Genomic DNA, 54,239 nt, shown 5'->3' on the forward strand with positions numbered 1-54,239 from the left:
ACCACGGCGATGCGCGGCCAGACCGTGTCGGCGTCGATCCCCAGGAGACGGCCGGGGACGCCTGCCCCCGCGAGGCGGGCCAGGGAGGCGAGGAGGCGCTCCGCGGCGCCGGCGCGGTCGCGCCACCAGCCGTCGGGGCGTGAGCCGACCACGTTGGCGGCGTCCACGACGAGCACCGGGATCGAGGAGCCGAGCGCGCGCAGACCCGGCCAGGCCGCTCCGAAGCCCGGGTGCAGCGGCAGGGAGGCGACGTCCTCGGGGGCGACCCAGCGCAGCTCGGTGCTCTCGGCGTCGCTGATGCGGGGAGTGAAGTGCTCGCGGGACTCGGCCAGGACGGTGGAGTAGCTCCACGGGCCGATCACGACGACGCTGGAGAGCACGGGCAGGATCAGGTCGGCGGGGACGCCCGCCTCCTCCTCCGACTCCCGGAGGGCCGCCTCGAAGGCCGTCTCCTCGGGGTGACGGGCGCCGCCGGGCAGCCCCCAGGTGTCCCCGAAATGGCTCCAGCTGACGCGGTGCTGGAGCAGGACGCGTCCCGACGGATCGCGCAGGAGGAGGCCGGCGGCGCCGAAGCGCCCCCAGAAGCGGCGTCCGTCGCCGATCTCGACCCAGCCGTCGCCGAGCGACGCGTCGAAGGGGTGGCGCGGGAGCACGGCGTCCGCGCCGGGGTCCTCGCTGGTCATGCCCTCCAGCCTCCCACACCGCGCCCGCCGCGCCCGACCCCGACGGGCTGGCAGAATCGGACGATGCGCCGCTCGAGACCCCTCCGCCTCGCGACGCTCGCCTGGCTCGCGCTGATCGCCCTGATCACGCTGACGCCCGCGCCCTACCCTGCCGGGGAGCCCAACGCGCTGATCCGCGGGATCATCGCGTTCCTCGCCTCCACGCCGCTCACCGGCTGGTTCGACTTCGACGTGGCGGAGTTCACCGCGAACGTGCTGCTCTTCGTGCCGCTCGGTGCGCTGATCGCCGCGCAGCTGCCGGCGGGGCGCCGCCTGTGGGCCGCCGCCATCGGGCTCGCCGTGTCGGCGGCCGTCGAGACCGCGCAGCTGCTGTGGCTGCCGACCCGCGTCTCCGACGTGCAGGACCTGGTCTCGAACGGCAGCGGCTCCCTGATCGGCGCCCTGCTGACGATCGCGCTGCTCCGCTTCTCCCCCCGCCGCCGCTCCCGGAAGGACCGCACCGCCCATGCCCGCTGAGACCCTCGTCGTCCTCGACCGACCCTCCCTCGACGCCGAGGCCCACTCGCCGGGAGGACCCGCGCACCGCATCGATCCGAGCGGGCGCGGCGATCTGGACGTCACCGACCTCGGCTTCACCCGCGGCGACGGCGTGTTCGAGACGATCAACCTGGTCGACGGACGGCTGCAGGCGCTCGACGCGCACCTGGACCGCTTCGAGCGCTCGGCCCGGATGCTCGACCTGCCCCGGCCGGACCGGGCCGCCTGGCTCGAGGCGATCGGAGCGGCGGTGGCCGCGCACCCGCCCGTCGCGGAGGCGATGGTGAAGACGATCCTGACCCGCGGCGTCGAGGAAGGCGGGCGGCCCACCGGCGTCGTCTTCGTGCAGACCAGCCCGGACTTCGGCCCGGCCCGCCGCGACGGCGTGCGCGTGGTGCTCCTGGACCGCGGGCTGCGCTCCGACGTGCAGTCGACGTCCCCCTGGCTGCTCGCCGGCGCGAAGACGCTCTCGTACGCGGTGAACCGTGCGGCCGCGCGGGAGGCCGCCCGGCGCGGTGCCGACGACGCCCTGTTCGTGTCGAGCGACGGCTACCTGCTCGAGGGGCCGACCTCGAACCTCGTGCTGCTGGCGGGCGGGGAGCTCGTGACTCCTCCGCCGAGCCTCGGGCTGCTGCCCGGCACCACGCAGGCCGACCTGTTCGTGCTCGCGCCGGGCCTCGGCCTCGGGACGGCGGTGCGTCCGCTGCGCGCGGGCGATCTGGAGGCGGCGGACGCGGCGTGGCTGGTCTCGAGCGCGCGCAACGCCGCTCCCGTCCGCGCCGTCGACGGGACCGACCGCCGGGTCGACGCCGACCTCTCGGCCCGGATCAACGCCGCGCTGCTCGCCCGCTGAGACTCCGATCCTCCCCCGTGGGACGCCCCGCGCCGAGCGCGGACGGCGTCCCGGAGGAGAGAGCGCTCAGGAGAGGCCGTCGACGTCCGCGGGGCCGCGGCTGATCAGTCCGCCGCGGACGTGCTCGACGGTGGGGTCGAGCTGGACCGGCTCGCGCTCGTCCGCCGCCTCGTCGTTGATCACGGCCGACACGATGCCGCGCCAGTCGGTGCCCTCGGCCACGGCGTCCTCGGAGCCGACGCGGCGCGTGACGAACACGGCCTCCGACTCCTCGCCCGCGTGCGAGATGACGGCGAGGACGCCGACGGTGCGACCGCCCGGGTGCTCGATCCGCCACTCCTCGTGCCCGGACGGGACGAGCGAGAACTCCAGGCCCGCGTGCGGGAAGCCGGTGGGGCGCAGCTCGGACGGGGATCCGCTCTGCGGAGGCGCGCCGCGGGTGGGGACCCCGGTGCCCTCGCCGCTCGTCGTGCTCATGCCGACGTCGCCGCGGGTTCCGCCGGCTCCGGAGCTGTCGTTCGCCGCGACCATGCGGTCGTCGCCGCTCCGCAGCGCGTCGTCCGCTCCGGTGTAGATGCTGTCGTCTCGGTTCATGGGAACCTCCTTGTCGGCGGCCAGTGTAGGACCGCGGGGTGGGTGGCGAGCGGGCGCCGTTCGTAGACTGGGGGGATGCAGATCCCGGTGACCGGTGCCGTGCGGGTGGACGCGTGGCTCTGGGCGGTGCGCATCTACAAGACGCGCTCCGCCGCGACGACCGCGGCCCGAGCGGGCCACATCCGCGTCAACGGCGAGCGGGCCAAGGCGGCGCAGACCGTGCGGGTCGGCGACGAGGTCCGCGCCCGGATCGGCGGCTTCGACCGGGAGCTGATCGTCCGCGGACTCGTGGTCAAGCGGGTCGGTGCGCCGGTGGCCGCCGAGTGCATGGAGGACCGGACGCCCCCGCCGCCACCCCGGGAGTCCGCGCCGGGCGTGATCGTCCGTGACCGCGGAGCGGGCCGCCCGACGAAGCGCGACCGGCGCGACATCGAGCGCCTCCGCGGATTCTGACCGCGCGACCCGGCAGCGGCCTCAGGGGGCGAGCGCGCGCAGGCGCTCCAGGAGCCCCTCCGCCGCCTCGTCGAGGAACCGCTGCTGCAGCTCGTCGCCGACCTGGACGAGGGCGATGTCGGTGAAGCCCGCCTCGATGTAGGGCACGAAGCTCTGGGCGAGCTCGTCGAGGTCGGGGCCGCAGGCGATCTGCTCGGCGACGTCCTCCGGGCGAACGAACTGGCTCGCTCCGGCGAAGCCGGCGGGGGTCGGCAGATCGGAGTTGACCGCCCAGCCGCCGGCGAACCAGCGGAACTGCTCGTGGGCCAGCGCCACTCCCTGCTCCTTGTCCGGCGCCCAGCAGATCGGGATCTGGCCGATCGTGCGCGAGGGGGCGGCGTCCGCACCGCGGACCGCGGTCCACTGCGAGATCAGCTCCGCGTCGGGCTCGGTCGTGATGAGGTGGTCGCCGATCGGCGCGAAGCGGGCGATCGACTTCTCCCCCGAGACCGCCAGGCCGATCTCGACCGGCGTGTCCGGCAGGTCCCAGATGCGGGCGGAGTCGACGCGGAAGTACTCGCCCTCCCAGGTCACCAGCTCGCCGGTGTGCAGCTCGCGGATGAGGTGGACGGCCTCCTCGAGCATGTCCTGGCGCACGGCGACCGAGGGCCAGCCCTCGCCGACGACGTGCTCGTTGAGGTTCTCGCCCGAGCCGAGGCCGAGCGTGAAGCGGTCGTCGGAGAGGATCGCGAGCGTCGCGGCCTTCTGCGCGACCACGGCCGGGTGGTAGCGGATGGTCGGCGCGGTGACGTAGGTCGTGAGGTCGATGGTCGACGTGGCCTGCGCGACCGCTCCGAGCAGCGTCCAGGCGTAGGAGGCGTGCCCCTGCTCGGTCAGCCACGGCGAGTAGTGGTCGCTCGAGACCGCGAACTCGAAGCCGAGCCTCTCGGCGTCGACCGCGTAGCCCACCAGCTGCTTGGGTCCGCTCTGCTCGGTCATCAGGGTGTATCCGAATCGCACCATGGTCCGTCCTCGTTCCGCTCGTCGTGGGATGCCCGGGGGCACGTCCCATGGTGGGCGGGGCGCCGGATGCGCGCTAACCCCTTGCCCCGGTCGCGAGCGGCGGCTAGCGCGGCGTCAGACGAAGCGGATGCGGTTCTGCACGCGGGTGCGGACCTCGAACGACTCGCCGTACCCGCCGAGCCGCGGGTCGTCCGTGCCGGAGCGCAGCAGCTGCGGCAGCAGCGAGCGGCGGATGACGACGGCGCCCTGGTGCCTGCCGCGCTCGACCTGCTCGAACGGCTGCTCCAGCGCGTCGTCCGGCACGACCACGACGCTCGTCGAGAAGCGGACGCCCAGCTCGCGGCCGAGACGGCGCGCGGCCTTCGCGAGCGAGGCGATCGGCTTCTCGTCCTCGGCGATCCCGGGGCCCTCGAGCTCGCCCTTCCTCAGGCGGACCGGATCGCCCCAGTCGGCGGAGGTCAGCGCGAGCAGGCCGGCCGGCCCGAGCACGAGGTGGTCGATCTTGAGCCCGCCGTCGCCGACCGCGACGTCGTTCCAGATCGTGTAGGCGATGCCGAGCGCGCCGACGAGCGCGGCCGTCGCCTCCTCGGCCTGAGCCTTCGCGAGCCAGGAGCGGACCTCGCGAGGAGCGGAGCGGACGATCGCCGGGTCGAAGGGGTCCTCGGTCTCGACGCCGCGGCCGAGCCACTCGCGCACCAGGCGCAGGTAGTACTCGCGCGCCGCGCCTCCCGGGTGACCGTAGGAGCGGGCGCGCACGGCCGAGGCGGTCTGCGGGCGCGGTGAGCCGGTGTACGGCGACTGCGGGGAGGACCTCCCGGGGGCGGGAGCACCTCGGTCGTAGTCGCCGCGGGCGGAGGCGCTGCCGATCCGCTCCCAGGCGAGCTGCACCGCGTGGAACGACGCGGCGTCGCCTCCCGTGTCCGGATGGGTCTCGCGGAGGCGGAGCCGGTACGCCCGGCGGAGCTCATCGTCGGACGCGGTGGCGGCGACGCCCAGCACCTCGTAGGGGGTGCGGGCGGCGTGGCTGTCGGGCATGTGCTTCCGGGAGGGTCGGGGCGGGGGGTTCCGAGTGTATCGACGCGGGCCGGGAGCACGGTGGGAGCGCGCACCGCGTCGGCTCGGAACGCGCCGAGCGCCCAGCGGGGGAACGGGCGCCCGGCGGGGGTCAGTGCGCGAGCAGCTCGCGCACCCGCGGGATGACCTGCGTGCCGTAGAGCTCGATGTTGCGCATGATCGCCGGGTGCGGCAGCGTCCCGGCGCTGTACTTGAGGTCGAAGCGGTCGATGCCCAGGGCCTCGACCGTTCGCGCGATCTTCCGGGCGACCGTCTCGGGCGAGCCGAGGTGGATGGCGCCGTCGGGGCCGGCCTCCTCCTCGAAGCGCTCGCGGGTCATCGGGGACCAGCCGCGCTCGCGGCCGATGGCGTCCATCATCGCCTTGTGGTGCGGGAAGTACAGCTCGCGCGCCTCCTCGTCGGTGTCGGCGACGAAGCCGGGCGAGTGCACGGCGACCGGGAGGCGGGGCTGCTCGAGCTGGTCGAGCGCGCGGCCGAAGAGGTCGACGTAGGGGCGGAAGCGGGCCGGCGAGCCGCCGATGATCGCCAGGACGAGCGGGAAGCCGTACCGGGCGGCGCGGACGACCGACTCGGGGCTGCCGCCGACGCCGATCCAGGTGCGGAGAGTGCCGTTGTCGAGGGTCGGGTAGACGCTCTGCTCGGTGAGCGCGGGGCGGGTCGTGCCCTGCCAGGTGACCGGGCCGCCCTGGATCAGAGCGTGGAAGAGGTCGAGCTTCTCCTCGAAGAGGACCTCGTACTGCGCGAGGTCGTAGCCGAAGAGCGGGAAGGACTCGGTGAAGGAGCCGCGGCCGAGGATGACCTCGGCCCGGCCGCCGGAGAGTCCGTCGAGGGTGGCGAAGCGCTGGTAGACGCGCACCGGGTCGTCGGAGGAGAGGACCGTCACGGCGGAGCCGAGGTGGATGCGCTCGGTGCGGGCCGCGATGGCGGCGAGCACGACGTCCGGTGCGCTCACGGCGAAGTCGGCGCGGTGGTGCTCGCCGATCCCGAAGAAGTCGATGCCGACCCGGTCGGCCAGGACTCCCTCCTCGACCACGTCGCGGAGGACCTGGCCGTGCGGCAGCGGGGCGCCGTCGGGGCCGGCGGTGACGTCGCCGAACGTGTCGACGCCGAACTTGACTTCATGCATACTCATGGACTTCTGCAACCTCCGGGGGTCGACGGCTATTCCTGCGGGCGGGGTCCGACGTCCCCGGGCAGGAGCGCGTCGGAAGAGACGATCCCCGCCTCGAGCGCCGGCTCGCGGTAGGCGCGCCCGAGCGAGGCGACGGTGTCGTGCGCGTTCAGGCCGCTCGGGTTCGGCAGCACCCAGAGCGGCGCGCCCGCCACGTCCTCCTCCTGCCTGCCCTGCACCGCCCTGCGGCGTCCGAACGCGATCCGGTAGGCGGTGATGCCGACCACCGCGACGGCCCGGGGTCGCACCCGCTCCACGGTGGCGACCAGCCGCTGAGCGCCCTCGCGCAGCTCCTCCGCGGTCAGCTCGTCGGCGCGGGCGGTCGCCCGGGAGGCGAGATTGGTGATGCCGACGCCGCGGGAGACGAGCTCCGCGCGGTCCGCAGCGCTCATCCCCTCGGACACGCGCGGCGCGCGCTCGAGGATCCCGGCCGCGACGAGCGCCGGGTAGAAGCGGTTGCCGGGGTGGGCGAAGTGCGCGCCGGTGGCGGCGGTCCACAGTCCCGGGTTGATGCCGACGAAGAGGAGCCGGACGTCGTCGCCCAGCAGGTCCTCGACGGTGCGGTCCTGGAACGCTGCGAGCTCGGCGCGGGTGAACGGCATGCGACCATCCTGCCGCGGCGCAAGTCCTCTCGGCACGGGGTCGCCGGTGTCAGCATGGAGGCATGACGAACGCATCCCAGGACCACCCGATCCAGCACGGCAGCGACGACGCGCAGCTCGACGAGAAGCTGCGCGGCGTGCTGCTGCAGGTCGCCGGCGACGCCGAGCTGCGACCGGAGGAGGACGTCGAGACCCTGCTGCGCCAGCGCCTGCGCGACACGCGGATCTCGATCTCGGACGAGGCGATCCCGGGACTCGCCAAGCGCATCCCCGGCCTCATGCAGCGCGGGGGCGGCGACGTGAACCCCGGGGCGCACTAGCCCCCAGGGACGGGCGCGGGCCGGGCGGCCGCTCGGACCCGCGCCGGCCCGCGCTACTCGGGGACCGCCGGGCCCTTGCGGTGGTGGTCGAACACCAGGCTCGTGCGCGTCGAGGCTACCGCCGGGTTCGCCGAGAGGTTCGAGACCACGAAGTCCCGCACGTCGCTGGAGTCGCGGACCGCGACGTGGATGATGAAGTCCTCCGAGCCGCCGAGGAAGAACACCTGCACCACCTCGGGCAGCGCGCGGATCTCCTCCGCGAAGCGCGTGATCGCCTGGCGCTGGCCGACGCGGATGCTGACGCTGATCAGCGCCTGCAGGGTCAGGCCGAGCGCCGCCGGGTCGAGCTCGGCGGTGAAGCCGGTGATGACGCCGCGCTCGACGAGGCCCCGGACGCGTGCGACGCAGGTCGACGGGGCGATGCCGGCGCGCTCGGCGAGCCGGCTGTTGGGCGTCCGCGCGTCGGCGCGGAGGAGGCGCACCAGGGTCCGATCGACCGGATCCAGGTCGTCGAGGTCGTGCAGATCCTTCGGTGGCATGCGCCCGCTCCCTCACTCCGCCGACGAACCTTCGGCCCGTGCGGTGACTTCCGACCGATCCTGCGGAGTTCCTCCGCTCCGGGCACGATCTTCGCACGATGGGGGCAGAGCCGGTGCAGGATCGGCGCCCACCGCCCGCCCCGCGGGCCGCAGCGAAGGAGCCGCCGTGCGCGTCGGGATCCCCACCGAGATCAAGAACAACGAGAACCGGGTCGCCGCCACTCCGGCCGGCGTCCACGAGCTGGTGCGCCGCGGCCACGAGGTCCTCGTCGAGGCCGGCGCGGGCCTGGGCTCGCGCGTGTCGGACGACGACTTCCGCCGCGCCGGCGCCCGCGTCGTCGACGGGCCCGACGAGGTCTGGGGCGAGTCCGAGCTGGTCCTCAAGGTCAAGGAGCCGATCGAGGCCGAGTACCCGCGGATGCGCCGCGACCAGGTGCTCTTCACCTACCTCCACCTCGCCGCCTCCCGCCCGTGCACCGATGCGCTGCTCGCGGCGGGGACGACCTCCATCGCCTACGAGACGGTCCAGCTGGACGACCGGCGGCTGCCGCTGCTCTCGCCGATGAGCGAGGTCGCCGGGCGCCTGTCGATCACGGTCGGCGCCTACCACCTCATGAGTGCCGTCGGCGGACGGGGCACGCTACTCGGCGGGGTCCCCGGCACTCCGAAGGCGAAGGTCGTCGTGATCGGCGGCGGCACGGCCGGCGAGCACGCCGCGGCGAACGCCCTCGGCATGGGGGCCGACGTCACGATCGTCGACCTCTCGCTCCCCCGCCTTGCGCAGCTCGAGAACCGCTTCCAGGGCGCGATCCAGACCCGCGCCTCCTCGGCCTACGAGATCGCCGCGCAGCTGGCCGACGCCGACCTCGTGATCGGATCCGTCCTCATCCCGGGCGCCAAGGCGCCCAAGCTGGTGACCGACGAGATGGTCGCCACGATGAAGCCGGGCTCGGTGCTGGTCGACATCGCGATCGACCAGGGCGGCTGCTTCGAGGGCTCGCGTCCGACCACGCACGACGACCCGGTGTTCCCCGTGCACCGGAGCGTCTACTACTGCGTCGCGAACATGCCCGGCGCCGTCCCCGAGACCTCGACCCGCGCGCTCACCAACGCGACGCTCCCCTACGCGCTCGCGCTGGCCGACCGCGGGTGGCGGGCCGCCCTGGCCGCCGACCCGGCGCTCGCCCGCGGCCTGAGCACCCACGACGGCCGGGTGACGAACACCGCCGTCGCCGCGGCCTTCGACCTCCCGGCCGTGCCGGTGGAGTCGCTGCTGCTCTAGGCGCCCGCGGGCGCGAGGCCGAGCCCCCCGAGGATCTCGGCGATCTCCTCCTCCGGAGCGCCGCCCACGTCGACCGTGACGTAGAGCTCGTCGTCGCCGAGGGGCTCGAGCGCCTCGAACTGCGAGTCGAGCAGCGTGGTCGGCATGAAGTGGCCGACCCGCGAGGCGAGCCGCCCGGCGATACGGTCTCTCGATCCCGCGAGGTGCGCGAAGACGAGGTCGTCGCGGCGCAGGACGTCGCGGTAGCGGCGGCGCAGGGCAGAGCAGGTCACGACGACCGAGCCGCCCGCGGCGATCCGCTGGTCCACCACGCGGGCGATCTCGGCCAGCCAGGGCGCCCGGTCCTCGTCGGTCAGCGGGATGCCGGCGTGCATCTTGTCGACATTCGCCTGCGGGTGCAGGTCGTCCCCCTCGAGGAACTCCCAGCCCAGTCGGCGCGCCAGGAGCGACGCGACGGTCGACTTGCCGCTGCCGGAGACGCCCATGACGACGACGGCGCGGACGGGGACGGTGGGAAGAGCGGTCATCAGATACCTCCTACGAAGAGACCGATCAGGAGGACCCCGGCGAGCCCGGTCACCGAGACCAGGCACTCCATCACGGTCCAGGTCTTGAGCGTCTGGCCGATGCTGAGCCCGAGGTACTCCTTCACCAGCCAGAACCCGGCGTCGTTGACGTGCGACAGGAACACCGAGCCGGCGCCGATCGCGAGCACCATGAGGGCGACCATCGGCCCGTCCATGGTCTCGGTCAGCGGCTGGAGGATCCCTGCGGCGGTCACGGTGGCGACGGTCGCGGAGCCGGTGGCGACGCGGATCACGACGGCCACGAGCCAGGCGAGCAGCAGCGCCGAGGCGCCGCTCCCCTCCGCGAGCTGGGCGACCACCCCGCCGATCCCGGTGTCGACGAGGACCTGCTTGAAACCGCCGCCCGCGCCGACGATGAGCAGGATGCCCGCGATCGGCGGCAGCGAGCTCGAGAGCGAGGCCTGCAGCTCGGTGCGGTTCATCCGGCCGCCGCGGCCGAGCAGGACCAGACCGGCCAGGAGCGCGATCCCCAGCGCGATGGTCGGCGTGCCGAGGAAGTCGAGGGCGCCCTTCCAGGCGTCCGTGGAGCCCGGGGCCGCGATGTCGGCGATCGCCTTGCCCAGCATCAGCACGACCGGCAGCAGGATGCTCGCGACGGCGGCGGCGAAGCCCGGGCGGTGCTCGCGCGTCTCGCTCGCGCCCTCGCCGAAGAGCGGCGGCGTCTCCACCGGCGCCCAGCGGGCGGCGACCCGGCCGAAGAGCGGGCCGGCGACGACGACGGTGGGGATCGCGACCAGGACGCCGAACGCGAGGGTCACGCCGAGGTTCGCGCCGAGTGCGTCGATCGCGACCAGCGGTCCGGGGTGGGGCGGGACGAGGCCGTGCATCACCGAGAGGCCGGCGAGCGTCGGGATCGCCACCTTCATCAGCGGCAGACCGCTCCGGCGGGCGACCAGGATCACGACCGGGATCAGCAGCACGAGCCCGACCTCGAAGAACATCGGCAGCCCGATCAGCGCGCCGACGAAGCCCATCATCCAGGGCAGCGCGCGAGTGCTCGAGCGGGCGATGAGGGTGTCCACGATGCGGTCCGCGCCGCCCGAGTCGGCGAGGAGCTTGCCGTACATCGCGCCGAGGCCGATGAGGATGCCGACGCCGCCCATGGTGTTGCCGAACCCCAGCGCGAAGCTGGCGACCGCGTCCGCCGCCGCCAGCCCCGCGATCAGGCCCGTCGTCAGCGCTCCGATCAGCAGGGAGACGAAGGGGTGCAGCTTCAGCCAGGTGATCAGCACGACGATCACGGCGATGCCGACGACGGCGGCGAGGATCAGCTGCCCCTGCCCGGCGGTGGTGGCGGGGGCGTCCCCGGCGGCGGCGCGGAGGGCGGGGAGGAGGGTCGGTGTCATGAGCGTCCTTGGTCGAGCCGACGGCCAGCGGCCGGCTTTTGTCCGACATAACCTGCGTGTGTCCCGATCATGCCCGAAGATCGGCCGGGACGCGACTCCGGCGATGGCAGGATGACCGCATGCCCGCGCCGACGCCCTCGCTGCACCACTCGGTGCTGGACGAGCTCGGCTCGCAGATCGTGCGCGGCGAGCTCGCGCCGGGCACCACCTTCAGCGCCGACGAGCGTGCGGAACGGCGCGGGGTCTCCCGCTCGGTGATGCGGGAGGCGGTGCGCGTCCTCGAGACGCTCGGGCTCGTGACGTCCCGCCGCCGCGCGGGGACGCGGGTCCAGCCTCCGGAGTGCTGGAACGCCCTGGACACGCGGGTCGTCGCGTGGGGACTGGACGGCCCGGACCGGCGGCGCCAGCTGCACCAGCTCAGCGAGCTCCGACTCGGGGTGGAGCCGCTCGCCGCCCGGCTCGCCGCGGCGAACGCGACCGAGGAGCAGCGGCGGGCGCTCACGGAGGCGGGCGATGCCCTCTCCACCCACTCCCGTGCAGCCGACCAGTCCGCCTACCTCGCCGCCGACACCGCCTTCCACCGCTCCCTCCTGGCCGCGTCCGGCAACCTGATGCTCGCGCAGCTGGGCGATCTGGTCGCCGAGGTCCTCGCCGGCCGCACCCGCAACGCGCTCATGCCGCGCGAGGCCGACTCCACCGCGGTGCGGCTGCACCGGGCGGTGGCCGCCGCCGTCGCCTCGGGCGACGCGGACGCTGCGGAGGCCGCGATGCGGGCGATCGTCGAGGAGTCGGACCGGGCGGTCCAGGAGAGCTGACGGGGTTGCACGCCCGCAGCGCCGCGCGCACAGTGGAGCGCATGGTCGAGGGATACACGTCCGCGCAGGTGCGGGCCGCCGAGGCTCCGCACCTGGCCCGGCGGGAGCCGCTGATGCAGCGCGCCGCCGACGGCCTCGCCCGCGAGCTTCGCCTCGTGCTCGCCGGGCGCTCCGACCGCTCCCGTCCGGGCTCGGTGCTCGTCCTGGTCGGTCCGGGCGACAACGGCGGTGACGCGCTCTACGCGGCCGCCGAGCTCTCCTCCTCCGGAACCGACGTCGTCCTCGTCCTCACGGCCGAGCGGGTGCACCGCCGGGGCCTCGCCGTGGCGCTCGACGAGGGCTGCGGGCAGGTGCCGGCCGACGACGCGCCCGGCCTCGCCGCGGCGGTGGCGCGGGCGGATGTCCTGGTCGACGGGATCCTCGGCATCGGAGCGAAGGAGCCCGCGCTGCGGGGGCGGCCGCGCGTCGTCGTCGAGGCGGTGCTCGACGCGCTGGAGCGGCGGGCCGAGCGCCCGGTGGTCGTCGCGGTCGACCTGCCGAGCGGAATCCATCCCGACGACGGGTCGGTCCCCGATCCCACCGTGCTGCGCGCCGATGTGACGGTCGCCTTCGGCGCGATCAAGGCCGGTCTGCTGCTGCCTCCGGGCGACTCCTACGCGGGCCGTCTGCGCCTGGTCGACATCGGCCTCGGCCCGGACCTGGCCGGAGTGGAGCCCGCGGTCCGCGAGTGAGCGAGCGGCTCAGGAGGGAGCGAGGAGGTGCGCCTTCTCGGGGTGCTGCTCGAACCACTGCCCGACGTACCAGCACATCGGCACGACGCTCCGCCCGCCGGCGGCCTCGATGTCGGCGACGGCGAAGGAGACGAGCTCCCCTGCGAGCCCGCGGCCGCGGAAGGGCGGGGTCGTGAAGGAGCGGACGAGGGAGACGCTGCCGGGCGCCTCGCGGTAGTCGAGGACGCCCACCAGGGCGCCGTCGAGGTGGAGCTCGTAGCGCGACGCGTCGTCCGCCCGGCGGAAGTCCTTGGCCATGCCTCCAGAGTAGGACGGCCCGGACGGATCAGGCCTCGTCGCCGAGCATCTCGCCGTCGACGTAGAGCCAGCGCCCGTCCTCGCGCAGGAAGCGGCTGCGCTCGTGTACGAGGCCGGGGCCGGCGGGCGAGCGGTAGGAGGCGCGGAACTCGACCAGGCCCTCCTCGTCGCCCTCCCCGCCGAACGAGATGTCGACGATCTGGAGCCGGCGCCACTGGACGTCGGGATCGAGGTCGATGCGGCGCGGCCGGGTCGAGGGGTGCCAGCTCGCGAGCAGGTAGGGGGCGCTGCCGAGGACGTTCGCGCTGTAGCGGCTGCGCATCAGGCGCTCCGCCGTCGGCGAGGGCTCCTCGCCGAGGTGGGCGGGGCGGCAGCAGTCGGCGTAGTGGCGGCGGCTTCCGCAGGGGCAGGAGTCGGCGGGATGCATCCGGCCAGTGTGGCAGGCGATGCGGCGCCCCCGGCCCGGCGAGGCTCCGGCGAGCGCCGTGACTCCCCGGACCGTCCAGGTGTGCATCCCCTCCATATCCGCTCCGCCGCCTTGAGGGTGCCGCCGGATCCCGGCAACGTGGCCCCCTCATCGACCACGGACGGAAGGAACGACCCGATGCTCACGCTCACCGACAACGCCAGCACCGTCGTCAAGACCATCACCGGGCAGACCGAGACCCCCGTCGAGGGAGGCCTGCGCATCAGCGGCACCGATCTCGACGCCCGGAACTTCGCTGTCGCGGTCGCCGCGGCCCCCGAGACGACGGACGCCGTCGTGGAGCAGGACGGAGCGCGCGTGTTCCTCGACGTCGCCGCCTCCGTCGCTCTCGGCGACAAGGTCCTCGACGCGCAGGTGGACGAGGGCGGCTCCGTCAGCTTCGGGATCGCTCCCCAGGACTGACCCCGTCGACATCGGAGGCCGCCCCCACCGCAGTGCGGGAGGGCGGCCTCCGTCGTCCCAGGATCAGGAGAGGATGTCGCGGGTGGTGAAGCGGCCGATCGCGAGGGACCCGAACACGGCGACGTAGGCGAGCTGGAGCAGCGCGTTCTCGCCGAAGGAGCTCCACGCGATCGGGTTGCGCAGGAGGTCGGCGAAGTCGAACCACCGGTCGGTCAGCAGGAACGGGTGGAGGGCGTCCAGCTGCGAGAGCGAGCCGACGATCTGCGCCGCGATGGAGACGACGACGGTGGCCGCCATGGCGCCGACCGGCACATCGGTCAGCGTCGAGATGAAGAGGCCGATCGCCGAGAGCCCGACCAGCGAGAGCGCCGCGTACACGGCGATCGCCAGGGCCCGGCCGATCGCGTCGCCGAGCGGGACGGTGCTGCCGGAGAGGAGCGTCACCGGTCCCGCCGGGAAGAGCGCCAGGCCGATCAGGATCCCGACCACCATGACGGTGAGTGCTGCGGCGAGGCAGAAGGCGAGGGAGGCGGCGAACTTCACCGCGAGCAGCCGCACGCGGCCGACGGGGCTGACCAGCAGGTAGCGCAGCGTCCCGAGCGAGGCCTCGCCCGCGATCGCGTCGCCGGCGACGACCCCGACCGTGAGCGGGAGGAACAGCGGGACGGCGACCGTGATGGCCGCGAAGCCGGTGAAGAGGCCGTTGCCGGCGATCGCGCCCACGAAGGAGGGCCCGCCTCCGTCGCCGCCCGAGAGCCGCACCGCGACGGCGAGCAGGATCGGGATGGCGGCCAGGGCCGCGAGCAGCGCCCAGGTGCGGCGCCGGCGGAAGAGCAGAGCGAGCTCGGAGGCGAGCAGGGACCCGATCCCCGCGCGGCGGACGGTCGCGTCAGCGCTCGACATCGAAGCCCTCCCCGGTCAGCTCGACGAAGCGCTCCTCGAGCGAGGGGCGGCGGACGGCGAACCCGCGGACGCGGACGTCGGCCCGCACGAGGTCGGCGACCAGCGTCTCGGCCTCGAGCCCGGGCGGCAGTGCGGCGACGACCAGCGGCGGATCGGCGGGGTGCGGGCCCGGCGCGGTGTGCGGCTCCAGACCCCGGGTGTGCAGGGCCACGATCGCGCGCTCGCGGTCGGGCGTCAGCAGCTCGACCGAGGCGGCGTCCCCGCGCAGCTCGTCGAGCCCGCCCTGGGCGACGAGGCGCCCGGTGCGCATGACGGCGGCGTGGGTGCAGAGCTGCTCGATCTCGGCGAGGAGGTGGCTGGAGACGAGGACGGTCGTGCCGTCCTGGTTCAGTCCGCGCACGAGAGCGCGGACCTCGCGGGTGCCCTGCGGATCGAGGCCGTTCGTGGGCTCGTCCAGCACGATCAGGTCGCGCGGCGAGAGCAGGGCGACCGCGATGCCGAGCCGCTGCTTCATGCCCAGGGAGTAGGAGCCGACCTTCTTGCGCGCCGCGGCCGAGAGACCGACGCGGGCGAGGGCCTCCTTCGCACGGGTGTCGCGGGTGCGGGACGAGGTGCCCGCCTCCGCGGCGTCGAAGCGCCGGAGGTTGGCCGCTCCGGAGAGGAACGGGTAGAAGCCCGGCCCCTCGACCAGCGCCCCCACCCGGGGCAGGACCTCGGCCGCGCGCCGGGGCATGGCCTGCCCGAGGACGGTGATGCTGCCCGCGGTCGGCGCGGCGAGGGCGAGCAGCATCCGGATCGTCGTGGTCTTGCCCGAGCCGTTCGGGCCGAGGAAGCCGAAGACGGCGCCGCGGGGAACGGCGAGGTCGAGACCGGAGACCGCCTCCTGGCGCCCGAAGCGCTTGGTGAGGCCCCGCGTCTCGACTGCGAGCTCGCCCGCCGTCACCGAGCGGAGGCCGCGTCGCGGAGCGTCTCGGCCGGGACCGCGCCGGCGAGGACGCGTCCGTCGTCGGTGACGAGGACGGTCAGCAGGGCGGAGGAGAGGATGCGGCCCCCGTCGACCGGAGTGGTGACCGCGTCGAGCGAGGAGAGCGCGTCGGCGTCACCGGCGGGCAGCTCGACGACGCTCGTCCAGCCGGAGCCCGTGGTGACGACGTCGGAGTGCTCGGCCGTGTCCGCAGCGGGCGCGTCGGAGGCGTCCGCCTCGTCGTCGACCGGAGCGGCCTGCTCCGTCACCTCGGCGCCGGCCGGGGGCGTGAAGGAGAAGAGGGACGCGTCGGGTGTCGAGAAGTCGATGCTCGTGTACGCGACGCTGAACGCGGGCGCGGTGCCCCCGCGGGCGGTCACTGCTACCCCGAGCGGGAGGCCCGTCTCGCCGTCGACCGAGACGGTCACGGAGCCCACGAGGGTGCCGCTGTCGCGGGGCGTGAGCACGAGCTCGTACGCGTCGCGCCCGGCGACGCTGACGTCCGAGCCGACCGCGACCGTGGTCGTCGGGTCGATCGCGGCGAGCAGCTGCTCAGCGGCCGACGACGGCGTCACGACCTGATCGCCCGGCGAGGCCTCGGGGGCTCCGCCCGCGGGAGGCACGAGGTGGGTGGCGGTGTTCGCGCTCGAGTCGTAGATCCAGACTCCGTCGGTCGTCGAGGCGACGACGTCGCGCTCGGCCAGCCGGTCGAGCACCTGGAGGCGCGCGCCCTTCTCGGCGTCGACGTACACGCGCGCCTGGTGCGAGCCGGTGGCGAGCTCGACGAGGGAGTCGGTGGGGTCGGCCGACGCCGAGCCGGCGGAGCCGCCGAGCGCCGAGAGGTCGGGCAGGCCGAAGTCCGAGGTCTGCTGGATCTCGCCGGAGAACGCCGTGGCGTCGCTCTCGGCGACGAAGGCGAGGAGGTCGGCGGCGGACTTCTCGGGGAGGTCCCCCGCGGCGCTCGCCGAGAGGGGGAGGGCGACGGCCGCGGCGACGACGACCGCGGGGACGACGGCGACGGGCGTCCAGCGCTTCCAGTCAATGCTCATGCCGGGAACGCTACGCCTCGAACCTCCGCGGCGGGCCCGGAACGTGCCGGTCCACAGCCTTCCGGAAGGGGGTGCGGTCGGAGACCGCGGCCGGGATGATCAGGGCATGGACCTCCCGTTCGCGCTCCCCCTCGCCCCGATGCTCGCCAAGGCCGTTCCGGCGGTGCCGGAGCAGACCGCCGTCGCGGGCGGATACTCCTACGAGCCGAAGTGGGACGGGTTCCGCGCGATCGTCTCGGTCTCCGGCGGGGAGTGCGAGATCGGGAGCCGCGGCTCCAAGCCGCTGACCCGGTACTTCCCCGAGCTCGTCGAGGCCTTCCTCCGGCTGCTCCCCGACGGCTGCGTGCTCGACGGCGAGATCGTCCTGGCGACCGGCGAGCCGGGTGCCCAGCGGCTCGACTGGGACCTGCTCTCGCAGCGCATCCATCCGGCCGCGAGCCGCGTGAGGATGCTGGCGGAGACCACCCCGGCGATGCTCGTCGCCTTCGACCTGCTCGCCGTGGACGGGCGCAGCATGCTCGAGGAGCCGTACTCGGCGCGGCGGGAGGCGCTCGCCGCGGTGATGGCCGGCGTCCCGCATCCGCTGCACCTCGGCCGCGCCACCGACGACGAGGCCCTGGCGCGCGACTGGCTGGAGCGCTTCGAGGGCGCAGGACTGGACGGCGTCGTGGCGAAGCCCCTGGCCGCGCCCTACTCCCCCGGGAAGCGCGCCGTGCTCAAGGTCAAGCACCACCGCACGGCCGACGTGATCGCGATCGGGTACCGCGAGCACGCCTCCAAGCCGGGCGTGGGCTCGATCCTGCTCGGCCTGCACGGCGACGACGGAGAGGTCCGCCAGGTCGGCGGGGCCTCGGCCTTCAGCGACGAGCGTCGCGTGCAGCTGCTGGAGGAGCTCGCACCCGCGGTCGAGCGCGACGCGGGGGGAGCGCCGGTGCGCGGCGAGGGCGAGCGGAGCCGGTTCTCGAGCGGCCGCGACACCTCCTTCGTGCACCTGCGTCCCGAGCTCGTGCTCGAGGTCCGCTACGACCAGCGCGAGGGCGACCGCTTCCGGCACACCGTGCAGTTCGAGCGCTGGCGCCCGGACCGCGACGCCGCCTCCTGCACCATGGAGCAGCTGGAGCAGCCGACCGCGTACGACCTCGGCGACGTCCTCGGCTAGGCCTTCTTCGCGCGGCTGGGCTGCACGCGGGGCGGCTCGCCCGGCATCTTGGGGAAGTCGGGCGGGAACGGCAGCTCGCCGAGGCCGGCGGCGACATCGCGCTCCCACCAGCCGAGCAGGGCGTCGAGGCGGCCGGGGGCGTCGTGCATCCGGGCCCACGGATCACCGCGCTCGGCGAGGCGCGCCGGGACCGTGCGGATCGTGAAGACCCGCGGATCGACGCCGTCGAGCTCGTCCCAGTCCACCGGAGTGGAGACGGGAGCGTGCGCGAGCGGCCGCGGGCTGTAGGCACCGGCGATCGTCCGGTCGCGGTTGGCCTGGTTGAAGTCGACGAAGATCCGCTCGCCGCGCTCCTCCTTCCACCACGCCGTCGTGACCTTCTCGGGCATCCGCCGCTCCAGCTCGCGCGCCGCGGCGATCACCGCGTGGCGGACGTCGAGGAACTCGTGCTCGGCGACGATCGGCGCGAAGACGTGCAGGCCGCGGTTGCCGGACGTCTTCACGAACGGGTCGAGGCCGGCCTCCCGCAGGACCTCCCGCAGCGCGTGCGCGGCGACGACCGCGTCGGCGACGTCGGTGCCGGGCTGCGGGTCGAGGTCGATCCGGAGCTGGTCGGGCAGGTCGGGCGCATCGGCGCGGGACGCCCACGGGTGGAAGACGACGGTGTTCATCTGCGCCGCCCAGACGGCGGCCGCGGGCTCGTCGATCACGAGCTGCGGATGCACCCGCCCGCTCGGGTACGTCACCGGGACGGACCGGACGTACTCGGGCGCGCCCTTGGGCCGGTTCTTCGAGAAGAACTGCTCGCCCTCGATCCCGGAGGAGAACCGCTGCAGCGAGACGGGGCGGCCGCCGTTCGCCGCGACGAACGGCTCGCCGACGGCGATCAGGTACTCCGCGACCTCGCGCTTGGTGATGCCCGGCTCCGGGAAGAGCACGCGCTCGGGGCTCGAGATCCGCACCTCCCGGTCGCCGTGCGGTCCGGGGACGGTGAGGACGACGGCGTCGCTGCTGGGCATCTGCTGAGGCTAGCCCGCGGCGCCGCCCGGCGACAGGGGTCCGCCGGGGCGCCGCCGCAGCCGGATCGGGCCCTTCGCCCGCGAGGGGTCGACGACCTGTCCGCCCTGCACGATGTCGATCTCGCCCCGGTCGACCAGGCGGCGCGCGGCCCGGCGCACGGGCTCCATCAGCGGCCGCCACTCCTCGCCGCCGACCCGGCGCGCGACCTCGGACGGGCACGCCGTCGACGACGCCGCTCGCGCGAGCAGGACGGTGCGGATCTCCTCCTCGAGGCGCGCCTCCTCCGGTCCGACTCCGCGACGGCGGCAGGCGTCCGAGCAGTAGCGGACGTCCTCCCAGTCCCGTGCCCACTTCGCGCGCCACTCGATCTCGCGACCGCAGGAGGCGCAGGTCTTGCTCTCGGGGTGCGCGGTGGACGTGCGCTGACGGTGGGCCATGCCCTCGAGTCTGCGCGCAGACCGCGGCCGCGGCGACGGGTTGCGCTGAGGGCGAGCGACGGGTGCGCGGGCTCCGGCGCCGAGGACGGGCACCCGATGCGGCGTGATCGGGAACAGGGAGCGGCGGATCGGCGTTCCCCGAGGTGGCGGCGTCATACTCCGCAATAGGGCGGCCCTCCCCCGGCCGGTGCGCCAGTCTGGAGGAGCCGTGCTGCGGCGCGACGGCGGGCCACCACCCCGTGCCGCACCCTCGATCGATCAGGAGTCTCCGATGAGCCGCGAGAACCTCGCCACCACCCCGGACCGCGAGCCGGAGCACCGCGCCTTCGCCGGACTCTCCCCGGAGGACTTCAAGCTCGCGTTCCGCAACCACGCCGCCGGAGTCGCGCTGATCACCGCGGACCCGGGCACCGGCCCGGTCGCCCTGACCGCGACCTCCGTCTTCTCGGTGAGCGCCGAGCCGCCGCTGTTCGTCTTCTCGCTCTCGTCCGCCTCGTCCAGCTCTCCGGCCATCCAGGCGTCCGAGACGCTGGTCGTGCACCTGCTCGGGGCGGAGCAGCTCGACCTGGCGCGCCTGGGCTCGACCAGCGGCATCGACCGCTTCGCCGACACGTCGCTCTGGTCGCGGCTGCCCACGGGCGAGCCGTTCTTCCCGGGCGCCGCCGCCTGGATCCGCGGCACGGTGATCAACCGCATGGAGGCGGGATCGTCCACGATCGTCGCCGTGCACGCCCTCGAGGCCCACGTGCCCGAGGACTCCGAGACCACGGCGCCGCTCGTCTACCACAACCGCACCTGGCACCACCTCGGCGAGCACTCCCGCCTCAGCTGAGCTCCGCGGGCGCTCCGGAGCAGGCGGTTCAGGCCTCCGGGCCGGTCGCCACCGTCCGGCCCGGCGTGCTCGACCACTGCGACCAGGAGCCCGGGTAGAGCGCCGGCGCGAAGCCCGCGAGAGTGAGCGCGACGACGTCGACCGCGGCCGAGACGCCGCTGCCGCAGTACACGCCGACGGGGGCGTGCTCCCGCACGCCGAGCGCCTCGAATCCGGCGCGCAGGTCGGAGGCGGGCCGGAACCGCCCCTCGGAGTCGAGCGCCGCGGACGCGGGAGCGTTCCGAGCGCCGGGGATGTGGCCCGCCCGCGGGTCGATCGGCTCGACCTCGCCGCGGTACCGCTCAGGGGCGCGGGCGTCGAGCAGGACGCCCGCCGAGGGCAGCGCCGCCGCCTCGTCGATGTCCAGCACCGGGAGCCGACCATAGGCCAGCTCGACGTCGCCCCGCTCGCGCGGGACGTCGCCCGTCTCGAGCTCCCGCCCCGAGCGGATCCAGCCGGCGAGCGACCCGTCGAGCAGGCGGACGTCCTCCACTCCCGTCGCCCGCAACAGCCACCAGGCCCGCGCGGCCGGGACGCTACGCGCGTCGTCGTACACGACGACGGACCGGCCCCGGCGGAGCCCCCAGCCGCGCGCCGCCTCCTGCAGCACCTCGATCGGAGGCAGCGGGTGGCGCCCCTCCTCCGGCTCGCCGTGGGCGGCCAGCTCGTGATCGAGGTCGACGTGCACCGCGCCGGGCAGGTGGCCCGCGAGGTACTCCGGGCGGCCGTCGGGCCGGTCGAGGCGCCATCGCACGTCGAGGACGAGCGGCGGCTCGGTGGAAGCCATGAGCTCGGCGAGCTCGTCAGGGGTGACCAGCAGGCTCTTGCGGCTGGAGGGGGTCGTCGGGGTCATGGCGTCCTTCCGATCCGCGTCGTCGGCGGAGTCCTGCCCCAGCATGCCGGGTCGCCCGGCGGCGCGGGAGCTCGGGCGGCAGCGGAGCATCAGTGCGCAAGGCGCCTTGTCGATGGTCGTCTGCCGCAGAGCCTCTCGCGCAGGCGGGTCGTCTTCGCCACTCGATACCCGCGAGCGTGGCCCGGAGGCCTGCAGGGGACCGCTCGGGCCTGAGAGAGGAGGGTGAGGCTCTCGTCGTCGGAGGACGGCCGAAGGCCCGCCCCTCCGCCAGGGGCGGACCTTCGCTGCCTTCAGTTGGACTCGCAGGCGAGCCCGTCGTCGTCCCTGTCGAGCCCGGCGACATCGCCGTAGTACGGGTAGTACAGGTCGAAGTACCGCTGAGCTGAGGCCTGGTCCGGGAAGTCGTCGCAGTTCACAGCGTCGCCGGGATAAGCAGGTCGTCCCGGTCCTGGCGCCGGCGCCGGTGCCGCGGCCTGCGTGCTCGCCCAGAGTGCGCGGCCCTGCGGCGAGTAGATCACCAGATTGCCGTCGTTCTGCATGACCATCCGGGAGCCCGGGCTGCCCGCCGTGCCGGACTGCCAGCGCGCTCCGCCGGAGCCCGCGTAGACCACGGCGTTGCCGTCGGACTGCATCTCGAGCCGGTTGCCGCCTCCGGACGTGCCGGCCGCCCAGCGGGCCGAGCCGCGCGAGTACACGACGAGGTTGCCGTCGCCCTGCATGACCGCCTCGCTCCCTCCGTCGGAGGAGCGCAGCAGCTGACCGGACGTGAGCCGGTTCCCGGAGGAGAGGGTGTCCCGGACGGCGGGCGCGGGCGGCGCCGGAGGAGTGTCGCTCGCCCACAGCGCGCGGCCCGAGGCGGAGTAGACGACCAGGTTGCCGTCGTTCTGCATCTGCAGGCGGGATCCCGGGTTGCCCGCCGTACCCGAGGCCCAGAGGGGTCGGCCCGAGGCGGAGGTGACCACGGCGTTGCCGTCGGACCGCATCGAGAGCGTCTCGCCCTCGCCCTGGGTGCCGGCGCCCCAGCGGACGTCCCCCCGCGAGTAGACCGCGAGATTGCCGTCGCCCTGCAGGGAGGCGCGCGACCGGCCGTCCGGCGAGGTGAGCTGCTGTCCCCGGCTGAGCCGCGAGCCGGAGGAGAGGACGTCGCGGATCTCAGGCGCGCGCGAGGTCGAGCTCGCCCAGAGCGGCCGTCCGGAGGCGGCGGTGATCACCAGGTTGCCGTCGTTCTGCATCCGCATCCGCGCGCCCGGGTTCCCGGGCGTTCCCGCCTGCCAGCGCACGCCGGACCCGGGGGCCGAGACCACCGCGTTCCCGTCGGTCTGCATCGCGAGGCGGTTGCCCGCTCCGGAGGTGACGGAGCTCCAGCGCGGCGATCCGTCCACGGAGACGACGAGATTGCCGTCGCTCTGCATCGCGGCGCGCGAGCGGCCGTCGGAGGCGGTCAGCTGCTGTCCCGGAGAGAGCTCGCGCCCGCTGTCGAGGACGTCGGCGATCGGCTCCGGCTCGGGCTCCTGCTCGTCGGCCGAGGACCAGGCAGTGTCCCCGTTCGGGCGGACGAGCACGAGCTGCCCGTCGTCCTGGATGAGGGCGAGCGCGCCGGTCTCTCCCGCGGTCCCGGACGCCCAGACGGGCGTGCCGGAGCCGGTCACGACGACGAGGTTGCCGTCCTCCTGCATCCGCACCGTGGTCGCTCCGGTGCCCTGGGTCCTGGTGCTCCAGACGGGGCGGCGCCCGGCGTCGTAGATCACGGCGTTGCCGTCCGCCTGCATCTCGAAGCTCGCGGAGTCTCCGTTCGAGAAGATGCGCTCTCCCGCGTCGAGCGAGTCGCCGCCGAGGAGGGCGTTCGTGTAGGTCTGCGATCCACGCGCCTCTGGGGGCGGAGTCTCCCCCGGGACGAAGGCGGTCGGAGTCTCGGCGACGGCCTGCGTCGCGAGGGCGGACGGCGCCAGACCGGCGGAACCGCCCGCGGCGAGCAGGCAGGCGAGGGCCATCGCCGCGAGGCGATGAGGAGGTCGTGGCACGGAGAGCCCTTTCGGAGGCGGCGGCGGAAGCCGGGGTCGAGCGGAGCCTGGCACGCGCTCGCCACGGCCGTCCATCCGGGCCGCGCGGAACCACTCAGCCGGAGCGGGGCGATCCGCGCCGGGGGCGCGGGCGCCGCCTCCGGACCACGGAGCCTCCGGCCGGCTCGCGCGCCCCGGTCGGGGGCGGCGGCGATCGACGCGGATCGACGGAGGACGTGCTCCCACGGCCGGAGCGCACCCCGCGCCGGCGCACCGGGAGGCGGCTCGGACCTCCCGCGGCACGGAGGAGGTCCCCGTTCCTCCTAAAATCGGAGGCATGTCGAAAGTGTTGAGCAGTCTGCCCGTGGGCGAGCGTGTCGGAATCGCATTCTCGGGAGGCCTCGACACATCCGTCGCCGTCGCCTGGATGCGCGAGAAGGGCGCGGTGCCCTGCACGTACACGGCCGACATCGGCCAGTACGACGAGCCCGACATCGAGAGCGTCCCGTCCCGCGCGGCCCAGTACGGCGCCGAGATCTCGCGCCTCGTCGACGCGAAGAGCGCGCTGGTCGAGGAGGGGCTCGTCGCCCTGCAGTGCGGCGCCTTCCACATCCGCTCCGGCGGCAAGACCTACTTCAACACCACCCCCCTCGGCCGCGCCGTGACCGGCACCCTCCTCGTCCGCGCCATGCGCGAGGACGGCGTCGACATCTGGGGCGACGGCTCGACCTACAAGGGCAACGACATCGAGCGGTTCTACCGCTACGGCCTGCTCGCCAACCCCCGCCTGCGCATCTACAAGCCCTGGCTCGACGTGCAGTTCGTCAACGAGCTCGGCGGCCGCACCGAGATGTCGGAGTGGCTGGTCGCCCGCGGCTTCCCCTACCGCGACGCCACCGAGAAGGCCTACTCGACCGACGCCAACATCTGGGGCGCCACCCACGAGGCCAAGCGCCTCGAGGAGCTCTCCAGCGGCCTCGAGCTCGTCGAGCCGATCATGGGGAGCGCGTCGTGGCGTGACGAGGTCGAGATCGCCTCCGAGGTCGTCTCGGTGCGCTTCGAGGCCGGCCGCCCCGTCGCGCTGAACGGCGTCGAGTTCTCGGACGCCGTCGCGCTCGTGCTCGAGGCGAACGCGATCGGCGGACGCCACGGGCTCGGCGTCTCGGACCAGATCGAGAACCGGATCATCGAGGCCAAGAGCCGCGGCATCTACGAGGCCCCCGGCATGGCGCTGCTGCACATCGCCTACGAGCGCCTGCTGAACGCGATCCACAACGAGGACACCGTCGCCCAGTACCACTCGGAGGGCCGCCGTCTCGGCCGCCTGATGTACGAGGGCCGCTGGCTCGACCCGCAGTCGCTGATGCTGCGCGAGTCCATCCAGCGCTGGGTCGGCTCGGCCGTCTCCGGGGAGGTCACCCTGCGTCTGCGCCGCGGCGACGACTACACGATCCTCGACACGACCGGCCCCGCGCTGAGCTACCACCCGGACAAGCTCTCGATGGAGCGGGTCGGCGATGCCGCCTTCGGCCCCGAGGACCGCATCGGGCAGCTCACGATGCGCAACCTCGACATCGCCGACTCCCGCTCGCGGCTCGAGCAGTACGCGGCCGCCGGCCTCGTCGGCGGTCCGACCGCCGAGCTCGTCGGCGAGCTCGAGATCGGCGAGGCCGACGCGATCACCGAGGGCGGCGGGTCCGCAGCGGCCGATGCGCTCGGACGCGCCACCGACCTGGCCTCGGAGGGTGCGGCGTTCGACGCCGGAACCGACTGACCCCGCCCGTCCGACGCCCCCGCGCGCATCCGTCCCACCGGGACGCGAGGCGCACGGGGGCGTCGTGCTGTGCGGGCCGACCCGGCGCGCCGGGTGCGAGGGCGGGCCCGGCGCGAGAGCGGTGCTCCGGCGGTCGTCGCGACGGCCGTCAGGGCGCGGAGGATCGGACGAGCGCGAGCGCGGCGTCCACGGTGGCGAGCGACTGCGCCGGATCGACGCGGGCCAGCACGAGCGCGGCCACCAGCAGCGACACGAGGACGTCCGCCTGAGCCGACGCCCACGCCTGCGCGTCGGGCCAGCGGGCCAGCGCTCCGGCGCGCAGTGCGCCCAGCAGCTCGGCCCGGTAGTCGGCGATCACCTCGCGCACGGCGTCGTCGCGCGCGATCGGCGCGCCCGCGGCGTTGAGCAGCAGGCAGCCGCTCCTCGCGGAGAGCGTGCGGGAGTCGGCGAGCGCCGCCCGCAGCCCGGTGAAGTACTCCTCGAGCGCCGTCGGCGACGCCCCTCGCGGATCGACGAGCGGGGAGAGCCGGGGCCGCACCACCTCGTCGAGGTAGCTCTGCACGGCAGCGTCGAAGAGCCCGCGCTTGCTGCCGAAGGCGTGGTAGAGGCTGGAGCGGCGCAGTCCGGTCGCGGACTCCAGGTCCGGGAGGGACGCCTCCTCGAAGCCGCTCTCCCAGAAGACGGCGCGGGCGGCGCGGACGACCTGCTCGGTGTCGAAGCCCTGCGTGCGACCCACGGTGCTCCTCCTGAGGGGTGACAGCTGCGGCGCCGCACTGGCGCGGACCGCTCGCTCCAGTATATTGTGGACTGGTCGTTACACAATCGGTGCGGAGCCCTCCGCATCACGACCATCGCCTGGAGGCCCGCCGTGATCGTTCTCGGACTGGTGCTCGCCGCTCTCGCCGCGGCGCTGCACGTCTACATCTTCGTGCTCGAGTCGGTCCTCTGGACGACCTCGCGCGCCCGATCGACATTCGGCACGACCGCCGGCGAGGCGGAGGCGACGAAGGAGATGGCCTACAACCAGGGCTTCTACAACCTCTTCCTCGCCGTCGTCACCGCGGCGGGCATCGTCGCCGTCGCGATCGGCGCCACCGCCGTCGGCGCGGCCCTCGTGTTCGCCGGCGCCGGATCGATGGCCGCCGCAGCACTCGTCCTGCTCCTCTCCGCTCCGACCAAGCGCCGCGCCGCGCTGACCCAGATGACCCCGGGTCTGCTCGCGGTGATCGCGCTCGCCGTCGGCCTCTCACTCTGATCCCCTCCACCACCACGAAAGGTCCTATGAGCACCGTCACCAGCACCCAGATCCAGCTCGTCCGCCGCCCCGACGGCTGGCCCGTCGCCGAGGACTTCCGGACCGCGACCGTCGAGTACGGCGATCCCGCTGCGGGCGAGATCCGCGTCGAGAACGCCTTCCTCTCGGTCGACCCCTACATGCGCGGCCGCATGAACGACGTGAAGAGCTACACCCCGCCCTTCGCCCTCGGCGAGACCATGACCGGCGGTGCCGTCGGCCGGGTGACCGTCTCCGACGACCCCGCGTTCCCCGTCGGCAGCGCGGTCCTGCACCAGCTCGGCTGGCGCGACGTCGTGCAGGCCGAGTCGTCGCAGTTCCGCGTCGTCCCCGAGATCCCCGGAGTGCCGCTCTCGCTCCGCCTCGGCATCCTCGGGATGACCGGACTCACCGCGTACGTCGGGCTCACCGCCATCGCGGGCATGAAGGAGGGCGACACCGTCTTCGTCTCGGGCGCCGCGGGAGCCGTCGGCTCGGCCGCCGGTCAGATCGCGCGCCTCCTCGGAGCCGAGCGGGTCGTCGGATCCGCGGGCTCGGCCGAGAAGGTCGCCCTGCTCACCGAGAAGTACGGCTACGACGCCGCCTTCGACTACCACTCCGGCCCGGTCCGCGAGCAGCTGGCCGAGGCCGCGCCCGACGGGATCGACGTGTACTTCGACAACGTCGGCGGCGACCACCTCGAAGCGGCCCTCGACGCCTTCCGCGACGGCGGCCGCGCGGCGCTCTGCGGAGCGATCGCCGGCTACAACAGCACCGAGAAGACGCCCGGCCCCGACAACATGGCGAACATCATCACCCGCGGTCTCACGCTGCGCGGATTCACGCTGTCCGGCTACCTCGACCACGCGCCGGAGTTCAACCGGCTGATGGCCGGCTGGTTCGCCGACGGAGAGATCGCCTACGACGAGACCGTCGTCGACGGCATCGACCACGCCGTGGACGCGTTCCTCTCGATGATGAGCGGCGGCAACACCGGGAAGATGGTCGTCCGCGTCTAGCGCCGACCCCGGTGCGGCGGGCGCGAGGAGGGGCACCTCCGGACGCCCGCCGCACCCGTCCTCCGCCTCCCTGACCGGGACCTCCGAGCATGCTCGCGGATCCGCGGGGCCGATCGGTCCGGGCGGTGGCAGACTGCGGACATGAGCACGTTCTCGCACCGGACCGGCGCCTCCGCGCCGGCAGCAGCAGCACTCGTCCTCGTCCTCTCCGGCTGCGCGGGCAGCGGCGGAGCCCCGTCCGCGCGGACGCCGCTCCCGACGCCGACCGCGACCGCGACCCCGACGTCTTCGCCGACTCCCGCTCCGACGCCGACTCCCACCGTGACCGTGACGGTCACGGCGACCCCCGAGCCCTCGTCGACCGGTTCTCCCGCCGCGGATCCGGCGGCGGCGCGCTGCACGGGCTCCGACCTGACGATGGAGTACCGCCCCGACCCCGACGCGTCGGGTGCCGGGAACAGCGCCTTCGACCTCGTGCTCACCAGCACCTCCTCCTCGGACTGCGCTCTCGCGGGCATCCCCGGCGTCTACGCGACCGACGCCGACGGGAACCGGATCAGCGCGGTCGCCGGCGCGTCCGGCCCGAACCCCGATGCTCCCGTGATCCTCGTCCCCGGCGCCCGGGCGGACGTCCGGGTCGCCTGGCACTCCCCCGGCGCCTACGGCTGCGCGGTCGGGACCTCCGCGTTCCTCGTCGCCGAGGTCCTCGACGCCCCGGACGGCGCGGTCCGCGCCCCCGCCGAGCTCCAGGTGTGCACCGACGACACCGTGATGATGGACGCCTCCGCCTACGCGCTGCTCTGAGCCCTCGCCGAGCGCGCACGCCTCCCGAGGGGCCCGCTCGCCGGGCGCGACCCCTTGACCGGACGCGGCGCAGCCGGGACCCTCGCACTACACGTCCCCACCCCACCCCGGAGGTCACCATGAAGGTCGGCTCACTCGTTCTCCGTCTCGCCGTCGGCGGGCTCTTCGTCGGACACGGTCTGCAGAAGCTGCGGGGCTCGTTCGACGGCCCCGGCCTCGACGGCACCGAGCAGATGATGTCGAGCCTGGAGATGCACCCGGCCCGGCGCAACGCTGTCGCCGCAGCGGTGACCGAGACGGCCGGAGGCGCCGCTCTCGCCCTCGGCGCCGCGACTCCGCTCGCCGCCGCCGGACTCGTCGCCACGATGGTCACCGCCGTGCGCAAGGTGCACTGGAGCAACGGCCTGTGGAACGCGGGCGGCGGGTGGGAGTACAACGCCGTCCTCGTCGCGGCGACGGCCGCGATCGTCGCGGACGGCCCCGGTGCGCTCTCGTTCGACGCCCTGATCGGCAAGCGCAAGTGGGGAGCCGGCTGGGCGCTGTTCGCCCTGATCGGCGGAGCGGCTGCGTCGACCGCCCTGATCGAGGCCGGGCGACGCGCCGCGCCGATTGGAGCGGGCACCTCCGGCTCCGACGACGACGGGTCGGACGACGACGGCGCCGACTCGACCGCCTCGTAGCCCCGCTCCGCCGCACTGTGCGGGCGCGGTAGCGTCGGAGGCGTGACCGAGACACGCGCCTCCGACCCCGACCGCCCCGAGACCGACGCGCTCGCCCTCTGGGTCGCGGCGGTCGAGCGCCTCGACGCTCAGGACGACCCGGACGGCGTCGTCGAGCGGATGCGCGTCCTCGCAGCCCGCTACCCGGGACACGACGGAGTCGCCGCTTTCGAGCTGGGCGGCGCCCTCGACAGCGCGGGACACGGGGCGGAGGCGGCGGTCGAGTACGAGCGCGCCCTCGCCGCCGGCCTGGATGACGAGCGGCGGGCGCGGTTGACGATCCAGTACGCCTCGACGCTCCGGAACCTCGGCCGCACCGATGAGGCGATCGACCTCCTCGCCGGCGCTGCTGCGCACCCCGCGGTGGGCTCCGCTCGGGAGGTGTTCCTCGCGCTCGCCCTGCACAGCGCCGGGCGCGTCGACGAGGCCCTGCGGATCGCGCTGGAGGCGCTGGCTCCGGGGCTCCCTCGGTACCAGCGCTCCGTCCGCGCCTACGCCGCCGCCCTCACCGACCCCGAGCAGTAGCGCGGGCGGCTCCTCCACACGGAGGCTCGGCGCGGCGAGCGCCGAGGCCTCCGGGGCGACGGCGCCGACTCAGTCCTCGAGCAGGATCGCGTCGATCTGCCCCATCGCCTGGCGGAGTCCCTCCTCCATCCCCATCTGGACCATCTGCTCGAGCTGCTCGACCGACTCGAAACGGCTGCTGAGGACCATCCGCGTGCGCCCCGGCTCGATCTCGTCGAGGGTGACCGTGGCCCGGGTGATCCCCAGCGCGTCGACCGGATCGCCCCGCTCGTCGGCGAAGCCGTCCTCGAACTCGAACCGCGTCGGCTCCTCCACCCGGGTCACGCGCCACCAGCCGCGCGCCTGCTCGCCGTCCGGTCCCGTCATGACGTAGGCGCTCCGTCCGCCCTCGACCGGCTCGTGCCGCTCGAAGGTCGCCGGCCAGGTCGGCGGCCCCCACCAGCGCTCGAGGCGGCGCGGATCCGTCCAGAGGAGCCAGACGCGCTCGATCCCCGCGTCGAACTCGGCGGTCACGGTCAGGGTCAGTTCCTCGATGTCCTTCACGGACTGCAGCACGCTCATCGCGCCTCTCCCTCCAGCAGATCCCGCGCGCCGATCGGCTCGCGGGTGTCACTCCTCGTCGAGGAGGTCCGACATGCGGTCGATCCTCCCCGCCCACAGCTGCTCGTAGGCGTCGAGCAGGCGCGACGCCCGCCGCACTGCGGCGACCTCACCCTGCACCAGCTGCTCCCGCCCGCTCCTCCGCTTGCGGACGAGTGCCGCCCGCTCGAGGACGGCCACGTGCTTCTGCACCGCCGCGAACGACATCTCGTAGCGCGCCGCGAGTGCGGAGACGGACTGCTCGCCGACCAGCACCCGGGCGACGATGTCGCGGCGGGTGCTGTCGGCCAGCGCCCGGAAGAGCAGGTCGATGTCGGCGTCCGTACGTACAACCATGTGGTTGCACATTAGGGCCGTCCCCTCGCCCGCGCAAGAGCATCCGTCTCCGGGCGAGCGCACCGGCCGGCGCCCGACCTCAGGCGCTCGCGGCATCGAGGGCCTCGGCAGCGGCCGCGAGCACCCAATCCGGCAGGGGGCGGGCCGCGAACAGCGAGGCGTAGAGCCGGGCCATCGAGTCGTCGGGGTCGAGCCGCAGCGCCTCGTCGAGGTGGAGCCCCGCGAGGCTCGAGACTCCCCTCGCCCACCAGCACCACGCGAGAACGGTGAGCACGGAGGAGCGCGCCTCCTCCGGCGCCAGCGCGGCGGCGCGGGCGAGGAGCCCGGTCGCCCGCGCCAGACGGCCGCGCTCCGGAGCACGCCCGCTGCCGAGCAGCAGGGCCGACAGCTCGAGGTCGTGGTCGTCGTCCGTTCCGGCGCGGGCGTCGCCCACCGCGCCGGGCGGCACTCCCACTCCTGCCTGCGGGCTCCGCGCGATCTGCACGGTCACCCGGTCGCGGAGGGGCGGCGACTGCAGGGTCCGCACGATCAGTCCTTCGCGGCGGACGTCCCGCGGTCCGCTGAGCCAGCGCTCGACGAGCCGTTCCGTGTCGCCGACCAGGGGCGGCCGGCGGAGCACCTCCGCGACGAGCGCGCGATCCTCCTCGAGGACCGGCGGCAGCACGGAGAGCGCGTCGATGTCCAGAGGCTCGTCGGCCACCGCTCGGGCGAGGACGCCGGTCTCGCTCCGCTCGATCTCGAGGAGCGGACGTGGCCTGCGGCACTCCTCGGCGTCCGTGTAGCGCCCCCATCCGTCGGCGGCGATGCAGGCCACGGCGATGATGTCCAGGCGCGTGCGCTCCAGGCGCCGGAGCACCGCGCGGCCGAGGTCGAGATGCGGGATCCCCCGCTCCTCGGCGTAGCCCGCACGGGTGCAGACCACCACCAGCACACCGGTGGCCCGCGGCATCGTCTCCATCATGGCCGCGCAGCCGCCCGCCAGCGCCTCCGCCTCCATCCCGCGCAGCGTCTCCGGGAGCGGGATCCGGAAGCCTCCCCCGGCGCGCGTGCCGAGGAACGGCACCACCACGACGGACTCCTCCGGACGGATGCCGATGATGGAGGGGACGGCAGCCAGGAGGTCCTGGATCGCGCTCGCCCGCAGGACTTCGGGATCGCGGCGGCGGGACGGAGGAGCAGGGGTTCGCTGTGTGGATGTCATGCCCGACACCCTGCTCGCGTCGCCGGCGGCGCAGGATCCCGCCGGCCCGGACCGGGGAGAACCGGAGCGGATCGGCGCCTGTGGAGGAGCGCCCGGGTCCGGCGGCTCAGCCGGCCGCGGGAGCCCGCAGCACCTTCGCCATCGGCCGTCCCTTCGCGATCTCGTCGATCAGCTTGTCGAGGTACCGGATGCGCTGCATCAGCGGATCCTCGATCGTCTCGACTCGCACGCCGCAGATCACTCCCGTGATCGCCGAGGCCTGCGGAGGCAGGCGCGCCGCCGCGAAGAACTCCTCGAAGGTCGTCCTGCTCTCGAGGTGCCGGGCCAGCTCCTCGTCCGAGAAGCCGGTGAGCCAGCGGACCGCCTCGTCGACCTCCTCCCTCGTCCGGCCCTTGCGCTCCGCCTTCGCCACGTAGAGGGGGTGCACGTCGACGAACGCCACGGAGAAGATCCTGCTCATGGCCGGGAAGCGTACTCGCGCGACGCCCGGCGCGGCAGAGGCGCCCGCCCCGCTATCCTCCCCAGTGGCCCTCGCGCCTCCATACCGCAGCCCACAGAGAGAACCACCGTGAGCCTCCTCCGCACCAAGTCCGTCGAGCAGTCGATCGCCGACACCGATGAGCCCGAGTACAAGCTCAAGAAGTCGCTGACCGCGCTCGATCTCACGGTCTTCGGCGTCGGAGTCGTCATCGGCGCCGGCATCTTCACCCTCACCGGCCGCGCCGCCCACGACATCGCCGGACCGGCGATCGTCCTGAGCTTCGTCGTCGCCGCCTTCGCCTGCGCCCTCGCGGCCATGTGCTACGCCGAGTTCGCCTCCACGGTCCCGGTGTCGGGCTCCGCCTACACCTTCTCCTACGCCTCCCTCGGCGAGCTCTTCGCCTGGATCATCGGCTGGGACCTGATCCTCGAGCTGTTCCTCGGAGCGAGCGTGGTCGCGCAGGGGTGGAGCGCGTACCTCGGGTCGCTGCTGCAGCAGCTGGGAGTGACCCTCCCGCCGGCGCTCACCTACGGCGGCGTGGTCGACGTGCCGGCGATCCTGCTCGTCCTCGTGCTCGGCGCGCTGATGACCTTCGGGATCAAGGAATCGCTGCGCGTCAACCTGGTGCTCGTCGCGATCAAGCTGTTCATCGTCCTGTTCGTCATCATCGCGGGCCTGCAGTTCGTGAACACCGCCAACTACACCCCGTTCGTCCCCGCCGCCGAGCCCTCGCCGTCCGCGTCCGGTCTGACCCAGCCGCTGCTCCAGTTCCTCTCGGGCATCGAGCCGGCCACGTTCGGGGTCGGCGGCATCATCGCCGGCGCCTCCCTGGTGTTCTTCGCCTACATCGGGTTCGACGTCGTCGCGACGACCGCGGAGGAGACCCGCCGCCCCCAGCGCGACCTGCCCATCGGCATCATCGCCTCGCTGATCATCTGCACGGTCCTGTACTGCGCCGTCGCCCTCGTCGTGACCGGCATGGTCCCCTACCGCGAGCTCGACCCGTCGGCCGCGCTCGCCAACGCGTTCGCCTACCACGGGCAGACCTGGATGGCGACGGTCATCTCGGCCGGCGCCGTCGCCGGTCTGACCACCGTCGTGCTGACGCTGCTGATCGGAGCGACGCGCATCATCTTCGCGATGGCGCGCGACGGACTCCTCCCCCGGCGCCTGGCCACCGTCCACCCGCGCCTGCGCACGCCGTGGTTCACCTCCGTGGTCGTGACCATCGTCGTCGCGCTGCTCGCCGGGCTCACTCCGATCGGCGTGCTCGAGGAGATGGTCAACATCGGCACGCTCTCGGCGTTCGTGCTGGTCTCGGTCGGCGTCGTGGTGCTGCGCCGCAAGCGGCCCGACCTGAAGCGCGGCTTCCGGGTCCCGCTGAACCCGTGGCTCCCGCTGCTCTCGGCCCTGATCTGCACCTACCTGATGCTCAACCTCTCGATCGAGACCTGGCTGCGCTTCCTGATCTGGCTGGCCGTGGGCTTCGCGATCTACTTCGCCTACTCGCGCAGCCACGCGAAGATCGGCACGCAGCCCTAGGGGGCCAGGCCCACCTTCGGCCTGGCCCAGGAGCGTCCGCGCGTGTCCTTGAGGATGTCGTACTCCACCTCGACGTGCGGCTCGATCGCGCTGTACTTGTCGTTCGGGGCGCCGATCACGAGCTGGAAGCCGAGACCGCGCCACGCACCGATCGCCCGCTTGGTGAAGTGGGCGTCGGCCTTGATCAGCGCCTCGTCCATGAAGACCGGGGCGTACCGGGGGCGGTCGGCTCCCGCGTCGCCGAGCTGGTAGCGCAGCGCTGCCCCGACGATGAAGGCGATCAGCTCCTGCGACTCCCCGCCGGACTTCTCGCCGATGTGGTCGTACAGCGCCACGTGAGCTCGGGTGACGGCGTCCACGCGCTCGGCGCTGACCCGGACGTGGTTGCGGACGTCGACGAGGTCCCCGAAGTCGGGCGCGGTGCGCCGCAGCCGCTGGATGAGCCGGGACATCCGCCGGTAGACCTGCTCGCGCTCCTCCTCCGCGGACACGGCCTGGATCTGCGCGCGCACCTCGCGGAGCTCGCGGCGGAAGCGACGGCGCACCTCCGACTGGTTCTCGCGCGTCGTGATCTGCAGGCGGTGGCCGTCGTCGTAGAACGGCAGATCCTGCATGATCACGTTGATCGGCTCGATCCGCTCGCGGATCTCCCGCAGCGAGCGGCCGAGCGTGGAGTCGAAGCTCGTGAGGTCGTTGCCGGAGAGCGTGAGCAGGCTGTCGCGCCACTCGGTCTCGAGCCGGTGCAGGCCGCTGGTCTCGAGGGCGTCGAGCAGCCGCTCGAAGTCGCCCGCGGACGCCTCGGGGTCCGCGAGCAGGTTGGGATTCGGCCAGCGGTCGAGGAAGCCGGCCATGATCCGGCCGGCGCTCTCGCGCTGCTGCTCGTGCGCCTCGGCCGCGGAGCGGCGGTCCTCCGCCAGACGCTGCGCCGCCGTGGCGAGCGCTGCGTCGAAGCGGACCAGGACGTCCGAGGCGCTGCCGGACGCCGCGGCCTCGGTCAGCGTGAACCGGGCGTCGAGGAAGGCGCGCTGGTCGTCGTCGAGCTCGCGTCCTGCGCGCTCCGCCGCATCGAGAACCGCCTGGCTCGCGTCGACGTCGTCGACCACGACGGCCCACTCCGCCTCGATCCGCTCGCGCTCCACACTGGCGCGGGCGATCTCCTGGCGGAGGCGCTCGAGGCGGCCGCGCAGCCCGTCGATCTGCTCCTGCAGCCCGGCGAGCTCGGGGTTCGCCTCCGCCGCCTCGGCGCCGACCGCCTCCCAGCGCTCCTGCTCGGCGAGCAGCGACTCGACGTCGACCGTCTCCCAGCTCACCAGCGCGAGGCGGGCGTGGCGCGTCATCCGGTCGTCGAGTGCATCGAGGGATTCCTCCGCCGCCGACGCCGCCGAGACGGCCGCCGCGCTGCGGGCCCGGGCCGCCTCGACCAGGGCGTTCAGCTCGCGGAGACGACGGGTGTTGGAGAAGCCGAGGACGTTCGCGGCGCCGTGGCCGCCGTGCGCACCGCGCTGCCCCTGCGAGAGCTGACCGGTGAGGGTCAGGGCGAGCCGGTGGCGCCCGAGCTCCGCAGCGCTGTCGACGCACACGTAGCCGAAGCGGTCCTCGAGCCGGTACTGCAGCCAGCCGGTGAAGGCGGTGGCGCGGTAGTCGAGGCGCCCGGGCAGCGTCTGCGGGTCGAGGCCCCGCATCTCCTCGAGCCCGGTGTCCACGCCCTCGTAGCGGAGCCGGACCGGGAGCCGGAGGGAGTCGATGGCGCGGCGGAAGCGGTCGAGGTGGGCGGAGTCGATCATCAGCGTCGTCGCGAAGCCGCCGAGGGCGAGCGTGAACGCCTCGCGCCAGGGCTCGAACTCGGCACGCACCTCGACCAGCTCGCCGACGAAGGGCAGGTCGTCGGCGGTGAGGCCGGCTGCCTCCGCGATCCGCTCGCGCGCCTCGTGCAGAGGCCGGGGGATGCTGTCCCGACGGTCCGAGGCCGAGCGCTGCTCCGCCTCGAGCTCGGCGAGCTCGCGCGCCGCGGCCTTCCGCTCGGCGACCGCGTCCGACCAGGCCGCACGGGTGCTGCGCTTGGCGTCGGGCGCGCTCGCCGCCCGGGCGAGCACCGCCTCGAACCGCTCGCGGGTTGTCTCCGGCTCGCCGAGAGCGCGCAGGTCGTCCTCGAGCCGGGCGCGGTTCTCGCGCGCCGCTCCCAGCCGCCGCTCCACCTCGCGGAGCTCGCGCTGGGCCGTCTCGAGGCGGTCGCCGCCGGAGGCCCGCAGCACCTCGGCGAGCCCGTCCCGCTCCGACTCCGCCGCCTCGGCGAGCGCCCGCTTCTCGCGGAGCACGGCGTCGACGGCGCGGGTGCGCTCGCGCAGCTCGACCTCGACGTCGCGCAGCAGGCCGAGGCGCTGCTCAGCGCGCCACAGGGCCGCCGGCGACACCGGGGCGTCGAACTCCCCGAGCGCGTCGATGAGGCGCACGCGCTCCGCGGACGCGGCGATGCGCAGGCGCAGGCCCCGCAACGGCTCGAGTGCCGCGACCTGCTGGCGCGCGGTGAGCATCCGCTGCCGGGTGCTCTCGAGCTCGTCGAAGTGGGCGACGACCGCGTCGGCGGAGGCCAGGGTCTCGGGCTCCTCGAGCACGAGCCGCTTGTAGAGGTCGTCGACGGTCGTGATCTGCTGACCGGCCTGGATGCGGGCGAGCAGGCTCATCGCCTTCGATCCGGCTCCCGCCGCTCCGATGCCGAGCACCGCGTGCAGACGCGCCGAGAACTCGCGGTCGGTGCCGAGCGGATCCAGGCCCGCCGCGCGCAGTGACGCGTCGGAGAAGCGGTGCGCCGCCGCCCGGTCGAGCGCGGCGAGGTCGACCGGGCCCTCGGCGCTCGCGCGGATCCGCACGGTCTCCTCGAGCACCCGGGAGCCGGCCGGGACGTACCAGGCGCGGACCGCGCTGAAGCGCGAGCCGTCGTGGTCGACCCAGGTCATCGCGACGGCGGTCCAGGTGTCGACTCCGTCGCCGCGCAGGACGCGCATGGTCGTGCCCTCGTCCGTGCGCGACTCGTCGAGCTTGCCGCGCGCGTAGGAGAGGATGTTGCGCTGGTCCTCGCCGCGCGGACGGCCCGTCACTCCGCCGTTCGAGGCGCCGTTGAACGGCGTGGTGGGCGGCATCATCAGGGCGATGTAGGCGTCCATCAGCGTGGACTTGCCGGAGCCGGAGCCGCCGCAGAGGAGCGTGGCGCCGGGCGAGAAGCGGACCCGGTGCGCGCCGTCGTAGCCGCCCCAGTTGACCAGCTGCAGGTCCTCGGCGAGCCACTGCTGACCGCGGGAGGCGGCGGGGATCAGGCCGAAGAGGGTGTCGAGCATCGTCATCGGGGGTCGTCCTCCGGGTCGGGGGTGTCGTCGTCGGTCGGCTCGTCGTCCAGCGGCTCGTCGTCCGCGACATCGGCTCCGGGCAGGACGCCGTCCGTGGGCGGGTCCGCGTCCTCGTCGAGGCCGTCGTCCTCGAGCGCGTCGTCGTCCGCCTGCTCCGGATCGTCCGAGCCGGGCTCCTCGGCGGGCGCCGCTTCTGCGACCACCGAGGAAGCGTCTTCGCCCGCCCGCCCGCGCAGCCAGTCGCTCAGCTCCCGCAGCTTCGGCGCGCTCAGCACGATCTCCACGATCGGGCTGATCCGGTACCGCCCTGCGGACTCCTCGTCGACGATGCCGTCGCGCCCGAGCCGCTCCAGCGCCTTGCGGACCATGCGCTGCCGGCGGGCGGTGTCGCGCTCGGCGTCGGCGAAGTAGCTGAGCACCGTCTGCTCGACCTCCTCGACGTCCACGCGCGCCGACGCCTCGCCGGCCGCCGACTCCCGCTGATGGACCGTGCGCAGGTGCACCAGGACCAGCGTCTCGGCGCGGGTGTAGGGGAGGTCGCGCAGCAGCACCGGCATCTCCACCTCGTCGGAGCGCACCTGCTGCTTGTAGGCGACCCCTCGCTCGTGGTCGACGACGAGCCGCACGAACAGGTCGTTCAGCCGCGACTCGATCAGCTGCCGGTGCTCCTGGAGCACGGCCCACTGCTCGCGGTGGCGGTCGGCGAGGAGGAAGCGGCGCTGCAGCACGTGCACGAGCACCCGGCGCACCTCGGTGTCGAGGACGCCGCGGTCGCCGGGGAAGAGCTCGTCGGGGTCCTCCTCCATCGACACGGGCGCGATGAACGGATCGGCGGCGGGCCCGTCGGTCGCCAGGGTGTCACTCATCGTCGGTCTCCTCCTCGGTGCGGGCGGTCACGGATCCGAAGGCGAAGCGGCGCACGGTCCCGTCGGGTCGGCGCGTGCTCACGACGGAGTAGCCCTCGCGGTCGACGAGGCCCGTCCGGTGCGCGATCTCGAGCAGCCCGAGCAGGTCGACGGGCCGTCGCGTGTCCTCCGGAGCCGCGCTGAACGCGTCCGCCAGATCGAACTCGTCGCCGAGCTCCGCCACGTAGGCCTCCAGCTCCGCGTAGCGGGGACCGCCCCAGGCCCGGCTGTCGTCGCCGACGAACTCGGCGTCGCCGTCGTCTCCGGCCAGGGGCGCCGGCCCGCCGGCCGGACGCACGTCTCCCAGGGTCTGGCGCAGGCGGCCGATCCCGGCGACGGGCAGGTGCCGCAGCGGCGCGACCGGCGCGTCCGGCGAGATCCCGCCCGTCCACTCCTGGAGCCCCGCCATCACGTCGCGCAGCAGCTCGTCCACCTGGCGGTCGCGAGCGGGGTCGTGGGTGCGGACCTGGCCCGTGATGACGTGGGACGCGCGGCGCTGCGCGGTCAGGACCTCCTGCACGCCCAGCTCCACCCGGCGGCCGATCGCGGCCAGCTCCGCGCGCTGGGCGGGGTCCATCAGGCGGGAGAACGGCTGCACGAGCACCGTGTGGAGCTGGTCGGCGAGCGCGTCGATCCGCTCGGGGTCGCCCAGGAGGCGGAGGGCTCCGGCGAACGCACGGCCCTCGCTGGTCGCCTGCATCACGTGCTGCCCGCGCTCGAGGTACTCCCGCAGCACCTCGCCGGTCGGGCGGACGTCGCGGCGCAGGTCCGCGACCACGTCGCGCTGCATCGCTTTGATCGACTCCGCCACCCGCGCGAAGTCGGCCGGCAGCTCGCGGGCGAGGTGCACCACGTTCTCGGCCTCCTCCAGGAGCTGCTCGTCGTCGGCCGGCTCGAGACCGGCGCCCTCCTCGAGGGCGGCGATCTCGACGTCCAGGCGCGCCCGCTCCTCGCGGAGCCGCGAGAGCCGGGCCTCCGGGTCGGGCTCGACGTCCGCGGCCAGCCGCTCGACCGCCTCCAGCAGAGTGCGCACCCGCGAGTTCGAGACGCGCGTGCGTCCGCCTCCGGTGCGCCCGGTGATCTCGAGGGCGCTCACGGCGTGGGCGCTCAGCCGGTAGACCTCGGCCTCGCCCTCGATCTGCGGCACGAGCCAGCCGACGCGGACCCAGTAGCGGCACACCTCGCGCGCCGTGCCGCTCGGCAGAGCGCGCTCGCCCTCGTCGTACCCGGCCGAGCGGAGCTCCTCGAGCAGCTCCCCCACCTCGGCGTGCGCGTCGGCGACCGCCACGGCCTGCCGGTCGACCGTGAACACGAGCGACAGAGCGGCGACGACGAAAGGCGCGTAGCGGCCGTGGAGGAGATCGAGTGTCGGCGTCCGGAAAGCGCCGAGGGAGCGCAGGTAGGCGGCCTCGGCGCGGGAGTTCGACATCGCCCTCAAGGATAGGCGGCGGGCCGGCATCGCGCGGACGAGGCGCCAGGGGCCGTCCCGCTCGCGGACCCGACCTCCTCGGCCCGCCCCGATCCTGCGAGCGGCAGGACGACGGCAGCCGCTCCTCGCCGTTCCGCCGGGGTCGCGATCTCGTCGACGCGAGGATCACCCGACGCCGTCACCAGCCCACAGCCGCCACCCCGCCCGCCGAGCTCACCGGTCCGCACCGCCACAGAGAGAACCCGGTGGCCGCGGAGGCGTGCTCTCCCGACTCCGTCGCCGCCGGCCCCCACTCCTGCAGCTGTGTGCATCCGTCCGCCACCACGGCCTTCCGCACCGACTCGGTCGGCGGTGCGGAGTTCTTCAGCACGAGCAGAGGCGTGCGTCCTGCCGCGATCATCCGGGTGACGTCCTGCTCGGTGAAGACCCGCGCCTGGCCGGAGTAGCCGCCGTCGGTGAGCACGCTCGCGCCGGTCGCCGTGATGATCGGCGCCGAGATCGCCCAGGAGTCGGTGAGGAACAGGGGCGCTCCGTCCACCCCGCCGCCGGCGGCACGAGCAGCGGCGACCAGTGCGGTCTCGTCGGCGGTCATCGAGTCGTGCCCGCCGACCGCGTCCGGCGACGAGACCGCGAACGGAGCCGAGGTCTCGGCCCTCTGCGGGAAGCGCAGGCCGACGAGCGCGTCGCCGCCCGACCCGTCGAGGGACGCGTCGAGCACCTGCAGGCTGAACGCGACCGGCCCGGCCAGGATCACGACCGCTGCCGCGAGCGCGACGGGACGACGGCGGGCCGCTCCCCTCCGGCTCCCGACCGCTCGCTCCACCGCACCGCCCCTCCGTCGCCGCGCCACCACCGCGACCACGACGAGCCCTGCTCCGGCGAGCGCCGCGAACGGCAGGCCCAGCACCGCGGGCAGCTGCCCGCCCACGGCGAGCACCGCGCTCCACGCCGTCTGCGCGACGAGGAGGAGCGGCAGCACCAGCCGCGCGACGACCCGGGTCGACGCGAGCAGCCGCACCCCCTCCGCCCAGCCCAGCGCGGCGAGGAGCGCCAGCTGCACGCCGATCGCCGCGACGTACGCCATGTGCGGCACCGTCGCCACCGAGAGCACGCCCGCCGCTGTCACCAGCCACACCGCGAGGCAGACCAGGAGGGCGAAGGCACCGCGGGCACCTCCCCGCCTCCCCCGCCGCGGCCACCAGCGCACGGCGCCGAGCACCAGCCCGGCGAGCGCCGCGGGATACAGCCAGCCGACCTGCGTCGCGTACTGCGCCAGCAGCAGCTTGGCCGGCGAAGACCCCGCTGCTCCGCCCATCGTCGCCACGTGGTCGGATGCGACGACGGCGCCGGGCACCGCTCCCGGGATCAGCCGGTCGAGCCCGTTGAACCCGAACACCATCGCGAAGACGTCGTTCCCCGTCGACCCGTCGATGTACGGCCGGTCGCCCGCGGGCACCGCCTGCATCGCGACCGTCCACGCCACGGAGGCGCCCACCGCGACGGCCAGGAGCCCGCCCGCCCAGGCGAGGGCTCGGCGCCACCCGCGCACCCCGACGAGAGTCGCCACCACGAGCGCCGGCAGGACGAACCAGGCCTGCATCATCTTCGCCTGGAAGCCGATCCCGATGGACAGCCCGGTCATCAGCAGCGGCCACCACCGCTCCGTCAGCACCGCGCGCTGCCACCACACCAGCGCCACGGCGAGTGCCGCCGTGAGCAGCCCGTCCTCCATCGGGTGCCCGAACATCGACACGAAGATCGGCGTGCTCGCCGCCGCTGCCGCCGCGACCAGCCCGAGCCCCCGGCTGCCCCACCGGAGCCCGACGACCGAGCACGCCGCGACCGTGATCAGCCCCTCGATCAGCTGCGGCAGCGCGATCGACGACGTCGACATGCCGAACAGCCGGATGCTCAGCGCCTGCGGCACCGCGAACCCCGCCAGCTTGTCCAGCGTCACCGTGGCGGCGGGATCGAAGGCTCCGAACGCCAGCGCGTGCCACGACTCCGACATCGACCGTGCCGCCGCCTCGTAGAAGACGGCGTCTCCGCCCCGGGCGAGATTCCAGCCGGTGAGGACCGTCGAACCGCACAGGATCGCGAGGAGGGTGAGCCGCGCCCACCAGGGTTCGCGCCACCACCGGGCGAGCGGAGCGGAGTGGGTCACGTCCACCGACGCTAGGGAGCCGGCCTGCCGCCGCCCTTGCGGGCGGTCGGGGAGACGCCGTGCATGCCGCTCCGGCTTCTCAGTCCGGACGCCGCCGGCACAGCCGACGACCAGGAAGGGTGCCGCGCCGCCCCGGTCACCCTCTAGGGTGCGGACATGCCCCGCTCCATGGCCGACCTCTCCTTCCGCCGCGCCCAGTGGGAGCAGCGCTACTCACCGCACGTGGCTCCCGTGAACCGCTGGATCGACGAGCTGCGGAACCCCTACGGACGCGGCTGGCTGCCCTACGTCGCTCCCCTGCACGGCGGAGTGGAGGCGCGCGTCCTCAGCGTCCTCCGCGATCCCGGCCCCGCCACCCAGGACGGCGTCGGAAGCGGCTTCCTCTGCACCGAGAACGACGACCCGACGGCGGAGCTCATGGCCGGGCTGATGGACGAGGTGGGCCTCGCCCCCGCCGACCTGCTGCCGTGGAACGCCTACCCCTGGTACATCAACCAGGCGCCGAACGCCGAGCAGCTCGACGCCGGCGTCGAGACCGTCCTGCATCTGCTCGCGCTCGCCCCCGACGTCGAGGTGGTCCTCCTGCAGGGCGGCGACGCCGATCACGGCTGGCGGCGCCTCCTCAGGCGGCACCCGGCGATCGAGCGCGAGCGCGGCCTCACGGTGATCCGCACCTTCCATCCGTCGCGACAGGCGCTCTGGGCACGGGATCCCGCCGAGCGGGAGACGCGCTCCGCTCGACGTCGCGAGGCCTTCGCCGAGGTCGCCGCAGCGCTCCGGTGAGCGGTCCGCAGCATCACGACGAGGCCCGGAAACGACGGAAGCCCTGACGACGACCAGCGGTCTCATCAGGGCTTTCCGTCGGGCTGACAGGATTTGAACCTGCGACCCCTTGACCCCCAGTCAAGTGCGCTACCAAGCTGCGCCACAGCCCGTGGCAGACCGGGCCGAGGCCCGGGCAACTCGACTACCTTAGCGGATGCCGACGCCGGAAGTGAAAACGAGCGGGCCCCGTAGACTCGCTGCGCGGAACGCGTCGGCACGGGTCGACGCGCCGTCGGCAGCTCGGGAGGCGTCAGCAGTGGATGCGCGGCAGAAGCGATCACAGGTGGCCCTGCACCGGGCGATCATCGAACTCGCGACCGGCCGCGACGTCGCCACCCTCACCGTCTCCGAGATCACGGATCTCGCCGGCGTGAACCGCTCCACCTTCTACGCCCACGCCTCCTCCGCCGCAGAACTGCTCTGCGCCGCCCTGCAGGACGAGCTCGACGCGATCCGCGAGGGCTACCTCCAGCAGCTCCGGAGCGGCGCCGCGACCGACGCGAGCATCCGCGAGGGCACCTCCCGCGTCCTCGGCCACCTGGACGGCCACCGCGACCTCTACCTCCGCGCCTTCGACGCTCCCGGCGGCGACTCGGGCCTCCGCGCGATGCTAGCGGGGCACTTCCGCACCGCCGTCTCCGCGACGCTCGACACCGGGATCCTCGACGTCCCGCCCGCGGACGCACCGCTCGGGTTCCTCGAGGACGCGACGGCCTCGTTCCTCGCGGCGGGCTCCGTCGGCCTGATGGAGCAGTGGCTCCGCCTGCCCGCGCCCCGCGATCCCGGCAGCTACCTCGCCGCCTACCGACGGCTCCTGCCGCCGTGGTGGCCCTTCGCCACCGGCGACTGACCGGCCTCCCGGCCCTGCCGACGCACGCTCGGAGAGACGACCGCCCGGTTCGAGGGAGGCCGCCGTGTAGGCGGCAGCGCCGCGCCGCCCGTCGCTCCCGCTCGCAAGGAGGCCGACCTGCTCGATCGGGCCGCATCGGAGCAGCATCCGCCCCCGCGACTCGACGACCGCTCCCCCCGGAGACGCGGACGGCCCGCGGGAGGAGCTCCCACGGGCCGGACACGGTGCGGCTGCGCTCAGCGCGCGCGCTTCTCGCGGACGCGCATGTTGACGTTCACCGGCGACCCCTGGAAGCCGTAGATCTCGCGCAGGCGGCGCGCGATGTAGCGGCGGTAGCCCGGGTCGAGGAACCCGGTCGTGAAGAGCACGAATGTCGGCGGGCGCGACGAGGCCTGCGTGCCGAAGAGCACGCGGGGCTGCTTGCCTCCGCGGAGGGGGTGCGGGTGCGCCGCGGTGAGCTCGGCGAGGAACGCGTTGAACTTGCCCGTCGGGATGCGCGTGTCCCACGACTCGAGCGCGAGCTCGAGCGCCGGCACGAGCTTCTCGAGGTGGCGGCCGGTGCGGGCCGAGATGTTGACGCGGGGCGCCCACGCCACGTGGGCGAGGTCGGTCTCGATCTCGCGCTCGAGGTAGCGGCGGCGCTCGTCGTCGAGGAGGTCCCACTTGTTGAAGGCGAGCACGAGCGCCCGGCCCGACTCCAGCACCAGGTCGATGATGCGGACGTCCTGCTCCGAGATCGGCTGCGAGACGTCGAGGACGACGACGGCGACCTCGGCCTTCTCGAGCGCGGTCGAGGTGCGCAGCGACGCGTAGAAGTCGGCGCCCTGCTGGAGGTGCACGCGGCGGCGGATGCCCGCGGTGTCGACGAAGCGCCAGACCTTGCCGGCGATCTCGACCTGCTCGTCGACCGGGTCGCGCGTGGTGCCAGCGAGCTCGTTGACGACGACCCGCTCCTCCCCCGCCGCCTTGTTGAGCAGGCTGGACTTGCCGACGTTCGGGCGGCCGAGGATCGCGACGCGGCGCGGTCCGCCGACCTCGCGCTTGGCGACGGCCGACTCCAGAGGGAGCTTCTCGAGCACCGCGTCGAGCAGGTCGGCGACGCCGCGGCCGTGGACGGCCGAGACGGGGCGGGGCTCGCCCAGGCCGAGCGACCACAGCGAGGCGGCGTTCGGCTCCTGGCGGGCGTCGTCCACCTTGTTGGCGGCGAGGAAGACCGGCTTCTTCGTCTTGCGCAGCAGCTTCACGACGTGCTCGTCGGTCGCGGTCGCGCCGACGTTCGCATCGACGACGAAGATGACGGCGTCGGCGAGGTCGATGGCGATCTCGGCCTGCATGGCGACGGAGGCGTCGATGCCGCGGGCGTCGGGCTCCCAGCCGCCGGTGTCGACGATGGTGAACGCCCTGTCGATCCACTCCGCCTTGTAGGACACGCGGTCGCGCGTGACGCCCGGGGTGTCCTCGACGACGGCCTCGCGGCGGCCGAGGATGCGGTTCACCAGCGCGGACTTGCCGACGTTGGGGCGGCCCACGATCGCCACGACCGGGAGGGCGGGGAGGTAGCGGACCTCGTCCGAGTCCTCCCCGGCGAACTCGAGGAGGTCGAGGTCCTCCTCGTCGAGGTCGTAGTCCTCGAGTCCGCTGCGGAGCGCCTGCGCGCGTGAGGAGGCGAGCTGCTCGTCGAGGTCGCCGAGGCGCTCGACGAGGTCGTCGTCTCCGAAGTTCAGCTCGTCGTCACCGACGTGCGTGTCCTGTGCCATGACCGGCCCTTGCTCTCGAAGTTCGGACCTCGGCGACGACCGCGTCGACGGTCTGCTCGAAGTCGAGATGAGTGGAGTCGAGAAGAGTGACTCCTTCTGCGGCGTTCATGAAGTCGACCACCTGCGAGTCGGCGCGGTCCCTCGACCGCAGCGCCTGACCCGTCGCCTCGGCGGATTCCGTGGTGACCTCGCGCGAACGCCTGGCCATTCTAGCCTCTTCGCTCGCCGTCAGCAGGATCCGGACCGGAGCGGTCGGTGCGACGACCGTCGTGATATCGCGGCCCTCGACGATGATGCCCTCCCGACGCGTCTCGCCGATGATCCTCCGGAACAGCAGTGTGATCCTCCGACGGACCTCGGGGACCTTCGCCACGGCCGAGACGCGCGCGGTCACCCGGGGCTCGCGGATGGCGGCGGTCACCTCGGTCGGACCGACCCACACCGAGTACGACTCGGGGTCGGTGCCGATGGAGTAGTCGAAGCCGTCGAGCGCGTCGACGATCGCGTCCTGGTCCTCGAAGTCGAGGCCGCGGTCGAGCCCGTGCCAGGCGAGCGCGCGGTAGGCCGCTCCCGTGTCGAGGAACTCGAAGTCGAGGCGGCGGGCGGCAGCCCTCGACACGCTGGACTTGCCGCTGCCGGCCGGGCCGTCGATGGCGACCACGACGGCCTCGCCGAAGTCGCCCTGCTCGGCGGCCTCGGAGCGCGCCTCGCGCTCGGGAGCCGCGCCCCCGTCCTCCGGGATGCTCTGCTGTGCCCGGCGGGCGGGCGTCATCCTGTTCAGGCCGCCCTCCTGCCTGTTCTGCTCGGTGCTCATCCGGCGATCCTCCAGCCGCGTAGGGTCAGTTCTTCGGTCAGCGGCGCGACCGCTTCGGGCACCACCGAGATCTCGGCGAGACCCACTCGGCGCCCCTGCGCGTGCTCGAGGCGCACGTCCTCGAGATTGACGCCCGCCTCGCCGATCTCCACCAGGAGCCGCGCGAGGGTTCCGGGAGAGTCGTCGACGAGGACGATCAGGGTCGAGAAGCGCTGGTCCTGGCCGTGCTTGCCGGGCAGGCGCGCCACTCCGGCGTTGCCCGCGGCCAGGTGCTCGGCGAGCACGCGGCGCGAGCCGGGCGCCTCGAGGTCGCGGAGAGCATCGGCGACCGCGGCGACGTCGTCGCGGAAGGCGTCGAGCACCGCGACGACGTGCTCGCGGTTCGCGGCCAGGATCTGCATCCAGAGCTCGGGGGCCGAGGCCGCCAGGCGCGAGACGTCGCGGACGCCCTGCCCGGCGAGGCGGAGCGCCGCGTTCGGGGCGTCGAGGAGGCGCTGGCCGAGCAGTGACGAGATCACCTGCGGGGCGTGCGAGACGAGGCCGACCGAGAGGTCGTGCTCCTCCGGGTCCATCTCGACGATGGTGCCGCCGAGGTCGAGAGCGAGGCCCTCCACCCGCGCGAGCGCGTCGGGCGCGGTCTCGCCGTCGCGGCAGATCACCCAGGGTCTGCCGACGAAGAGGTCTCCCCGCGCGGCGACCGGTCCGCCGCGCTCGCGGCCGGCCATCGGGTGCGAGCCGATGTAGCGGGCGAGGTCGACGCCGCGGGAGCGCAGCTCGCGCAGCGGCTGGGTCTTGACGCTCGCCACGTCGGTGACGACGGCTCCGGGATGCGCCGCGAGCTCGCGCTCGACGACGCTCGCGGTGACGTCAGGGGGGACGCAGACGACGACGACGGAGGGCCGGTCGTCGGCGGAGGCGGCGCGGCCGGCCCCGTAGTCGATGGCGAGAGAGAGGCTCGCGGGCGAGGCGTCGTCGAGGACGACGTCGATCCCGCGGGAGGCGAGGCCGAGGCCGATGGAGGCGCCGAGCAGTCCGGAGCCGACCACCCGCACCGTCCCGGTCGTCCGCATCGCGGGCGGCGCGGGGTGCAGGAGCTCGTTCACCCCGACAGCCTAGCGATCGGCACGGCGCTGCTTGTCGGCGCCGGACCGGCGCGGAGGACCGTCGCTCCGCCCGCCGCCGGCGGAGGAGCCGCCGCGATCGGACGACCGTCCCGCCGAGCCGCCGCGGTCGGACGACCGTCCGGACGATCCGCCGCGATCCGAGGATCGCCCGGCCGAGCCGCGCTCCGCCGGGGCGACGCGCTCGCCGCTGTCAGGCCGGGGCCGCCGCGCACCCGCGCTCGCCTTCTTCGAGGGGACCGCGGGAGCGGCCGCCACCGCCTCGCCGCCCTGCCGCGCGATCGTGAGCAGCGCGCCCAGCTCCTCCCGGGTCAGGTCGCGCAGATCGCCCGAGCGCAGGGTGCCCAGGTGCAGCGGCCCGAACTGGCGCCGGACGAGCTCGATCACCGGGTGGCCGACCGCCGCCATCATCCGGCGGACGACCCGGTTGCGACCGGAGTGCAGGGTGATCTCGACGAGCGAGGCGTTCGAGCGGCCCTCCGGCCGGCCGAGGAGACGCGCCTTGTCGGCGGCCACCGGTCCGTCGTCGAGCTCGATCCCGGTGGTCAGCGTCGCGATCGTCTGCGGGAGCACCTGCCCGTGCACCTTCGCGATGTAGGTCTTCGTCACTCCGAACGACGGGTGCGCGAGGACGTGGGCGAGCTCGCCGTCGTTGGTCAGCACCAACAGGCCCGAGGTCTCGGCGTCGAGGCGCCCGACGTTGAACAGCCGCTCCTCGAAGTTCTTCGTGTAGAGGCTGAGGTCGGTGCGTCCGTTCTCGTCCGCCAGCGAGCTGACGACGCCGATCGGCTTGTTGAGCATGACGTAGCGGCGCGAGGTGTCCAGCTGCACCGCGACCCCGTCGACCTCGATCCGGTCGGTCGCCGGGTCGATGCGGCGGCCGAGCTCGTCCGCCACCTCGCCGTTGACGCGGATCCGCCGCGCCACGATCATCTCCTCGACCACTCGTCGGGAGGCGACCCCCGCTGCCGCGAGGACCTTCTGCAGTCGTTCGCCGTCGGGGCCGCTGTCAGGCGCGCTCATCGAATCCGTCTCTTCCGTCGCTCAGTAGGGGGGAGATCTTCGGCAGCTCGTCGAGCGAGGTGAGGCCGAGGTGCACGAGCAGCTGCTCGGTGGTGCCGTAGAGGACCGCGCCCGTCTCGGGGTCGTGGCCGACCTCCGCGATGAGGCCGCGGCCGAGGAGGGTGCGCGCGACGGAGTCGACGTTGACCGCGCGGATCTGCGCGACCTGACCGCGCGAGACCGGCTGCTTGTAGGCGATCACGGCGAGCGTCTCGAGCGCCGCCTGCGAGAGCCGCGTCGGGTTCTGCGTCAGGACGAAGTCCCTGACCACCGGGTCGTACTCGCGGCGCACGTAGATCCGCCAGCCGGCACCGACCTCGCGCAGCTCGAAGCCCCGGCGGATCGCCCCGTCGGCGCCGTCGTAGTCGGCTACCAGGCGCTCGATCGACTGGCGGACCACGGCGATCGGCCTCGACAGCGCGGTCGCGAGGGAGGCGAGCGGCTGCGGCTCGTCCGCGACCATCAGGATCGCCTCGATCGCCCGGTCGATCTCGAACGCGACGGTCCCGGGGCCGGCGTCAGGAGTCATAGTCGGCTCCGAGCGCGGCGAGGCTCGCATCGCTCCACTGCTCGGCGACCCAGCGCAGCGTGAGCTCGCCGAGCGGCTCCGGCTGGTCGAACGAGATCGCGGCGTGCCGGTAGAGCTCGAGCACGGCCAGGAAGCGCGCGACGATCACGCCCTTCTCGTCGGCGTCCGCGATCAGCTCGCCGAAGGTGGCCCTCCCGCGGGCGCGCAGCACCGCCACGACGTGGGCGGCCTGCTCCCGGATGCTGATCTGCGGGGCGTGCAGGTGGTCCAGGCCCACCGTCGGCAGCTCGCGCGGAGCGAGGGCGACGGTCGCGAGGGCGGCGAAGTCGGCGGGCGACAGGGTCCAGACGAGCTCCGGCTTCGCGGACCGGTACTCCTCCTCCAGAGGCACGTCCCGCACGTGGCGGGCGGTCTCGATCGCGATCCGCTCGGCGAACCACGACGACACCTGCTTGAAGGCCCGGTACTGCAGGAGCCGGGCGAACAGCAGGTCTCGCGCCTCCAGCAGCGCCGCGTCCTCCGCGTCCACGAGCTCGCCCTGGGGCAGGAGTCCGGCGATCTTCAGGTCGAGGAGCGTCGCGGCGACGACGAGGAACTCCGACGCGCGGTCCAGCCCCTCGAGCGAGTCGATCCCGTGCAGGTACGAGAGGAACTCGTCCGTCACGGCGCGCAGCGCGATCTCGGTGATGTCGACCTGCTGCTTCGCGATGAGGCTCAGCAGGAGGTCGAACGGACCCTCGAAGTTGGTCAGCGCGAGGTGGAACCCGATGGGAGCGGCGCGCTCCTCGAGGAGGACCTCAGGCGACCGCGCCACGCGAGATCAGCTCCCTGGCGAGCTTGCGGTACGCCTTCGCGGCGTTGTGCTCGGGCGCGAACTGGGTGATCGGGACGCCGGACACGCTGGCGTCCGGGAACTTCACCGTGCGGCCGATCACCGTCTCGAGCACGCTGTCGCCGAAGGCGTCGACCACCCGGTCGAGCACCTCCCGCGAGTGCAGGGTGCGGGAGTCGTACATCGTGGGCAGGATGCCGTCGAGCTCGATCACCGGGTTGAGCCGGTCGCGGACCTTGTCGATCGTCTCGATCAGCAGGGCGACGCCGCGCAGCGCGAAGAACTCGCACTCGAGCGGGATGAGGACGCCGTGGCTCGCGGTGAGCGCGTTGACCGTGAGCAGGCCCAGCGAGGGCTGGCAGTCGATCAGGATGACGTCGTAGTCCGCGCTCACCTTGCGGAGCACGCGAGCGAGGATCTGCTCGCGCGCGACCTCGTTGACGAGATGGACCTCGGCGGCGGAGAGGTCGATGTTGGCCGGGATGACGTCCAGGCCCGGCACGCGGGTCCTCCGGATCGCCTCGGCCGGGTCCTTCACGGTGCCGAGGAGCAGGTCGTAGATCGTGATGGCGTCGTAGGTCGTGACCCCGAGGCCGGCCGAGAGGGCGCCCTGCGGGTCGAAGTCGATGGCCAGCACGCGGCGGCCGTACTCGGCGAGGGTCGCGCCCAGGTTGATGGTCGTCGTCGTCTTGCCGACGCCGCCCTTCTGGTTGCAGAGCGAGATGATTCGAGCGGGGCCGTGACCGGTGAGCTCCACCGGCAGCGGGAATTCGCGCAGGGGGCGGCCGGTCGGGCCGAGCGTCGGGGCTTCGAGACCGGTGAGCTCGGCCTTGTCGTCCGTCTTGCGTGTCACCTGCGTCGTCCTCGCTTCCGTGGCGGCGTGCGCTCCCGCGCGGCCTCCGACGAGTGTACCGGCGCCCCGCTCCCCGGCCGCCGCGCCCCGCCGCGCGGGGCCGCGGCTCTAGCGCCGCGCTCGCGGGTGCGCGGACGTGTAGACGTCCCGGAGCGTGTCCGCCGTCACCAGCGTGTAGATCTGCGTCGTCGCCACCGAGGCGTGCCCGAGGAGCTCCTGCACCACGCGGACGTCGGCACCGCCCGCGAGCAGGTGGGTCGCGAACGAGTGCCGGAAGGTGTGCGGCGAGATCTCCCGGTCCAGCCCGGCCTTCTCGGCGACGGCGCGGATGACCAGCCAGGCGCTCTGCCGCGACAGGCGGCTCCCGCGGACCCCCAGGAAGAGCGCCGGCGTCGCGCGCCCCCTCCGCGAGAGCTCGGGCCGCGCACGGACGAGGTACTCGTCGACCGCCTCGCGGGCGAAGCGGCCGAGCGGCACCATCCGCTGCTTGGACCCCTTGCCCGTCAGCCGCACCACCTCCGCGGCGACCACGTCGTCGACGTTCAGGTCCACCGCCTCCGAGATGCGCGCGCCCGTCGCATAGAGCAGCTCCAGCAGGGCCCGGTCCCGCAGGTCCGCGAGCTCCTCGCCGCGCGCCGCGTCGAGCAGTGCCGCCATCTGCTCGACCGTGACCGCCTTCGGCAGGGTCATCGGGATCTTCGGCGGCACCACGTCCCGGGCAACGTCGTCCGCGACGACCCCCTCCTCGAGGGCGAAGCGGTGCAGCCCTCGGACGCTCGAGAGGATCCGTGCGCGCGAGCTCGCCGCGAGCGGCCGCTCCGGGCGTGCGGCCAGCCAGGAGGAGAACTCCCCCACGTCGACCCGTCCGAGCTCCGCCAGATCGACGGTCCCGCGCTCCTCGAGCCAGCCGAGGTAGAGCTCCAGGTCGCGCCGGTAGGCCGCGAGCGTGTGCGCCGAGAGCCCGCGCTCCACGCTCGCCTGCCGGAGGTACGCCTCGGCGCAGGCGTGGGGGCTCACCCCCGGGGGTGGCGGACCCGCGGGTGGCGCGTCCACGGCGAGGACGCGTCGCCCAGCCCGTCCCAGTCGCGCGAGCGGAACGCGTGCGCCGCGAGCACCGCGATCGTCAGCGAGGGGTTCTGCACCCGGCGGGCGAGGACCGCCTCGACCGCCTCGTCCAGCGGCACCCACCGCAGCTCCATGTCGGCCTCCTCCGCCTCGCGGTCGAAGGCGGAGCCGGTGGACGAGAGCCCGCGGGCCAGGTAGATCCGGATGACCTCGTCGCTGCCGCCCGGCGAGGTGGCGAACTCCGAGAGCAGGTCCCAGCGCTCGGCCTGCAGGTCCGTCTCCTCGCCCAGCTCCCGCTGAGCGGCGACCAGGGGATCCTCGCCCTCCACGTCGAGCAGGCCGGCCGGGATCTCCCACTCGCGGGTGCGGACAGGGTGCCGGTACTGCTTGATCAGGGCGACGCGGTCCTCGTCGTCGAGGGCCAGCACGGCGACGGCTCCCGTGTGATCGAGGAACTCCCGGCGCAGCTCGCCGCCGCCGTAGCGGAACGTCTCGGCGCGGACGCCCCAGACCATCCCGTCGAAGACGCGCTCACTGGTCAGGACCTCCGGCTCGACGAGCTCGTCCGACAGCGGCTCACTCATCGGCGCCCGCCTCCGATGCCGGGAAGAGGCGCGAGGCCTCCTGGCGCTCGAGGGCGGCGGTCACGAGGCCGCGGAAGAGCGGGTGCGCGGCGTTCGGGCGCGAGCGAAGCTCCGGGTGCGCCTGCGTGCCCACGTAGTAGGGGTGCTTCTCGCGGGGCAGCTCGACGTACTCCACGAGGTGGCCGTCGGGCGAGAGGCCCGAGAACCAGAGCCCCGCCTCGGCGATCCGGTCGCGGTAGCGGTTGTTGACCTCGTAGCGGTGACGGTGGCGCTCGGCAGCCTCAGGTGCGCCGTACACCTCGGCGACGATCGAGCCCTCGGCGAGCTCGGCCGTGTAGAGGCCGAGGCGCATCGTGCCGCCCATGTCCCCGGACGCGAGGATCTCGACCTGCTCGGCCATCGTCGCGATGACGGGGAACTCCGTCTCCGGGTCGAACTCCGACGACGAGGCCCCCTCGAGGCCGGCCTCGTTGCGGGCGTACTCGATGACCATGCACTGCAGGCCGAGGCAGAGCCCGAGGGTCGGTATCCCGTTCTCCCGCGCGAAGCGCAGCGCGCCGAGCTTGCCCTCGATGCCGCGGATGCCGAAGCCGCCGGGCACGCAGATGCCGTCGAGCTCGGAGAGCGCCTTGGCCGCAGCCTCGGGGTCCTCGAGCCCGTCGGAGGCGATCCAGCGGATGGCGACCTTCGTCTGCTGCGCGAAGCCGCCGGCCCGCAGAGCCTCCGTCACGGAGAGGTAGGCGTCGGGCAGGTCGATGTACTTCCCGACCAGGCCGATGGTGACCTCGTGCTTGGGCTCGTGCACGGCCTCGAGCAGTCGCGACCAGCCGTCCCAGACGACCTCGCCGGCCGGGAGGCCCAGCTGGTCGATGATGTAGGCGTCGAGGCCCTGCTCGTTGAGCATCTGCGGGATCTCGTAGATCGACGCGACGTCCTTGGCGTTGACCACGGCCTGCTCGTCGACGTCGCACATCAGCGCGATCTTGCGCTTGTTCGACTCCGAGACGGGCCGGTCGCTCCGCAGCACCAGGGCGTCCGGCTGGATGCCGATCGAGCGCAGCGCCGCGACGGAGTGCTGGGTGGGCTTGGTCTTCTGCTCGCCGGAGGCGCCCATGAAGGGCACCAGCGAGACGTGCACGAAGAAGACGTTGCGGCGGCCGAGCTCGTGGCGGACCTGGCGGGCCGACTCGATGAACGGCTGGCTCTCGATGTCGCCGACGGTGCCGCCGATCTCGGTGATGATGACGTCCGGCTGCGGGTCGTCCTCCGACTGGAGGCGCATGCGCCGCTTGATCTCGTCCGTGATGTGCGGGATGACCTGGACCGTGTCGCCGAGATACTCGCCGGCGCGCTCCCGCGCGATGACCCGCGAGTAGATCTGGCCGGTCGTGACGTTCGCGGCCTGGTTCAGGTTGATGTCGAGGAAGCGCTCGTAGTGGCCGATGTCGAGATCGGTCTCGGCGCCGTCGTCGGTCACGAAGACCTCGCCGTGCTGGAACGGGTTCATCGTCCCCGGGTCCACGTTGAGGTACGGGTCGAGCTTCTGCATGACGACGCGCAGCCCGCGCGCGGTCAGCAGGTTGCCCAGGCTCGCGGCAGTGAGTCCCTTGCCGAGCGAGGAGACGACACCGCCGGTGACGAAGATGTGCTTCGTGATCTTCGAGGGGGCGTCCTGCCCGGCCGTCGAAGCGCTCCGGGTCGAGGACCCGGAGGAGCCCTCGGGATCCGAGGGAGAAGAAGAGGAAAGGCCCGCGTTCGTAAAGTCCACCACGGGGTTCCACCGTAACAGCAGAACGGCGGCGGCGGACCGCCCGGGACGGATCGATGTCGTCCCGGGCCGCTCGCGATCAGCCCCGCCGACTCGATTCGAGGAGCTCCCGCGCATGAGCGAGAGCGTTGGCGGAGTCGGTGAGCCCCGAGAGCAGGCGCGCCATCTCGGACACCCGCTCCTCGGAGTCGAGCTGCGTCACGGCGCTCGAGGTCACCGCGCCGTCCGAGCCCTTCTCGACGCGGAGGTGGTTCGTGGCGAATGCGGCGACCTGCGCGAGGTGGGTCACCACGATGACCTGCGACGTCTCGGCGAGCCGCGCGAGCCGTCGGCCGATCTCGATCGCCGCCGCTCCGCCGACCCCTGCGTCGACCTCGTCGAAGACGAACGTCGGCACGGGGTCGTTGGCGGCGACCACGACCTCGATCGCGAGCATCACCCGCGAGAGCTCGCCTCCCGAGGCTCCGCGGGCGAGGGGCCGGGGTGCGGCCCCGGTGTGCGGCTGGAGCAGCATCTCGACGGAGTCGCGCCCGTGGACGCTCGGCTCCCCCGCGGCCGTCACCTTCACGTGCAGGTGCGCATCCGCCATGGCCAGCGCGGTGAGCTCGTCGCTGACCCGCTCCCCCAGCTCGGCGGCCGCCGCGGTCCGCAGCTCGGTCAGCCGGGTCGCGAGGCGGTCGACGAGGTCCGCGTCGGCAGCGGTGTCTGCCTCGAGAGCCGCGATCCTCTCGTCGTCGCCGTCGAGCTCGAGCAGGCGGAGTCCGGAGGAGTCCACCAGGTCGAGCACGTCGTCCAGCGTCGGTCCGTAGGTGCGGGCGAGCAGAGACAGCTCCGCCCGCCGGTTCTCGATCAGCTCCAGGTCGTGCGCGCCGTCGAGGTCGAGCTCCGCCAGGTACGAGGAGAGCCCGCCGGCGGCGTCGACGAGGAGCACCGCCGCCTCGCCGAGCGTCTGGACCGTCGGCTGCAGGGCGGCGTCGTGCTCGGCCGCCCGCTCCAGCACGCGCCGCGCCGTCTCGAGGAGCCCGAGCGCGTCCC

56 protein-coding genes, 1 tRNA gene and 1 pseudogene (2 of these 58 running past the window's edge) are annotated in these 54,239 nt (G+C 73.7%); 19 read left to right on the forward strand and 39 right to left on the reverse strand.

Annotation, left to right across the window (positions count from 1 at the left end):
• Window positions 1-683: the 5' portion of an NUDIX domain-containing protein gene (locus C5C55_RS06820; protein ID WP_104233358.1), read on the reverse strand. Its footprint begins 235 nt before the window's first position; 683 of the gene's 918 nt are visible here — the first part of the coding sequence; its start codon is at window positions 681-683; its stop codon lies beyond the left edge, outside the window.
• A 63-nt stretch (window positions 684-746) separates the two neighbouring features.
• Between C5C55_RS06820 and C5C55_RS06825 the strand changes: the two genes are divergently transcribed.
• On the forward strand, window positions 747-1,199 hold the full coding sequence (locus C5C55_RS06825; RefSeq protein ID WP_104225384.1) for a VanZ family protein: 453 nt from the start codon (window positions 747-749) through the stop codon (window positions 1,197-1,199).
• A complete protein-coding gene (locus tag C5C55_RS06830) occupies window positions 1,189-2,073 on the forward strand; it encodes an aminotransferase class IV (protein ID WP_104233359.1) in 885 nt (294 codons plus the stop codon). The genes C5C55_RS06825 and C5C55_RS06830 overlap by 11 nt, the downstream gene beginning before the upstream one ends.
• Before the next feature lie 66 nt (window positions 2,074-2,139).
• On the opposite strand, the gene C5C55_RS06835 is transcribed toward C5C55_RS06830, so the two are convergent.
• Window positions 2,140-2,667, reverse strand: coding sequence for a hypothetical protein (locus tag C5C55_RS06835; RefSeq protein WP_104233360.1), 528 nt, complete (start codon window positions 2,665-2,667; stop codon window positions 2,140-2,142).
• A gap of 75 nt (window positions 2,668-2,742) precedes the next feature.
• On the opposite strand from C5C55_RS06835, the gene C5C55_RS06840 reads away from it, so the two are divergent.
• Window positions 2,743-3,120 carry an RNA-binding S4 domain-containing protein gene (locus C5C55_RS06840; protein WP_181027140.1) on the forward strand — a complete coding sequence of 126 codons (378 nt, stop codon included), beginning with the start codon at window positions 2,743-2,745 and terminating at the stop codon, window positions 3,118-3,120.
• A 21-nt stretch (window positions 3,121-3,141) separates the two neighbouring features.
• Here C5C55_RS06840 and C5C55_RS06845 read toward each other — a convergent pair whose 3' ends face one another.
• From C5C55_RS06845 to C5C55_RS06860, 4 genes are all read right to left on the reverse strand, one after another.
• On the reverse strand, window positions 3,142-4,122 hold the full coding sequence (locus tag C5C55_RS06845; protein ID WP_104222565.1) for a TIGR03557 family F420-dependent LLM class oxidoreductase: 981 nt from the start codon (window positions 4,120-4,122) through the stop codon (window positions 3,142-3,144).
• Window positions 4,123-4,236: 114 nt separating this feature from the next.
• Window positions 4,237-5,157 (reverse strand): J domain-containing protein, encoded by a 921-nt coding sequence (locus C5C55_RS06850; RefSeq protein WP_104222564.1) that lies wholly within the window; start codon window positions 5,155-5,157, stop codon window positions 4,237-4,239.
• A gap of 130 nt (window positions 5,158-5,287) precedes the next feature.
• Window positions 5,288-6,322 (reverse strand): LLM class flavin-dependent oxidoreductase, encoded by a 1,035-nt coding sequence (locus tag C5C55_RS06855; protein WP_104225389.1) that lies wholly within the window; start codon window positions 6,320-6,322, stop codon window positions 5,288-5,290.
• Between the two features lie 35 nt (window positions 6,323-6,357).
• The gene (locus C5C55_RS06860; RefSeq protein WP_104222562.1) at window positions 6,358-6,969 is read right to left on the reverse strand and encodes a mismatch-specific DNA-glycosylase; all 612 of its coding nucleotides are present in this window, start codon (window positions 6,967-6,969) and stop codon (window positions 6,358-6,360) included.
• A 62-nt stretch (window positions 6,970-7,031) separates the two neighbouring features.
• Between C5C55_RS06860 and C5C55_RS06865 the strand changes: the two genes are divergently transcribed.
• Window positions 7,032-7,289 (forward strand): hypothetical protein, encoded by a 258-nt coding sequence (locus tag C5C55_RS06865; protein ID WP_104222561.1) that lies wholly within the window; start codon window positions 7,032-7,034, stop codon window positions 7,287-7,289.
• Window positions 7,290-7,342: 53 nt separating this feature from the next.
• On the opposite strand, the gene C5C55_RS06870 is transcribed toward C5C55_RS06865, so the two are convergent.
• Window positions 7,343-7,828 carry an Lrp/AsnC family transcriptional regulator gene (locus tag C5C55_RS06870; protein ID WP_104222560.1) on the reverse strand — a complete coding sequence of 162 codons (486 nt, stop codon included), beginning with the start codon at window positions 7,826-7,828 and terminating at the stop codon, window positions 7,343-7,345.
• 166 nt (window positions 7,829-7,994) lie between these two features.
• Here C5C55_RS06870 and ald point away from each other — a divergent pair, with 166 nt between their 5' ends.
• Window positions 7,995-9,110 carry an alanine dehydrogenase gene (ald, locus tag C5C55_RS06875; protein WP_104233361.1) on the forward strand — a complete coding sequence of 372 codons (1,116 nt, stop codon included), beginning with the start codon at window positions 7,995-7,997 and terminating at the stop codon, window positions 9,108-9,110.
• Here ald and C5C55_RS06880 read toward each other — a convergent pair.
• Both C5C55_RS06880 and C5C55_RS06885 read right to left on the reverse strand, forming a co-directional pair.
• Entirely contained in the window at window positions 9,107-9,637 is a 531-nt protein-coding gene (locus tag C5C55_RS06880) for a gluconokinase (RefSeq protein ID WP_104233362.1), read from the reverse strand. The genes ald and C5C55_RS06880 overlap by 4 nt on opposite strands.
• Window positions 9,637-11,043 (reverse strand): GntP family permease, encoded by a 1,407-nt coding sequence (locus C5C55_RS06885; RefSeq protein ID WP_104233363.1) that lies wholly within the window; start codon window positions 11,041-11,043, stop codon window positions 9,637-9,639. The genes C5C55_RS06880 and C5C55_RS06885 overlap by 1 nt, the downstream gene beginning before the upstream one ends.
• Before the next feature lie 119 nt (window positions 11,044-11,162).
• Between C5C55_RS06885 and C5C55_RS06890 the strand changes: the two genes are divergently transcribed.
• Both C5C55_RS06890 and C5C55_RS06895 read left to right on the forward strand, forming a co-directional pair.
• Window positions 11,163-11,858, forward strand: coding sequence for a FadR/GntR family transcriptional regulator (locus C5C55_RS06890; RefSeq protein WP_104233364.1), 696 nt, complete (start codon window positions 11,163-11,165; stop codon window positions 11,856-11,858).
• Window positions 11,859-11,899: 41 nt separating this feature from the next.
• Entirely contained in the window at window positions 11,900-12,589 is a 690-nt protein-coding gene (locus tag C5C55_RS06895) for an NAD(P)H-hydrate epimerase (protein ID WP_104233365.1), read from the forward strand.
• A gap of 9 nt (window positions 12,590-12,598) precedes the next feature.
• Here the strand turns inward: C5C55_RS06895 and C5C55_RS06900 are convergent, their stop codons facing one another.
• Window positions 12,599-12,886 (reverse strand): GNAT family N-acetyltransferase, encoded by a 288-nt coding sequence (locus tag C5C55_RS06900; RefSeq protein WP_104225396.1) that lies wholly within the window; start codon window positions 12,884-12,886, stop codon window positions 12,599-12,601.
• Between the two features lie 28 nt (window positions 12,887-12,914).
• Window positions 12,915-13,313, reverse strand: coding sequence for a YchJ family protein (locus C5C55_RS06905; RefSeq protein WP_104233402.1), 399 nt, complete (start codon window positions 13,311-13,313; stop codon window positions 12,915-12,917).
• A 177-nt stretch (window positions 13,314-13,490) separates the two neighbouring features.
• Between C5C55_RS06905 and C5C55_RS06910 the strand changes: the two genes are divergently transcribed.
• A complete protein-coding gene (locus C5C55_RS06910; RefSeq protein ID WP_104222553.1) occupies window positions 13,491-13,775 on the forward strand; it encodes a hypothetical protein in 285 nt (94 codons plus the stop codon).
• A gap of 63 nt (window positions 13,776-13,838) precedes the next feature.
• Here the strand turns inward: C5C55_RS06910 and C5C55_RS06915 are convergent, their stop codons facing one another.
• The 3 genes from C5C55_RS06915 to C5C55_RS06925 are packed head-to-tail and all read right to left on the reverse strand — an operon-like array spanning window position 13,839 to window position 16,691.
• The gene (locus tag C5C55_RS06915) at window positions 13,839-14,678 is read right to left on the reverse strand and encodes an ABC transporter permease (RefSeq protein WP_104233366.1); all 840 of its coding nucleotides are present in this window, start codon (window positions 14,676-14,678) and stop codon (window positions 13,839-13,841) included.
• Window positions 14,665-15,621 carry an ABC transporter ATP-binding protein gene (locus C5C55_RS06920; RefSeq protein ID WP_104233367.1) on the reverse strand — a complete coding sequence of 319 codons (957 nt, stop codon included), beginning with the start codon at window positions 15,619-15,621 and terminating at the stop codon, window positions 14,665-14,667. Before C5C55_RS06920 ends, C5C55_RS06915 begins: the two co-directional genes overlap by 14 nt.
• A complete protein-coding gene (locus C5C55_RS06925; protein WP_104233368.1) occupies window positions 15,618-16,691 on the reverse strand; it encodes a DUF2092 domain-containing protein in 1,074 nt (357 codons plus the stop codon). The genes C5C55_RS06920 and C5C55_RS06925 overlap by 4 nt, the downstream gene beginning before the upstream one ends.
• Before the next feature lie 106 nt (window positions 16,692-16,797).
• Here C5C55_RS06925 and C5C55_RS06930 point away from each other — a divergent pair, with 106 nt between their 5' ends.
• On the forward strand, window positions 16,798-17,850 hold the full coding sequence (locus C5C55_RS06930; RefSeq protein WP_104233369.1) for an ATP-dependent DNA ligase: 1,053 nt from the start codon (window positions 16,798-16,800) through the stop codon (window positions 17,848-17,850).
• Here the strand turns inward: C5C55_RS06930 and ligD are convergent.
• Together ligD and C5C55_RS06940 are read right to left on the reverse strand one after the other, a co-directional pair.
• Window positions 17,847-18,869: a non-homologous end-joining DNA ligase gene (gene ligD, locus C5C55_RS06935; RefSeq protein WP_181067793.1), complete on the reverse strand. Its 1,023-nt coding sequence runs from the start codon at window positions 18,867-18,869 to the stop codon at window positions 17,847-17,849. The two genes, C5C55_RS06930 and ligD, sit on opposite strands and share 4 nt — an antisense overlap.
• Before the next feature lie 9 nt (window positions 18,870-18,878).
• Entirely contained in the window at window positions 18,879-19,307 is a 429-nt protein-coding gene (locus C5C55_RS06940) for a DUF2256 and DUF3253 domain-containing protein (RefSeq protein ID WP_104233370.1), read from the reverse strand.
• A 271-nt stretch (window positions 19,308-19,578) separates the two neighbouring features.
• Between C5C55_RS06940 and C5C55_RS06945 the strand changes: the two genes are divergently transcribed.
• A complete protein-coding gene (locus C5C55_RS06945; protein WP_104222547.1) occupies window positions 19,579-20,139 on the forward strand; it encodes a flavin reductase family protein in 561 nt (186 codons plus the stop codon).
• A gap of 28 nt (window positions 20,140-20,167) precedes the next feature.
• On the opposite strand, the gene C5C55_RS06950 is transcribed toward C5C55_RS06945, so the two are convergent.
• Both C5C55_RS06950 and C5C55_RS06955 read right to left on the reverse strand, forming a co-directional pair.
• Window positions 20,168-21,031: a sulfurtransferase gene (locus tag C5C55_RS06950; RefSeq protein ID WP_104233404.1), complete on the reverse strand. Its 864-nt coding sequence runs from the start codon at window positions 21,029-21,031 to the stop codon at window positions 20,168-20,170.
• A gap of 290 nt (window positions 21,032-21,321) precedes the next feature.
• Complete coding sequence (locus C5C55_RS06955; RefSeq protein WP_181067794.1) at window positions 21,322-23,022, reverse strand: excalibur calcium-binding domain-containing protein; 1,701 nt, start codon at window positions 23,020-23,022, stop codon at window positions 21,322-21,324.
• A gap of 346 nt (window positions 23,023-23,368) precedes the next feature.
• Between C5C55_RS06955 and argG the strand changes: the two genes are divergently transcribed.
• Window positions 23,369-24,805 carry an argininosuccinate synthase gene (gene argG, locus C5C55_RS06960; protein WP_104233372.1) on the forward strand — a complete coding sequence of 479 codons (1,437 nt, stop codon included), beginning with the start codon at window positions 23,369-23,371 and terminating at the stop codon, window positions 24,803-24,805.
• Window positions 24,806-24,953: 148 nt separating this feature from the next.
• On the opposite strand, the gene C5C55_RS06965 is transcribed toward argG, so the two are convergent.
• Entirely contained in the window at window positions 24,954-25,541 is a 588-nt protein-coding gene (locus C5C55_RS06965; protein ID WP_104233373.1) for a TetR/AcrR family transcriptional regulator, read from the reverse strand.
• A 132-nt stretch (window positions 25,542-25,673) separates the two neighbouring features.
• On the opposite strand from C5C55_RS06965, the gene C5C55_RS06970 reads away from it, so the two are divergent.
• The 5 genes from C5C55_RS06970 (at window position 25,674) to C5C55_RS06995 (ending at window position 29,145) form a co-directional block, all read left to right on the forward strand.
• Window positions 25,674-26,060, forward strand: coding sequence for a DUF1304 domain-containing protein (locus tag C5C55_RS06970; protein WP_104233374.1), 387 nt, complete (start codon window positions 25,674-25,676; stop codon window positions 26,058-26,060).
• Between the two features lie 26 nt (window positions 26,061-26,086).
• Window positions 26,087-27,097, forward strand: a complete 1,011-nt coding sequence (locus tag C5C55_RS06975) for an NADP-dependent oxidoreductase (protein WP_104233375.1) — start codon at window positions 26,087-26,089, stop codon at window positions 27,095-27,097.
• A 141-nt stretch (window positions 27,098-27,238) separates the two neighbouring features.
• Entirely contained in the window at window positions 27,239-27,901 is a 663-nt protein-coding gene (locus C5C55_RS16515) for a DUF4232 domain-containing protein (protein ID WP_181067795.1), read from the forward strand.
• Between the two features lie 119 nt (window positions 27,902-28,020).
• On the forward strand, window positions 28,021-28,581 hold the full coding sequence (locus C5C55_RS06990) for a DoxX family protein (RefSeq protein ID WP_104233378.1): 561 nt from the start codon (window positions 28,021-28,023) through the stop codon (window positions 28,579-28,581).
• Window positions 28,582-28,623: 42 nt separating this feature from the next.
• Window positions 28,624-29,145 (forward strand): tetratricopeptide repeat protein, encoded by a 522-nt coding sequence (locus C5C55_RS06995; protein WP_258072509.1) that lies wholly within the window; start codon window positions 28,624-28,626, stop codon window positions 29,143-29,145.
• A gap of 69 nt (window positions 29,146-29,214) precedes the next feature.
• Here C5C55_RS06995 and C5C55_RS07000 read toward each other — a convergent pair whose 3' ends face one another.
• The 4 genes from C5C55_RS07000 to C5C55_RS07015 all read right to left on the reverse strand — a co-directional run bounded on the left by C5C55_RS07000 (window position 29,215) and on the right by C5C55_RS07015 (window position 31,742).
• Entirely contained in the window at window positions 29,215-29,706 is a 492-nt protein-coding gene (locus tag C5C55_RS07000) for an SRPBCC domain-containing protein (RefSeq protein ID WP_104222538.1), read from the reverse strand.
• 48 nt (window positions 29,707-29,754) lie between these two features.
• A complete protein-coding gene (locus tag C5C55_RS07005) occupies window positions 29,755-30,081 on the reverse strand; it encodes a helix-turn-helix domain-containing protein (RefSeq protein WP_104233406.1) in 327 nt (108 codons plus the stop codon).
• Window positions 30,082-30,160: 79 nt separating this feature from the next.
• Window positions 30,161-31,282, reverse strand: coding sequence for a DUF4192 family protein (locus C5C55_RS07010; protein ID WP_146080901.1), 1,122 nt, complete (start codon window positions 31,280-31,282; stop codon window positions 30,161-30,163).
• Between the two features lie 106 nt (window positions 31,283-31,388).
• Window positions 31,389-31,742: a DUF2200 domain-containing protein gene (locus tag C5C55_RS07015; protein WP_104233380.1), complete on the reverse strand. Its 354-nt coding sequence runs from the start codon at window positions 31,740-31,742 to the stop codon at window positions 31,389-31,391.
• 108 nt (window positions 31,743-31,850) lie between these two features.
• Between C5C55_RS07015 and C5C55_RS07020 the strand changes: the two genes are divergently transcribed.
• Entirely contained in the window at window positions 31,851-33,305 is a 1,455-nt protein-coding gene (locus C5C55_RS07020; protein WP_104233381.1) for an amino acid permease, read from the forward strand.
• Here C5C55_RS07020 and C5C55_RS07025 read toward each other — a convergent pair.
• The 4 genes from C5C55_RS07025 to C5C55_RS07045 all read right to left on the reverse strand — a co-directional run bounded on the left by C5C55_RS07025 (window position 33,302) and on the right by C5C55_RS07045 (window position 41,144).
• A complete protein-coding gene (locus tag C5C55_RS07025) occupies window positions 33,302-36,643 on the reverse strand; it encodes an ATP-binding protein (RefSeq protein WP_104233382.1) in 3,342 nt (1,113 codons plus the stop codon). The two genes, C5C55_RS07020 and C5C55_RS07025, sit on opposite strands and share 4 nt — an antisense overlap.
• Window positions 36,640-37,512 (reverse strand): DUF4194 domain-containing protein, encoded by an 873-nt coding sequence (locus C5C55_RS07030; protein WP_104233383.1) that lies wholly within the window; start codon window positions 37,510-37,512, stop codon window positions 36,640-36,642. The genes C5C55_RS07025 and C5C55_RS07030 overlap by 4 nt, the downstream gene beginning before the upstream one ends.
• The gene (locus C5C55_RS07035) at window positions 37,505-38,980 is read right to left on the reverse strand and encodes a DUF3375 domain-containing protein (protein WP_104233384.1); all 1,476 of its coding nucleotides are present in this window, start codon (window positions 38,978-38,980) and stop codon (window positions 37,505-37,507) included. The genes C5C55_RS07030 and C5C55_RS07035 overlap by 8 nt, the downstream gene beginning before the upstream one ends.
• 178 nt (window positions 38,981-39,158) lie before the next feature.
• Window positions 39,159-41,144, reverse strand: coding sequence for a glycosyltransferase family 39 protein (locus tag C5C55_RS07045; RefSeq protein WP_219812990.1), 1,986 nt, complete (start codon window positions 41,142-41,144; stop codon window positions 39,159-39,161).
• Window positions 41,145-41,300: 156 nt separating this feature from the next.
• Here C5C55_RS07045 and C5C55_RS07050 point away from each other — a divergent pair, with 156 nt between their 5' ends.
• A complete protein-coding gene (locus C5C55_RS07050) occupies window positions 41,301-41,927 on the forward strand; it encodes a uracil-DNA glycosylase (protein WP_104233385.1) in 627 nt (208 codons plus the stop codon).
• Window positions 41,928-42,005: 78 nt separating this feature from the next.
• Here the strand turns inward: C5C55_RS07050 and C5C55_RS07055 are convergent.
• A tRNA-Pro gene (locus tag C5C55_RS07055) sits at window positions 42,006-42,079 on the reverse strand.
• A 173-nt stretch (window positions 42,080-42,252) separates the two neighbouring features.
• Here C5C55_RS07055 and C5C55_RS07060 point away from each other — a divergent pair.
• The gene (locus tag C5C55_RS07060; protein ID WP_104233386.1) at window positions 42,253-42,819 is read left to right on the forward strand and encodes a TetR/AcrR family transcriptional regulator; all 567 of its coding nucleotides are present in this window, start codon (window positions 42,253-42,255) and stop codon (window positions 42,817-42,819) included.
• A 236-nt stretch (window positions 42,820-43,055) separates the two neighbouring features.
• Here C5C55_RS07060 and der read toward each other — a convergent pair whose 3' ends face one another.
• From der to recN, 11 genes and pseudogenes are all read right to left on the reverse strand, one after another.
• The gene (der, locus tag C5C55_RS07065) at window positions 43,056-44,576 is read right to left on the reverse strand and encodes a ribosome biogenesis GTPase Der (protein ID WP_104222506.1); all 1,521 of its coding nucleotides are present in this window, start codon (window positions 44,574-44,576) and stop codon (window positions 43,056-43,058) included.
• Window positions 44,551-45,390 carry a (d)CMP kinase gene (gene cmk, locus C5C55_RS07070; protein ID WP_244229618.1) on the reverse strand — a complete coding sequence of 280 codons (840 nt, stop codon included), beginning with the start codon at window positions 45,388-45,390 and terminating at the stop codon, window positions 44,551-44,553. The genes der and cmk overlap by 26 nt, the downstream gene beginning before the upstream one ends.
• The gene (locus tag C5C55_RS07075; protein WP_104233408.1) at window positions 45,387-46,460 is read right to left on the reverse strand and encodes a prephenate dehydrogenase; all 1,074 of its coding nucleotides are present in this window, start codon (window positions 46,458-46,460) and stop codon (window positions 45,387-45,389) included. Before C5C55_RS07075 ends, cmk begins: the two co-directional genes overlap by 4 nt.
• Before the next feature lie 303 nt (window positions 46,461-46,763).
• Window positions 46,764-47,534 (reverse strand): annotated as a pseudogene (locus tag C5C55_RS07080) (pseudouridine synthase); the annotation flags it as partial.
• Entirely contained in the window at window positions 47,521-48,102 is a 582-nt protein-coding gene (gene scpB / locus C5C55_RS07085; protein ID WP_104233388.1) for an SMC-Scp complex subunit ScpB, read from the reverse strand. The pseudogene C5C55_RS07080 and the gene scpB, both read right to left, overlap by 14 nt.
• Window positions 48,092-48,916: a ScpA family protein gene (locus C5C55_RS07090; RefSeq protein WP_104233389.1), complete on the reverse strand. Its 825-nt coding sequence runs from the start codon at window positions 48,914-48,916 to the stop codon at window positions 48,092-48,094. The genes scpB and C5C55_RS07090 overlap by 11 nt, the downstream gene beginning before the upstream one ends.
• Entirely contained in the window at window positions 48,900-49,787 is an 888-nt protein-coding gene (locus C5C55_RS07095; protein ID WP_104233390.1) for a ParA family protein, read from the reverse strand. The genes C5C55_RS07090 and C5C55_RS07095 overlap by 17 nt, the downstream gene beginning before the upstream one ends.
• Window positions 49,788-49,895: 108 nt before the next feature.
• Complete coding sequence (xerD, locus tag C5C55_RS07100; RefSeq protein ID WP_104233391.1) at window positions 49,896-50,804, reverse strand: site-specific tyrosine recombinase XerD; 909 nt, start codon at window positions 50,802-50,804, stop codon at window positions 49,896-49,898.
• Complete coding sequence (locus tag C5C55_RS07105) at window positions 50,801-51,436, reverse strand: NUDIX hydrolase (RefSeq protein ID WP_104233392.1); 636 nt, start codon at window positions 51,434-51,436, stop codon at window positions 50,801-50,803. The genes xerD and C5C55_RS07105 overlap by 4 nt, the downstream gene beginning before the upstream one ends.
• Window positions 51,429-53,093, reverse strand: a complete 1,665-nt coding sequence (locus C5C55_RS07110; protein WP_104222604.1) for a CTP synthase — start codon at window positions 53,091-53,093, stop codon at window positions 51,429-51,431. Before C5C55_RS07110 ends, C5C55_RS07105 begins: the two co-directional genes overlap by 8 nt.
• A 190-nt stretch (window positions 53,094-53,283) precedes the next feature.
• Window positions 53,284-54,239, reverse strand: the 3' portion of a protein-coding gene (recN, locus tag C5C55_RS07115) for a DNA repair protein RecN (protein ID WP_104233393.1). 733 nt of this gene lie beyond the right edge of the window; the window shows 956 of its 1,689 coding nt (coding positions 734-1,689); its start codon lies beyond the right edge, outside the window; the stop codon is at window positions 53,284-53,286.

It is taken from the genome of Rathayibacter sp. AY1C2, assembly GCF_002931195.1.
Lineage (GTDB): Bacteria > Actinomycetota > Actinomycetes > Actinomycetales > Microbacteriaceae > Rathayibacter.

Coding starts and splice junctions, on each gene's coding strand:
- C5C55_RS07010 (WP_146080901.1), bottom strand. CDS start 31,282: ATGACATCCACACAGCGAACCCCTGCTCCTCCGTCCCGCCGCCGCGAT.
- C5C55_RS06945 (WP_104222547.1), top strand. CDS start 19,579: ATGAGCCGCGAGAACCTCGCCACCACCCCGGACCGCGAGCCGGAGCAC.
- C5C55_RS06910 (WP_104222553.1), top strand. CDS start 13,491: ATGCTCACGCTCACCGACAACGCCAGCACCGTCGTCAAGACCATCACC.
- C5C55_RS07075 (WP_104233408.1), bottom strand. CDS start 46,460: ATGCGGACGACCGGGACGGTGCGGGTGGTCGGCTCCGGACTGCTCGGC.
- C5C55_RS07030 (WP_104233383.1), bottom strand. CDS start 37,512: ATGAGTGACACCCTGGCGACCGACGGGCCCGCCGCCGATCCGTTCATC.
- C5C55_RS07005 (WP_104233406.1), bottom strand. CDS start 30,081: ATGGTTGTACGTACGGACGCCGACATCGACCTGCTCTTCCGGGCGCTG.
- C5C55_RS06990 (WP_104233378.1), top strand. CDS start 28,021: ATGAAGGTCGGCTCACTCGTTCTCCGTCTCGCCGTCGGCGGGCTCTTC.
- C5C55_RS06905 (WP_104233402.1), bottom strand. CDS start 13,313: ATGCATCCCGCCGACTCCTGCCCCTGCGGAAGCCGCCGCCACTACGCC.
- C5C55_RS07000 (WP_104222538.1), bottom strand. CDS start 29,706: ATGAGCGTGCTGCAGTCCGTGAAGGACATCGAGGAACTGACCCTGACC.
- C5C55_RS06950 (WP_104233404.1), bottom strand. CDS start 21,031: ATGACCCCGACGACCCCCTCCAGCCGCAAGAGCCTGCTGGTCACCCCT.
- C5C55_RS06825 (WP_104225384.1), top strand. CDS start 747: ATGCGCCGCTCGAGACCCCTCCGCCTCGCGACGCTCGCCTGGCTCGCG.
- C5C55_RS06915 (WP_104233366.1), bottom strand. CDS start 14,678: ATGTCGAGCGCTGACGCGACCGTCCGCCGCGCGGGGATCGGGTCCCTG.
- C5C55_RS06860 (WP_104222562.1), bottom strand. CDS start 6,969: ATGCCGTTCACCCGCGCCGAGCTCGCAGCGTTCCAGGACCGCACCGTC.
- C5C55_RS06865 (WP_104222561.1), top strand. CDS start 7,032: ATGACGAACGCATCCCAGGACCACCCGATCCAGCACGGCAGCGACGAC.
- C5C55_RS07105 (WP_104233392.1), bottom strand. CDS start 51,436: ATGAGTGAGCCGCTGTCGGACGAGCTCGTCGAGCCGGAGGTCCTGACC.
- C5C55_RS06955 (WP_181067794.1), bottom strand. CDS start 23,022: ATGGCCCTCGCCTGCCTGCTCGCCGCGGGCGGTTCCGCCGGTCTGGCG.
- C5C55_RS06895 (WP_104233365.1), top strand. CDS start 11,900: ATGGTCGAGGGATACACGTCCGCGCAGGTGCGGGCCGCCGAGGCTCCG.
- C5C55_RS06880 (WP_104233362.1), bottom strand. CDS start 9,637: ATGACCGCTCTTCCCACCGTCCCCGTCCGCGCCGTCGTCGTCATGGGC.
- argG (WP_104233372.1), top strand. CDS start 23,369: ATGTCGAAAGTGTTGAGCAGTCTGCCCGTGGGCGAGCGTGTCGGAATC.
- C5C55_RS16515 (WP_181067795.1), top strand. CDS start 27,239: ATGAGCACGTTCTCGCACCGGACCGGCGCCTCCGCGCCGGCAGCAGCA.
- C5C55_RS07015 (WP_104233380.1), bottom strand. CDS start 31,742: ATGAGCAGGATCTTCTCCGTGGCGTTCGTCGACGTGCACCCCCTCTAC.
- C5C55_RS06855 (WP_104225389.1), bottom strand. CDS start 6,322: ATGCATGAAGTCAAGTTCGGCGTCGACACGTTCGGCGACGTCACCGCC.
- C5C55_RS06830 (WP_104233359.1), top strand. CDS start 1,189: ATGCCCGCTGAGACCCTCGTCGTCCTCGACCGACCCTCCCTCGACGCC.
- C5C55_RS07025 (WP_104233382.1), bottom strand. CDS start 36,643: ATGACGATGCTCGACACCCTCTTCGGCCTGATCCCCGCCGCCTCCCGC.
- C5C55_RS06900 (WP_104225396.1), bottom strand. CDS start 12,886: ATGGCCAAGGACTTCCGCCGGGCGGACGACGCGTCGCGCTACGAGCTC.
- C5C55_RS06975 (WP_104233375.1), top strand. CDS start 26,087: ATGAGCACCGTCACCAGCACCCAGATCCAGCTCGTCCGCCGCCCCGAC.
- ligD (WP_181067793.1), bottom strand. CDS start 18,869: ATGCCCAGCAGCGACGCCGTCGTCCTCACCGTCCCCGGACCGCACGGC.
- C5C55_RS06840 (WP_181027140.1), top strand. CDS start 2,743: ATGCAGATCCCGGTGACCGGTGCCGTGCGGGTGGACGCGTGGCTCTGG.
- C5C55_RS06925 (WP_104233368.1), bottom strand. CDS start 16,691: ATGAGCATTGACTGGAAGCGCTGGACGCCCGTCGCCGTCGTCCCCGCG.
- C5C55_RS07035 (WP_104233384.1), bottom strand. CDS start 38,980: ATGTCGAACTCCCGCGCCGAGGCCGCCTACCTGCGCTCCCTCGGCGCT.
- C5C55_RS06890 (WP_104233364.1), top strand. CDS start 11,163: ATGCCCGCGCCGACGCCCTCGCTGCACCACTCGGTGCTGGACGAGCTC.
- C5C55_RS07050 (WP_104233385.1), top strand. CDS start 41,301: ATGCCCCGCTCCATGGCCGACCTCTCCTTCCGCCGCGCCCAGTGGGAG.
- scpB (WP_104233388.1), bottom strand. CDS start 48,102: ATGACTCCTGACGCCGGCCCCGGGACCGTCGCGTTCGAGATCGACCGG.
- C5C55_RS06930 (WP_104233369.1), top strand. CDS start 16,798: ATGGACCTCCCGTTCGCGCTCCCCCTCGCCCCGATGCTCGCCAAGGCC.
- C5C55_RS06940 (WP_104233370.1), bottom strand. CDS start 19,307: ATGGCCCACCGTCAGCGCACGTCCACCGCGCACCCCGAGAGCAAGACC.
- C5C55_RS06870 (WP_104222560.1), bottom strand. CDS start 7,828: ATGCCACCGAAGGATCTGCACGACCTCGACGACCTGGATCCGGTCGAT.
- C5C55_RS06835 (WP_104233360.1), bottom strand. CDS start 2,667: ATGAACCGAGACGACAGCATCTACACCGGAGCGGACGACGCGCTGCGG.
- C5C55_RS06845 (WP_104222565.1), bottom strand. CDS start 4,122: ATGGTGCGATTCGGATACACCCTGATGACCGAGCAGAGCGGACCCAAG.
- cmk (WP_244229618.1), bottom strand. CDS start 45,390: ATGAGCACCGAGCAGAACAGGCAGGAGGGCGGCCTGAACAGGATGACG.
- C5C55_RS06885 (WP_104233363.1), bottom strand. CDS start 11,043: ATGACACCGACCCTCCTCCCCGCCCTCCGCGCCGCCGCCGGGGACGCC.
- C5C55_RS06850 (WP_104222564.1), bottom strand. CDS start 5,157: ATGCCCGACAGCCACGCCGCCCGCACCCCCTACGAGGTGCTGGGCGTC.
- der (WP_104222506.1), bottom strand. CDS start 44,576: ATGGCACAGGACACGCACGTCGGTGACGACGAGCTGAACTTCGGAGAC.